Below are 53934 nucleotides of genomic sequence, written 5' to 3'. Positions count from 1 at the left end.
CATCAGATAAAGGCTGAAGAGTCCAATTTCGATGCCAATCCAGCCCGAAGACACGATGCTCGACCCGAATCTCGCCGACGATCACGGCGATGCCCGCCGCGTCGCCTATGGCTATGTCGAGGACGCCTTCGCCGAAGGGCAGCAGGACGGGCTCGATTCGGACGCCATGGCCCACGCCGCGCTTTTCGCCGCGCTGCGCACGCTGGTCGAGACCTATGGCGAGGAGGCGACCGCCGTCTTCACCGAGGCCCTGCCGGAAAAGGTGCGCTGCGGCGCCTTCACCAGCGGCACGCGCCACTAGAACTTGCCGGGTTTTGACGGAACCACGCCGTCATTCCGGGGCTTCGCGTCAGCGAAGAGCCCGGAACCCATGAACACGGAGTTAGACGAGAACACCCGTCGGATCGGCCCATTTTTGGGCCGTGGTGTTCATGGGTTCCGGGCTCGGGCCTGTGGCCCGCCCCGGAATGACGGCGTGGTTCCGTGTAAAATCAACGCACTCTAATCGGCGGCACTCCGCGCCGTCGCGGCGCGCTCTTCCAGCAGCACCCGCTCCTTGACGTTCCCGGTCAGCGCGACGGCCTGATCGAACGCCTCGGCCGCTTCCCGATGTCGTCCGAGCTTGGACAACAGGTCGCCGCGCACGCTCGGCAGGAGATGGTAGCGCTTCAGCGCCGGCTCGGCGTCGAGCGTCTCGACAATCTCCAGCCCCGCAGCAGGCCCCTCCGCCATGCTGACCGCCACGGCCCGGTTCAATTCGACGATCGGTGACGGCGCGACGCGCCCGAGCACCCCGTAGAGCGCCGCGATCCGGCCCCAGTCGGTCTCCTCGGGCGTCCGGGCCCGTGCGTGGCAGGCAGCCAGTGCAGCCTGCAGCAAGTAGGGCCCCGGTGCATTTCCGGCGAGCCGCTGCGCCCGTTCCAGCGCGGCGAGTCCGCGCCCGATCAGGAGCCGGTCCCAGCGCGCGCGGTTCTGGTCGAGCAGCAGGATCGGCTCGCCGCGCGGGCCGACGCGAGCGCGCAATCGCGACGCCTGCAGTTCCATCAGCGCGACGAGGCCATGCACCTCCGGCTCCTGCGGCGCCCGCGCCGCCAGGATGCGCCCGAGCCGGAGCGCCTCCTCGCACAGCGCCGGCCGGACCCAATCCTGACCGGCGGTCGCGGCATAGCCCTCGTTGAAGATCAGGTAGACCACCTCCAGCACCGAGGCGAGCCGCTCTCCGAGTTCGGCTCCGCCCGGCACTTCATAGGGAATCTTGGCATCGCTCAGTGTCTTCTTGGCGCGCACGATGCGCTGCGCCATCGTCGGCGCCGGGACCAGGAAGGCCCGCGCGATCTCCTCGGTCGTCAGCCCGCCGATAAGCCTCAGCGTCAGCGCCAGCCGCGCCTCCTTCGAGAGCACCGGATGGCAGGCGGTGAAGATCAGCCGGAGCAGATCGTCGCCGACCTCGTCGTCGAGTGCCGCATCGAGATCGGGCATCGCCGCGCCATCGCTTTCGATGTCGTGGCCCAACTCCTCCTGCTTGCGGCGGGCCATCATCTCGTGGCGGGCGGCGTCGAGCGCACGGTGCTTGGCGACCTGCATCAGCCAGGCCGCCGGATTGCGCGGCACGCCTTCTTCGGGCCACTGCTTCAGCGCGGCGACCAGCGCATCCTGCGCCAATTCCTCGGCGCGGCCGACATCGCGGGTCAGCCGCGCGAGCCCCGCGATCAGCTTCGGCGCCTCCATGCGCCAGACCGTCTCGACGGTTCGGTGTGCATCGCTTGCCGACATGGGGAGCGATACACACCATCAGCACCTCGGCTGGCAAGCGGCTCGGGCCCGATCGTTCAGCCCTGACCGACCTCGGCTTTGAGGCGATCCCAGGCCGCCGCGGCTTCAGGCGTGACCACCTCGCCGAAATCCGCCAGTTCGAAGAGCGGCCGGATCTCGATCTCGGACGGGCCAGGCATCGGATTGGGGCAGCGCTTGACCCAGGCGATCGCCTCGTCAAGCGAAGCGCATTCCCAGAGCCAGTAGCCCGCCACCAGCTCCTTGGTCTCGGTGAACGGCCCGTCGACGACGGAGCGCTTGCTGCCGTCGAACTGCACGCGCGCGCCCTTGGAACTCGGCTGCAGGCCATCGCCGCCCTTCATGATGCCGGCTTTCACCAGCTCCTCGTTATAGGCCATCATCGCCTCGAGCAGCTCCCGCGTCGGCGGCGCGCCGGCTTCGCTGTCCTTGGTCGCCTTGACCATCACCATGAAACGCATCTGTCTTCTCCTTTGGGCGGAGGCACGGGAGGCATGGTCCCGCAGCTTCCAGAGGTATGGATGTCGAGGGTTGTGCCGATCAGCCGGCGCGCTTCGCCGCCTCGGCACGGAGGCGATCTTCCTGCTCGCGCAGCTCCGGCGTCAGCGCCTCGCCGAAATCCTCCATCTCGAAGACGGGGCGCAGCTCGATCTCCGTGCCGCCGTCGAAGGGCGCGCGCTTCAACCACTCCACCGCCTCGGCGAAGGATTTGACCTGCCAGAGCCAGAAACCGCAGAGCAGTTCCTTGGTCTCGGCAAAAGGCCCGTCCGTGATCGTCCGCTCCGAACCGGAAAAGCGCATCCGCAACCCCTTCGAGGTCGGGTGCAGCCCCTCGCCCGCCAGCATGATGCCCGCCTTCACCAGTTCCTCGTTATAGGCCCCCATCTTGGTGAGGATGTCCTCGCTCGGCATGATGCCGGCTTCGCTGTCCTTGTCGGCCTTGACTAGAACCATCACGCGCATCGGTGTCTCCTTGGTTTTCAGCTTCGGGAGGCAGGCCGGCAACGTTCACCGCCACCGTCGAAACCCGCTCTCTGACATCACGTCGAACGGGCCGCGCCCGGATCGACAGGCCTGAGGAAATATTTTTGCTAGGCTTTGCTCGCCATGCGCTCGCGGCGCGCAAGCTCTGCCCGGCTCGGCTCCGCCTGTGCGAAGGAACCCGTCCTGATCGCGCCGGCGCGCCGGTAGCTCGCGATCACCACGCCTGTCGATGAGACCTTGCTGTCGACCAGCTCGAACGCCGCAGGCAGGGAACCCTCGTCGAACATCCGCTTGCCCCGGCCGAGTACGATCGGGAAGATCAGCAGGGTGATCTCGTCGATCAGGTCATGCTTGAGCAGCGAATGGATGAGCACGCTGCTGCCCTGGATCAACAGCATCGGCCCGTCCTGCTGCTTCAGCCGGGCTAGATCGGCGGGCACGTCGTGCAGGGCCACCGAATTCTGCCAGCTCAGCGGCTCCCTCGACGAGGTCACGACATATTTGGTGGTGCTGTTGAAAGCCTTGGCGATGGGATGGTCCTCCCCCGCATAAGGCCAGTAGGCGGCGAAGATGTCGTAGGTCGTGCGGCCGAGCAGGAGGTCGAAGGGCTGATCGAAGAGCTTGCCGATATGCTGACCCGTGACGTCGTCCGAATAAGGAAAGACCCAACCGCCGAACTCGAAACCGCCGGTCGGGTCCTCCTCGGGCCCACCCGGCGCCTGCATCACGCCGTCGAGCGACAGGAAGGTCGATGCAACGATCTTTCTCATCTCGGTTCTCCTATCCGGGGAGATCGGCAATCGCGGACCGCTCCGCCCTCACTGCCGCTTCCCTGCCGACGCGTCGAACGAGCATCGACCAGATCGACAAATGCGCGACGATTTCCATCATCCTGCGCCGCGCTTTCGCCTCATGGGTTCGAGCATGCGCGCCAGGCCGCCCGGATCGCAGCGACGGAGGCGCCGATGTCCTGCGCCGTGGTCGCCCAGCCGATGATCGAGATGCGCATGACCCACTGACCGCGCCAGCGCGCTCCCCCGGCAAAGCAGGTCCCATCGGCCTGCACGCGCGCAATCACCGCCCGGGTCAGCGCATCGGCCTCCTCGACAGGCCTGTCGGCGCCGAACCGGACTAGGACCTGATTCAGGAAGACCTCGTTCAGGATCGCGATGCCGGCCTCGTTCCGCAGGCCGTCCGCCATCTGGCGCGCCAGCCGGCAATGCCGCTCGACCATCTCCACGATGCCCTCGCGGCCGAGATGGCGGATCATCGCCCAGGTCGCGAAGCCGCGCGCGCGTCGCGACAGCTCCGGCACGAAATGACTCGGGTCGCGCTCGCCCTCTGCGGTCTCCGGCAGGTAGCTCGCGCTCGCCGTCATCGCCTTGCGATGGGCGCGGGCATCGCGAACGATCGCATAGCCGCTGTCATAGGGCGTCTGCAGCCATTTATGCCCATCGGTCGCCCAGGAATCGGCCTGCTCTGCGCCCTCTGCCAAGCCGGCCAGCGACGGGCAGGCGCGCGCCCACAATCCGAAGGCGCCATCGACATGCACCCAGGCCCCGCGCGCATGCGCAAGCGCGATCAGCTCCGCGAAAGGGTCGAAGGCGCCGGTGTTGAGCTGCCCGGCCTGTAGCACCACGATGGTCGGCCCTTCGCAGCCGGCGATGGCAGCAGTGAAGCCCTCGACCGTCACGCGTCCCATCTCGTCGGTCGGCACGCGGATGACGCGATCATGGCCGAGCCCCAGCACCTGCAGCGCGGCGAACACGGTCGTATGGGCATCGTCGCCGATCACGACATGGATCGGCGGCGCGCCGAACAGGCCGTCGGTCTCGACGTCCCAGCCGGCCCGCTGCAGCACCGCACTTCGCGCCGCGGCCAGGCAGACGAGATTGGCGACCGTCGCGCCAGTGACGAAACCGACCGAACAATCTGCGGGAAGCCCCAGGAGATCGAGCAGCCATGATGCAGCAACGCTTTCGGCCGCTGCGGCTGCCGGCGCTGCCTGGTGGTTGCCGGCATTCTGGCCCCAGGCGCTGGTCAGCCAGTCGGCGGCGACGCCGACGGGGTGCGATGCGCCGATGACCCAGCCGAAGAAGCGCGGCCCGGTCGTCGCGTGCAATCCGGCCGCGGCCTTGTCCACGAGATCGGCGATCACCGCATCGGCAGCAAGCCCGGTCTCGGGAGTCTCCTCCGCGAAGACCTCGACCATCTCGCGATAATCGCGCAGTGGCCGTTGCGGGCCGTCACCGATCGCGCCACGGAAAGCCGCCGCGCGCCCGGCGACTTCGTGGAACAGAGCCGCGAGATCCAGATCCCGTTCTGCCATGGTCGCCCCCTGAAAGAGGAGGGCCGACCTTAGGATATCGAGCTGGCGGTTGCGAGCCGCTCAGGCGCCGCGCGGCAGCGCCTCCAGGAAGCGCGCCGGCTCGCCCTGCGACGGGTTCGTCAGCTCGCCCTCCCACATCACCTTGAGGCCGCGCACGAAGGTGCCGACCGGCCAGCCGGTGACGGTGACGCCGTCATAGGGCGTCCAGCCGCATTTCGAGGCGCTCCAGTCGTTGGTGATCGTCTCTCGGCGCTTGAGATCGACGATGGTGAAGTCGGCATCGTAGCCGACCGCGATGCGCCCCTTGCCCTCCAGCCCGAAGATGCGCTGCGGGCCGGCGCTGCTGAGGTCGACGAAGCGCTCCAACGAGAGGCGCCCGGCATTCACATGGTCGAGCATGATCGGCACCAGCGTCTGCACGCCCGGCATGCCGGAATGGCTCGCCGGATAGGCATGGTGCTTCTCCTCATGCGTATGCGGCGCGTGATCGGAACCGAGCACGTCGACGATGCCCTGCTCCACGCCCCACCAGATGCGCTGGCGATGGCTGTCGTCGCGGATCGGCGGGTTCATCTGGGCGTAGGTGCCGAGCCGCTCGTAGCAATCCGGCGCGACCAGCGTCAGATGGTTCGGCAGCACCTCGACGGTCGCGACATCCTTGTGGTCCTTGAGGAAGATCATCTCGTCCCCGGTCGAGATGTGCAGGATATGCACGCGCGCCCCGGTCTCGCGCGCAATGCGCACCAGCCGCTTGGTGCAGGTCAGCGCCACCTCCAGCGAGCGCCAGACCGGATGGCTCGACGGGTCGCCCTCGACGCGCAAGCCCATGCGCTCGCGCAGCATCGTCTCGTCCTCGGAGTGGAAGGCCGCGCGCCGGCGCGTCCGCTTCAGGATCTCGGCGACGCCCTTGTCATCCTCAACCAGCAGGTCGCCGGTGGACGAGCCCATGAACACCTTGATGCCGGCCGCGCCCGGCAGCCGCTCCAGCTCCGGCACGTCGGCGGCATTCTCATGCGTGCCGCCGACCCAGAACGCGAAATCGCAGTGCATGCGGTGGCGGCCGCGCCTGATCTTGTCTGCCAGAGCCTCCGGCGTCGTCGTCTGCGGGATCGTGTTCGGCATCTCGAAGACGCAGGTCACGCCACCGAGCGCCGCGGCGCGCGAACCGGTCTCGAGATCCTCCTTGTGGTCGAGCCCTGGCTCGCGGAAATGCACCTGGCTGTCGATCACGCCGGGCAGGATGTGGAGGCCCGTGCAATCGACCGTCTCGCCGGCCGAAGCCCGCGAGAGATCGCCGAGCACCACGATCTTGCCACCGGTGATGCCGATGTCGCGGCTGGTGCGGCCATCCTGGTTCACCACGGTGCCGCCCTTGAGGATGACGTCGTAGGTCTGCGGCATGGCTTGTCTCCGGGGCAGTTGAGCAAAGGGCGGATGCGGCCTACCTATCCACAGACTCGCCGTCCCGGAAGCGGAAACAGCTTTCGGGTGGCGCAATGATCGCTCTCGGCTGACGAGCCTCGGCACGGAATTCAGAACTGGAACGGCTGCCCATGTCCGCAACCCGATTGATCGACCGTGGCGTCATCCGCGTCAGCGGCGAGGATGCCCGCGATTTCCTGCAGAACCTCGTGACCAACGATCTCGATCCGGTCACGCCGGGCCGGGCCGGCTATGGCGCGCTGCTGACACCGCAGGGCAAGATCATCTGCGATTTCTTCATCCTCGCGTTGTCGCCGGAAGACGGCGGCGGCTTCCTGCTCGACACCCCGCTGCTCCAGACCGCAGACCTGATGAAACGCCTGAAGCTCTATAAGCTGCGCGCCAAGGTTGTGCTGGAAGACCTGACCGAGAAGAGCGCGATCCTCGTCTCGGCTGACGGCGCCCCGCTGCCTGTGGAGGCCGGCTTCGTCTATGACGACCCGCGCCTGCCCGCCCTCGGCCAGCGTGCCATCGCCGATGCCGAAGGGATCGAGGCGCTCGTGATGGCCGAGCCGGATGCCTATCACACCCGCCGCATCACGCTCGGAATCCCCGCCGGCGGCCGTGATTTCCCCTATGGCGACACCTTCCCGCACGAGGCGCTGCTCGACCAACTCGGCGGCGTCTCCTTCAAGAAGGGCTGCTATATCGGCCAGGAAGTGGTCTCCCGCATGCAGCATCGCGGCACCGCCCGCACCCGCGTCGTGCCGGTCGTCTTCGACGAAGGCATCGCCACCGAGACTGGCGCCGAGGCGACCGCCGGCGGCAAGCCGCTCGGCACCATCGGCTCGGGCACCGATGGCCGGGCGCTCGCCATGCTCCGCCTCGACAGGCTGGCCGACGCGCTCGCCGCCGGCACGGCACCGCTCGGCGGCGGCCTCGCCTTCCATCTCGCGGAGAAGCCCACCTTCATCCGTTTCCCCTTCCCCGGCGAGCCGGGCTTCGGAGCCGCCGCAGGGGTCGCCCTATGAGCCAGGCCAATGCCTTGAGCGAGGCCAAGCCTTCGAGCGAGGAACGCATCGCGATCGAGGGGGCGGACGGCAAGTTCCGCTGCCGCTGGCCGGGCACGGACCCGCTCTACCTCGCCTATCACGACACCGAATGGGGCGTGCCGGAATATGATTCCCGCGCGCTCTGGGAGAAGCTGATCCTCGACGGCTTCCAGGCCGGCCTGTCCTGGATCACCATCCTGCGCAAGCGCGATGCCTTCCGCGCCGGCTTCGCCGGTTTCGAGCCCGAGACCGTCGCCCGCTTCACCGAGGCCGATGTACAGCGCCTGCTTGCCGATCCCGGCATCATCCGCCACCGCGGCAAGATCGAGGGCACGATCAAGAGCGCCCAGGCTTATCTAAAGCTCAGCGAACGCGAGCCCTTCGCCGATTTCCTCTGGAAGCACCTCGACGGGCGCGTGCTGCAGAACGGCTTCCGCGCCCAAGGAGAAGTCCCGACCCAGACAAAGCTGTCCGAGGCGATCTCGAAGGAGCTCAAGAAGGCCGGCTTCACCTTCTGCGGCCCGACCATCGTCTACGCCTTCATGGAGGCGTGCGGGCTGGTCAACGACCACCTGACCGGCTGCTTCCGCTATACCGAATGCGCGGCGCTCGCCCGCGAAAGCCGTGCGGCATGATGATGGGGGACGGCTCCCTCTCAGCCCTCATCCTGAGAAGCCGCGAAGCGGCGTCTCATGGAGCCCTCGCCAGGATAAAAGCTCGTGAGGCGGGCTCTGCGGTGGCAGGTTTCTGACATGGCCCGCAAGCCCGAACCGCCGCGCGCCTGGCAGCGCATGCTCTCGGGCCGACGGCTCGATCTGCTCGATCCCTCTCCGCTCGACATCGAGATCGAGGACATCGCCCATGGCCTTGCCCGCGTCGCGCGCTGGAACGGCCAGACGCATGGAGCGCATTCTTTTTCGGTCGCGCAGCATTGCCTCCTGGTCGAGGCGATCGCCGGCCACCTCAACCCGGATTGGAGCAATGCCTGGCGCCTGATGGCGCTGCTGCACGATGCGCCGGAATATGTGATCGGCGACATGATCTCGCCGTTCAAGGTGGTGATGGGCGATGCCTACAAAAGCGTGGAGCTGCGCCTGCTCGCGGCCATCCACCTGCGCTTCGGCCTGCCCGCGACGACGCCAGTGGTCCAGAAGCGCAAGACGAAGGAAGCCGACACGATCGCCGCCTTCTTCGAAGCCACGCGGCTCGCAGGCTTCGCCCGCGAGGAGGCGCTGAAATTCTTCGGCCGGCCGCAGGCGCTGCCTGCCGAAATCCTTGCCTGGCTCGATCCGCTCGACACCGAGACGGCGCAGGCGCGCTTCCTGGCGCGCTTCGCCGAACTCGGCAGCGGGCTCAATGCGTCAGACGCACCGCGCTGATCTCATTGGCGATCGTCCTGAAGACGGGATCGAGCTGCGAGGCGCTCGTCACCTCGTAGTACATCTCCGGCTTGCTGGCGCATTCCTTCAGTAGCGCGGCATCGCCGTCGATCACGCGGATCGTGTAGAGATTGATGCCCGCGGACTTGGCATTCGCGCAGGCCAACCTGGTGCGATCATCGATAGCGTTGCCGGACTTCGTGAAGCGGTTTTCCGTATTGTCGCCATCGGTCAGCAGGATCATGTACTTCTTGAGCCGCGGCTCGGTCGTGGGCTTCGCTTCGGTAAAGGGCGCGCTCTGCGACAAGGTCGCCCAACCCCATACAGCACCGATCGTGACGTTCGTGTTGCCGACGGGGGTCATGGTGTCGATGCGCGCTTCCAGAGCCGTCCAGTCGGAAGACAGGGGCATGATCTCGGCCAGCGAAGACTGGCTGCACCAATAGGCCGGGTACTGCTGGGCGATCGCCGAATACGACCCGCCATCGGTCGTGTCATAGTTCTGGTCGCGATCGGTAATGCAACCCTGGCTTGACTGCGACCAAGTCGATTTCGTCATCGTCTCGGTGTCACAAACCTGAACCCACTTGTTGTTCTTCCACTCATCGCGGCAATTGACCTGCCGCGTCAGGCCATAGCGCATCCACTGCTCGTCCTTGAAGGACCGCGCGATACGAACCTGTGTGTTGAACGGGACAATCGAGACACGAATCTGATCCGTCTCGATCGCGGCGTCCTTCATGATCTTGAGGAGACTCTTCGCGGCCGTCTTCAGGTTGGTCATCTTGCTCGAGTTGGACATGGAGCCGGTATTGTCCAGCGCCAGCGCGAGCTCGATCTTGTTGGTTCCCCAGGTCGACTGGCTGTCGCTGGCGACCGCGATGTATTGAGGGCCGAGCACACGGCCGATCGTCGTCGGCACATTGGAGTTCGCCGAGATCTTGATCGTCCGCGCGGTGCGGTCGATCACCACCGTCGCGCCTGCGAACTCGCTCTTCGCGCTTGCCGGGAGATTGTCGCGGATCCAGAGATCGACGCGCTCCTTGAGTTGCCCATCGGTCAGCTTCTGGGCATCGCGCGCCGCCATCAGCGAAGCGGAATCGATTGCCGAACTGAGGGCCTGGCGGGCGTTGCTGGCGCGCGAATAGTCGACGGTGATGCCGAGGATACCGACCAGCGGGAGCGTCAGGAATCCGGCCATGACCAGCACGTTGCCACGCTGGTCGCGGCGGAACCGCCGCATCATCTCGGAAAGGAAAGCGACCTTGAACATATCATCTCATCCTGGGCCGGATTGCCGCATTCAGCCGGATAAGCGTTGAGGCTCGGAACTTACGAATTGCTAAAACCGATTCATGGAACTCGCCCCTATCTGCACATTTTGAGAGGAAACAATGTGCCGTTGCGTCATCTGCCGATCTGAGTAAACCGCTCGGCAACCATTGGTTGCATTTATCGGTGTCTTTCACGCAACGATCATTTATTCCTGCATGGAACAAGTCATCGTCATTTTTTCTGCATTTCGAAAAGAAACGTTTCGCGGAACAATGCCCTGACGTGATCGGAGGAGCAGCCATGTCGGACACCCCCACCCTCTCCCTGCCGCAAGGTGTCGTCATCAAGGGCACCGTGCGGTCGCGCTTCGACGAGATTCTCACGCCCGAGGCGCTCGCCTTCGTCGCGGACCTGCATCGCCGTTTCAACGAAACGCGCAAACGCCTGCTCAGCCTGCGGGCCGAACGGCAGAAGCGCTTCGATGCCGGCGAGACGCCGGACTTCCTGGCTGAAACAAAGCATATCCGCGAGGGCGACTGGACCGTCGCGCCGATCCCGGCAGACCTGCTCGACCGCCGCGTCGAGATCACCGGCCCGGTCGATCGCAAGATGATCGTCAACGCGCTGAATTCCGGCGCCAAGGTTTTCATGGCCGATTTCGAGGATGCCTCCTCGCCGGTCTGGGCCAACATGGTCGAAGGCCAGCTCAACCTTCGGGATCGCTGGGCGGGCAAGATCGACTTCACCGATCCCACGAACGGCAAGGACTACAAGCTCGGCGCCAAGCCCGCCGTCCTCATCATCCGCCCGCGCGGCTGGCATCTGCCGGAGCGCCATATCGAGATCGACGACGAGGAGGCTTCCGGTTCCCTGGTCGATTTCGGGCTCTATGTCTTCCACAACGCCAAGGCCGCGTTGGCCGCCGGCTCCGGCCCGTATTTCTACCTGCCGAAGCTGGAAAGCCATCTCGAGGCCCGGCTCTGGAACGACGTCTTCGTCGCGGCACAGAGCGCGCTCGGACTGAAGAACGGCACGATCAAGGCGACCGTCCTGATCGAGACGCTGCCGGCGGCCTTCGAGATGGACGAGATCCTCTACGAACTGCGCGAGCATATGGCCGGCCTGAACTGCGGCCGCTGGGACTACATCTTCTCCTTCATCAAGAAGCTCGCCCGCAACAAGGCCTATGTCCTGCCCGACCGTTCCCAGGTCGTGATGTCCCAGGCCTTTCTGCGCGCCTATTCGCTGCTGCTGATCAAGACCTGCCACAGGCGCGGCGCCTTCGCGATGGGCGGCATGGCGGCGCAGATCCCGGTCAAGAACAACCCCGAGGCCAATGCCGCCGCCTTCGCCAAGGTCAAGGCCGACAAGGAGCGCGAGGCTGGCAACGGCCATGACGGCACCTGGGTCGCCCATCCCGACCTCGTCCCGGTCGCGATGGAGGTGTTCGACCGGCTGATGCCGCAGGCCAACCAGCTCGGCAACAAGCGCGACGACGTCGATATCGGCACGAAGGACCTGCTGGAGGTTCATCAGGGCACCCGCACCGACGAAGGCTTCCGCGAGAATATCCGCGTCGGCGTGCAGTATATCGAGGCTTGGCTGCGCGGCCGCGGCGCCGTGCCGATCTACAACATGATGGAGGACGCCGCGACCGCCGAGATCAGCCGCGCCCAGATCTGGCAGTTCGTCCAGTACGGGGTCGCGCTCGAAGGCGGAGTGACGGCCGACGCCGCCCTGTTCAAGCGCTGCCTGTCCGAGGAGATGGAGCGCGTGAAGGGCGAGCTCGGTGCCGAGAACTACGCCAAGGGCCGCTTCCCGGAGGCGATCGCGCTGTTCGAGACGCTATCGCTCGCACCGAACTTCGAGGACTTCCTCACCGTCCCGGCCTACGCCAAGCTGGGCTGAAGCCGGGTCCGGTCAGTCGATCGAGGGCGCCGCTGCCAAGCGGCGCCCTTTTTCTTTCGCACTGGTCAGCGCAGATGCCACCAGACCCGGCCGCCGATGATAACGGCGAGCAGGACGACCGACCCGAAGAGATGCAACAGATCGGTTTTCCACCCGCCGGCGGAAGAATGCCGGACACTGTTGTAGATCGCCTCGCGACGCCGGCGATAGGTTCCGATCATCACCATTGAAGCCTCCATCTGATCGCTTCGGCGCCTCGGCGCCTCGTCTTTGGTGGTTCAGGCCCGGCGGGGCCTTGCCGGCGCGCCGGCCTGCGCGGCCGCCATCGCGGTGCCGGCGAGCGGACGCGGCAGGTCCTCGATCGCCTCTCGAACGAGGGCAGCGAGTTCCGGGCGCGCGGGAGCGAGCGGAGCGCGGCAAGCCGCGCCCACCTCGGGATGCAGCATCGACAAGGCGAGCTTGACGAGGACCGGATCGGGCTCCCGGGCGAGCAGATCGAGCAGCGGGACTAGGCGTCGCTGCAGGATCTGCGCCTGCCCGTAGAACTCGGAGCGCGCGGCACTCTCCAGCCGCGCCAGCCAGTGCGGTGCGAGATTGCCGACGCTGGTGATGGCCCCGCACCCTCCCGCGAGCAGATAGGACGGGATGGTTTCGGCCGCGCCGGTCAGCCGCATGAAGCGGCGGTCGCGCAGGCGGGCGATCCGGTCGCAGCGGACGAGATCCCCACGCCGCTCGAGGATGCCGACGATGTTCGCGGCCCCTTCCAGCCCCTCCAGCGTCTCCGGCGCAATCTCGACGCCGCAGCGATCCGGGTCGTTGTCGAGGATGATTTCGAGCCCGGTCGCCTTCGCGGCGGCCAGAGCGTGGGCGGCGAGGCCTGCCTGCGTCGGCCGGTTGTAGTAGGGCATGCGCAGCAGCAGGGCCGAGGCGCCCGCCCGCTCGGCAGCAGCGATCTCCGCGACTGTCTCGGCCGTGGCATAGCTCCCGACAGCGGCGATCACCGGGAAATGCTTGCCGGCGATGTGGCGGGCGGCGGCGCAGAGCTCAAGGCGCTCGGTCGCGCTCAGCGTCGGGCTTTCGCCCGTCGCGGTTCCGATCACGACGCCATCGGCGCCCTGCGCGATCTGCCAGTGAATGAGGCGTTCCAGCGCGCCATGGTCGATCGCGTCCTCGTCGAACGGCGTGACCAGCGCGGTGAACATGCCATGAAGCCAGTGGTTCATGACACGGCTCAGAGCAGCCGCAGCGTCTTTGCCGTCATGCGGACGGCGCGCGGCCTGTGGCCAGTTTCGAACGCCGCATAGCGCAGCGCTGCACTGCGATCCGCGAAGATGCCGCCGCCTCGACCATGGGTCTCGACGGCAAGCCAATGACCCTCGACATCGCGCCCGATCAGAAATGCGAGCGGATGACGGAAGGATTTGGAGGGGATACTGAGCATTGTCCTGTTTCCCGAACGGTCTCCTAGACCGCACGGACAAGGTATTTTCGCCGCCATAGCCATTCGAGAAGGGGCGAGGGGCGACAACATCAAGGATGCATAAAGGTCGCGGCCTGGCTTTTGACTTCCGCGGACCACTCGCGCTCAATCCGCCCTTCTCTCCTGGATTCGCCGCATGCGCTCACGTTTTCTTCCCGCCTTTGCCGTTGCGCTGCTCGGCATCTCCCTTGCCCAGGCGGCGACACTCGTTCCCGAACAGCGCTTCAAGGCCTTGGCCGATTTCTCCGCCCGCAAGCCCGGCAAGCCGGCGCGGGATGTCAGCGGCCTCGCCTGCATGCCCGTCGCCAACGGTGCCCAGCGCTGTCTGCTGATCAATGACGAGGGCGCCTTCGCCCAGTTCGCCGGGATCGCCGAGAATCGCATCACGCCCGGCGCCACCCTGCCGATCATCGGCACGGAAGCCTCGCCCGATACGCTCGGACAGCCACCGCAAGGCATCTGCCGGACGGCCGGCCGCTTTGCGGAACTCGATGGCGAGGCCGTCGCCTATGCGGACCATGCATTCTATGTGGCGGGCTCGCATGGCTGCTCGCGCACCAAGGGCGAGTTCCGCCTCTCTGCTTTCCACCTGGCGCGGATCAAGGTCGATGCCGAAGGCGCACCCACCGGCCGGGTCGAATTGACCTATCGCCTTAGCGACATGCTGCGCCGCGCCGGCGAGACCGGCGCCTTCTTCGGCAAGAGCCTGATGGACGCCAACGGCCTCAACGTCGAAGGCATCGCGGTGGCCGGCGATACGCTCTGGGCAGGCCTGCGTGCGCCCTCTCTCGGCAATCGCAGCTTTCTCGTCGGCGCCTCGCTCGAAGCCCTGTTCGCGCCGGGTCGCGCCCCCGCGACCGAAGCCCCGAAGGTCGTCGCCTTGCCCGCCGGGCCTGACCGCGGCATTCGCGATCTCGCGCTGCTGCCCGACGGCCGGCTGCTCGTGCTGCTCGGCCCCGCGCAGGAGCAGTCGCTTCCCTATTCCTTGATGCTGGTCGATATCATCAGGCTCGAGAATACCCGGCTGCTTGGCGATCTACCTGCCCGCAGCGGCGGCAAGGCCGAATCGCTGACGCTGCTGGCGCAGGACCGCACCTCGCTCACGGTTCTGATCGGCTATGACGGCCCCAAGAACGGTCATTTCGAATCCTATCGCCTGCCACTGCCGGCCGGGACGCGCTGAACGCGATGGACTTCAACGCCCGCCTTGCCCATGCCGTCGAACGTTACCGTGCTGACATCGCCGGCCCTCGCGAACATCTCTCCCTGTTGCGCTGGCAGATGGCGCAGAGTCACGCCCTGGACAGGCGCGACACCTTTCCCGGCCACCTCACTACCAGCGCCTTCGTGCTATCCCCGGACCATGCACAGGTCCTGCTGATCGACCATGTCGTGATCGGCCGCTGGCTCCAGCCCGGCGGCCATTGGGAGGAGGCCGAGCACTTCCATCTTTCCGCGGCGCGCGAAGCCGAGGAGGAAACCGGCGTCCACGGCCTGACGCTCCACCCCTGGCACGGCGGCGGAGACTTGCCCTTCACGATCGACAGCCACGATGTGCCCGGCAAGCCCTCTCGCGGCGAGCCCGATCATGTCCATCACGATCTGCAGTATCTTTTCCTCGCCGACCCCGCCCGGCCGCTCGTCGCACAGATCGAGGAGGTCCATGCCGCCGCCTGGAAGCCGATCGAGGCGCTGGCCGGCATCGCGCCGCGGGCACTGGAACGGCTTTCAACCGTTCCGAAACGCTGACTGTTGCAGCGCAACAACATCTGGCGGGATTGCGAAAACGCCTATGGCTCTTTTATCGCGCCGATCTCGGGCTCGCGACATGGTTCATTCGAGGATGAATTAGATATTGCAACTGATTTGCAATAGCGTATTGATCCGTGACTTCTGCGGAGTTTCCCATGTCTTCGAAAACCCTAGCTTTCGCCCTGATTGCCGCCGCAACCGCGGCTCCCGCCTTCGCCGCCGACCTGACTTACCGCAAGGCCACCCTTGCGCCGGCACCGGTGGTCTCCGCCTGCGTGGATGAGGAAGGCATCCCGACCGATGCCTTCGGCTTCACCACCGGCTCCGATGTCGCCAGCGTCGGCTCCTTCGGCCCGAGCCTCACCTATAACGGTGCCTTCGGCACGCGGACCGGCAGCTCGAACGGACATGGGCTCACCCTGCAGGGCTCCTATGGCCTCTTCCCCTGCTTCGAGGTCGGCCCCTATGTGCTGGGTTCCTTCACCAACGCCTCGGCCGGCGGCATCAGCGCCGACGAGCGCGCATTCGGCGCCGGTGTCGAGATGAAGTACCGCCTCCTCGGGCGCGACATGCACGGGCTCGGCCTCACCCTTGTCCTGGATCCGAGCTTCAACCGTGCGGATCCCGACGGCGCCGGCCGCTTCACCACCTACAACACCGGCCTGCGCATCTTCGCCGACAAGGCGCTGATCCCGGGCAAGCTCTACGCCGCGCTCAACCTCTCGCAGGATCTGACCTGGACCGGCCCCTCGCCCTACCAGCGCTCCTCGACCTTCACGGTCGGCGGCTCGCTCGCCTGGCAGGTCCTGGACGGGCTCTATCTGAGCGGCGAAGTCCGCCACATGCGCGCCCATAACGATCTCGGCTTCGGCAACGAGTCGGGCTATGCCACTTTCGCCGGCCCCGGCGTGTTCTGGCAGGCGACCAAGCAGCTCGCCCTCTCCGCCGCCTACAACATCCAGGTCGCGGGCAAGGCCAAGGACCAGCCCGGCGATCTCGACCTGACCAATTTCAGCCAGCATCTCGTCAAGGTGAAGCTCGGCTACAGCTTCTGACCCCTGTCGGAATTAGACGCCTGCGCAGGGGCGGCAGCGGCAACGCTGCCGCCCTTTTCCGTTGCCGTCGCGCCGTCTGCGTTGACATACTCCCCCTGAGTACCTAGCGTCGCGGCGGATAGAAACCACGGCGCGCCCTCGCATGCCTCATACGCCTGAAGAGAAGAAGCGCGCCGTCACGCGGCTGCGCCGGATCAGGGGGCAGACCGACGCCCTGATCGCGGCCGTGGAGCGCGGCGAGGAATGCGGCGCCCTGCTGCAGCAGCTCGCGGCGCTGCGCGGTGCCGCGACGGGGCTGATGGCCGAGGTCCTCGAAAGCCATCTGCGCGAGACCATGGCCCGCCCGGCCGAGGCCGCGAAGGCGGAAGCCGGAGACGACGAGATCGCCGCGATCATGCGGGTCATCCGCCCCTATCTGAAATGAACGCTCGAAAAGAAGGAACCGCCCGATGAAGACCCGTGCAGCCGTTGCCTGGGAAGCCGGCAAGCCGCTCACCATCGAAACCATCGAGATCGGCGGGCCCAAGGCCGGCGAGGTCCTCGTCGAGGTGATGGCCACCGGCATCTGCCACACCGACGCCTACACGCTGTCGGGCCTCGATTCGGAGGGCAAATTCCCGGCGATCCTCGGCCATGAGGGCGCCGGCATCGTGCGCGAGGTCGGCGCCGGCGTCACCACGCTGAAACCCGGCGATCACGTCATCCCGCTCTACACGCCGGAATGCCGCAACTGTAAGTCCTGCCTGTCGCGCCGGACCAACCTCTGCACCTCGATCCGCGCCACCCAGGGCCAGGGCGTCATGCCCGATGGCACGAGCCGCTTCTCCTGCGACGGCGGCGAGGTGTTCCACTACATGGGTTGCTCGACCTTCGCGAACTTCACCGTGCTGCCCGAGATCGCGTTGGCGAAGGTCCGGGAGGACGCACCCTTCGACAAGATCTGCTACATCGGCTGCGGCGTCACCACCGGCATCGGTGCCGTCATCTACACGGCGAAGGTCTGGCCGGGTGCCAATGTCGTGGTCTTCGGCCTCGGCGGCATCGGCCTCAATGTGATCCAGGGCGCCCGCATGGTCGGCGCCGACAAGATCATCGGCGTCGACATCAATCCGGCCAAGCAGGAGATGGCGCGCAAGTTCGGCATGACCGACTTCATCAACCCGGCCGAGATCGGCAACGACAAGGTCGTGCAGGCGATCGTCGACCTCACCGGCGGCGGTGCCGACTTCTCCTTCGACGCCACCGGCAATACCAATGTGATGCGCCAGGCGCTCGAATGCTGCCATCGCGGCTGGGGTGAATCGATCGTCATCGGCGTCGCCGAAGCCGGCAAGGAGATCGCCACCCGGCCGTTCCAGCTCGTCACCGGCCGCGTCTGGAAGGGCACGGCTTTCGGCGGCGCGCGCGGGCGCACCGACGTGCCGAAGATCGTCGACTGGTACATGGAGGGGAAGATCAACATCGACGACCTGATCACGCACAAGCTGAGCCTGGACGAGATCAACCACGGCTTCGACCTCATGCATGAGGGCAAGTCGATCCGGAGCGTGGTGGTCTACTGAGGCGCCGCTTTCTGGCCTTATCCATAGGGCACGGAAACACGGCGTCATCCCGGACAAGCGGCACAGCCGCGCCGATCCGGGATCCATCATAGGGCTCGACCGCACTCTACGATGGATTCCGGATCTCCGCTTCGCTGCGTCAGGAATGACGGCGCGGGTGTAATTGCCCTGCCGCGGAAGCTCGATCGAAAGGACACCGCATGGAACTCCTCTCCTCCTCGAAGGCCTTCGGCGGCTCACAGCGCATCTACCGTCACGAAAGCACGGCCTGCGCCTGTCCGATGAACTTCGCGATCTACCTGCCGCACCAGATCGAGGACGGGCCGGTGCCGGTGCTCTGGTATCTGTCGGGGTTGACCTGCACGCATCAGAACGTCGTGGACAAGGGCGAGTACCGCGCCGCGGCAGCCGCCAATGGCATCGCGATCGTCTGCCCGGACACCAGCCCGCGCGGCGAGAACATTCCCGACGAGCCGGACAACTGGCAGTTCGGGTCCGGCGCCGGCTTCTATCTCGACGCCACGCAGGAGCCCTATGCCCGCAACTACCGGATGGAGAGCTATATCCGCGACGAGCTCCCGGCCCTCGTCGCCAAGAACTTTCCTCTCGACATGAGCCGGCAGGGCATCTTCGGCCATTCCATGGGTGGGCATGGCGCGATCACACTGGCGCTGAAGAATCCGGATCGCTACCGCTCGGTCTCCGCTTTCGCCCCTATCGCCCAGCCTTCGACCGCCGGCTGGTCGCGCCCGGCCTTTCAGAAATATCTCGGCCCGGACGAGACGACCTGGCGCGCCTACGACTCGACCTTGCTGATCGCGGACGGACATCGCATCCCCGATCTCCTGGTCGATCAGGGCACAGCCGACGGCTTCCTCGAAGAGGGCCTGCGCCCACAGTTGCTCGAGATCGCCTGCGCCACGGCCGGCATCCCGCTGCAGCTGACGATGCGGGACGGCTACGATCATTCCTACAGCTTCATCTCGACCTTCATGGCGCAGCATGTCGCCTGGCACGCCGAGCGTCTGGTCGCCTAGTCGGTTCGCATAGCGGGAACGGTCGCTTCTCGGCTGCGTTGGGGCTGTCAGGACAGCCTTGATCGGCACGGGGGAATCTCACCATGGCCAAGCGCCGTCTGCCGCAAAGCGACCGCTCGCTCTTCACCCGCCTTTCGCAATGGGTCGCTCATTGGGCCGGCAAGCCGCAGACCTTCTTCGGCGCCGGCGCCCTCATCGTGGTGTGGGCACTTTCCGGGCCGATCTTCAGCTTCAACGACACCTGGCAGCTCGTCATCAACACCTCGACCACCATCGTCACGTTCCTGATGGTCTTCATCATCCAGAACAGCCAGAACCGCGACACGGCGGCGATGCAGATCAAGCTCGATGAGCTGATCTGGAAGCTGGAGGGCGCGCGCGAAGAGCTGCTCGATCTCGAAGAGCTGGATGAAGAGAAGATCGAAAAGATCCGCCAGGAATTCGAGGACATGGCGGCCAAGGCCCGCAAGGCGGCCGGTAAGGCCGCGAGCTAAGCACCCGCGCGAACAGCCGGCTCTCGCCTGCTTAGCGACGGGGCCCGTGGCCAGCATCGCTACCGGCGCGGGAAGAACATGCCAGGGTGGAATTTCTCTTCCCCTTTGTCCCCCTGCGAAATAGTTCATCCAAATGAAGGATGTGACTTAAGGTAATTTAGGGCCACATCTCGCCGGGGGGCCAAATGGGGCGTGGCCTATCGATGGCGGATTTGCAGATCGCTCACGTCAATGAGTGCGGAAACTATTTCGTGATCGTTCCGGTCGAGAGTTCTTTCGGGACGCAGACGCGCGTCGCCCAGGAAGCGGCTATCGACAAAATGCGGCTTGCCGCGATGTCCGCGCGCCTTAGCGGCACCGTCGTTCCGGTCTGGGAGGACGGCGACAGGCTGGTTTTCCGCGCGCCGCAACGCTTTCACAGCTTCTTCAGGAGCATGTCGCTGTCGCTCATCCGCAGCAAGCTGAATGCGACCTTGACCTGCCAGGGGTAGGAGCGGCGCCTTTCCCGCGCCGCCGCATCGCCCTGACAGACCGGCGGTCACCGCTGGAGCCTGGCGCAAATTCGGCCGCCAGCGTTCGCACCTCCGCTTCTATCCCGACAGCAGACCAGAAATAGTGAAGTTCCGTTAACATTCGCGGCCATCTTCAGGCAAAAGTAAGGTTAGCCGTTAGGGTTAAGGGTCATTTAAGAAATCTCTGCCAAGGTCCTTCCTGTTGGTAACTCGCGCGGGCTGCGTTTTTGCGCCGCGCAAACGCGAAGGACACTGCCATGGGCAGCCTGAAAACTCTCGCGCTGGCGGGCGGCTTGGCCCTCGGCGCATCCGCCGCGGCCCATGCTGCCGATCTTGCTTACGCCCCGCCGCCCCCGCCGGAGCCGCTTGGCCTCAAGGGCACGATCTCCAGCGGCTTCTATCTGCGCGGCGATATCGGCGTCGGCGTCCAGACCATCGGCAGGTACCACCAGGACGACGTCGTCCAGTTCGGCGGCAGCTTCTTCGGCCAGACCGACAATTCGGCTTTCTTTGCCGGCCTCGGCGTCGGCTATCGCTTCAACAACTGGCTGCGCTTCGACATCACCGGCGAATATCGCGGCTCGTCGTCGATCGGGGTGAACGACATCGTTTTCAACCCCTTCATCAACGACAACCAGACCAACACCTACAAGGGCAACCTGTCTTCGCTGGTCACCCTGTTCAACGGCTATTTCGACCTCGGCACCTGGAACTGCCTGACGCCCTATATCGGCGCCGGCATCGGCTTTTCCCAGAACCGCATCAGCGGTCTGACCGATCAGGGCTCCGTCGCCGGCTTCCCGACGCTTGGCTATGCCAGCAACGGCACCAAGACCGATCTCGCCTGGGCACTCATGGCCGGCCTCGGATACGAGGTGAACAAGAACCTCACGCTCGAGCTGGGCTACCGCTATCTCAACCTCGGCGACGCCCAGTCGGGCCGGATCGTCAACGCCTTCAACGGCGATATCTACGCCCCGCTCAAGTCCAGGAACATCGACAGCCACGATTTCCGCATCGGCATGCGCTGGAACTTCGGCGACCCGAACTGCTGCGGCACGCCGGAGCCGGTCGCCTACGCGCCGCCGGTCGTGCGCAAGTACTGACACGGCCTCCACAACCTGAAACCAAAACGGCGCGGATCACTTCCGCGCCGTTTTGCGTTGCCGGTCCGCTCGCTTCAGCGCAGCAGCGACCGCCCTGTCATCTCGGCGGGTTGCTCCAGGCCCATCAGTGCCAGCAGCGTCGGCGAGATGTCGGCGAGGCGCCCGTCCGCCAGGGCTCCGGCCTGCCCGCCGATCAGCATCAGCGGCACCGGGTTGGTGGTGTGCGCCGTATGCGGCTTGCCGGTCAGCGGATCGACCATCAGCTCGGCATTTCCGTGGTCGGCGGTGACGAGCAGCGCGCCGCCCGCCCGCTGCACGGCATCCGCGATGGCGCCCAGCCCGGCATCGACCGTCTCGACCGCCTTGATCGCGGCCGCCAGCACGCCGGTATGACCGACCATGTCGGCATTGGCGAAATTCAGCACGACGAGGTCGTAGCGCCCGGAATCGATCGCCTCGACCGCCTTCGCGGTCAGCTCCGGCGCCGACATCTCCGGCTGCAAATCGTAGGTCGCGACCTTGGGCGAAGGCGCCATCACCCGATCCTCGCCGGGATAGGGCGTCTCCTCGCCGCCGTTGAAGAAATAGGTGACGTGCGGATATTTCTCGGTCTCCGCCATGCGGACCTGCTTGAGGCCTGCCTTGGCCACCGTCTCGCCCAGCCCCTCGGCGAGCGTCTGGGCTGCGAACAGCATCGGCATGACCTTGTCGAGCTCGGCGCTGTAGGAGGTCATGCTGACGGCCTTGACCAATTGCGGCCGGCGCGGGCGCATGAACCCGGCGAAGTCTGGCTCCAGCACCGCGCCGAGGATCTCGCGAATGCGGTCGGAGCGGAAATTGAAGCTGAGCAGGCCATCGCCACCCCGCATGCCGGCATAGCCGCCGATCGCGGCCGGGACGATGAACTCGTCGGTGACATCCTGCGCATAGGCGGCCGCGATCGCCGCGTCGGCCGTGGCGAATGCAGCGCCCTCCCCCAGCACCATGGCGCGCCAGGCCTTCTCGACGCGCTCCCAGCGGTTGTCGCGGTCCATGGCGTAATAGCGGCCGGAGACGCTGGCGATCACGGCCTCCGGCGGCAAGGCCGCCGCGAAGGCCCTGACGTAATCCGCTGCCGACTGCGGCGGCGTATCGCGCCCGTCGGTGAAGACGTGGACACGGACCCGAATGCCCTGGCTGACCAGGATGCCGGCCAATGCCACCGCATGGTCCTGATGGGCATGGACGCCGCCCGGTGACACCAGGCCGAGTAGATGGCAGGCGCCGCCGCTCGCCTTCAGTCCGTCGACGAGGCCGGTTGCCGCAAGCGCCGCCGCGATCGAACCATCGGTGATCGCTTGGTTGATCCGCGGCAGGTCCTGCATCACCACGCGGCCGGCGCCGAGATTGAGATGCCCGACCTCGGAATTGCCCATCTGCCCTTCCGGAAGGCCGACATCGAGCCCGGAGGTCCGCAGGAAGGCATGCGGACAGCTCGCCCAGAAGCGGTCGAAATTGGGGGTCGCAGCCAGCCGGACCGCGTTGTTCTCGCTCTCCTCGCGCCAGCCCCAGCCATCGAGGATCATCAGCATCACGGGGCGAGGCGGCATCGGCTGAACCTGTCGGCGTCTGTGAAGGATGGTTGTGCGGATATCACGCACCGCGCCGTCAATGCGAGTGCTAAGAAAGCGGCAGGACCGCGGCGAAGCCCCGACGGAGGACAGCGATGACGATCAAGGCGCTGGTTTTCGATGCCTACGGCACGCTCTTCGACGTGCAATCCGTGGCTGGCATCACCGACGCGGCCTTTCCCGGACATGGCGCGACGATCACCCAGATCTGGCGGCTGAAACAGCTCGAATACACCTGGCTGCGCGCCCTGATGGGCCGCTATGAGGATTTCTGGACGGTCACGCGCGACTCGCTCGATTTCAGCCTGAGGACGCTCGGCCTCTCCGCACCGCCGGACCTCGTCACCCGGATCGCCGAAGCCTATGACGCGCTCGCGCTTTACCCGGAGGCGCGCACGGCGCTGGAGGGGCTCGCCTCGCACCGCCTTGCCATCTTCTCGAACGGCAGCCCAGCCATGCTGAAGCGGCTCGTCGCGCATGCCGGCATCGGCGAACTGCTGGAAACCGTGATCAGCGTCGACGAGATCGGCGTCTACAAGCCCGATCCGCGCGGCTACGCCCATGTCGAGAAGCGGCTCGGCCTCGCCCGCGAGGAGATCCTCTTCGTCTCCTCCAACGGCTTCGACATCGCCGGCGCCAAGGCGCACGGCTTCCATGTCGCCCGCATCGAGCGTGTGTCGGCAGGCAGGCTGCGCAGCGAGCTCGAAGCCGCCGCCACGATCGACCCCGCGCTGATGTTCAAGGCGCTCAGGATGCAGCCGGAGCAGCTCGGCTTCCAGGCCGATGCGACCATTGCCGCGCTGACCGATCTCGTCTCCTATGTCGCCGGATTGAGACAGGCCTGAACGCCGCCGAGGAGCCAACATGATCAAGCTCTACTACCACCCCTCGCCCAACCCCGCGAAGGTGGCGCTGTTTCTGGAGGAGGCCGGCCTGCCCTACGAGATGGTGCCGGTCGACACCCGCAAGGGCGAGCAGTTCAAGCCGGAATTCCTCGCGATCAACCCCAACGCCAAGACGCCGGCCCTGACCGACGGCGACGTCACCGTCTTCGACTCGAACGCGATCCTGCTCTACCTCGCCGAGAAGACCGGGCAGTTCCTGCCCGAGGATACGCCGAAGGCGCGCGGCGATATGCTGTCCTGGCTGATGTTCGTCGCCACAGGCATCGGCCCCTATTGCGGCCAGGCCGTGCATTTCAGCCGTTTCGCGCCGGAGAAGATCCCCTACGCCATCAACCGCTACGCCCGCGAGGCGGAGCGCCACTGGGGCATCATCGACGAACTGCTCGGCAAGCGCCGCTATATGCTCGGGGACCGCTACACGCTCGTCGACATGTCCGTCTGGGGCTGGGCGACGCGGCTGTCCTTCGCGATCGGCGACGTGTGGCCCGAGATGTTCCCGCATGTGAAGCGCCATCTCGACGAAATCTCGGCCCGGCCCGCGGCCCAGCGCGCCGTGGCACTGAAGGATCAGTTCGCTTTCAAGACGGAGTTCGACGACGAGGCGCGGAAGTTCCTGTTCCCGCAGAATGCCCGCCTCGCCGGCTGATCGGGCTTTGCCGGCGCCTGCACCTCAGGCGCCGGCCTCGTTCTCGCCGCCGCTGAAGGCCTCGAAGGGCGCGTCGAGCGTGAAGACCAACCCTTCCCGGAGATAGGCCGTGGTGGTGCCGGCGCGTACGGCCGGGAAGGAGCGCTCGATCAGGCGAGTGCCGAAGCCCTTGCGCGAAGGCGGCGACACAGGCGGTCCGCCACTCTCCTGCCAGCGCAGGCGGAACTGCTTGACGCCCTCGATCTCGTCCACGCCCCAGCTCAGCGTCACGATGCCGGCCTCGTTGGAGAGAGCGCCGTATTTGACAGCATTGGTCGTCAGTTCGTGGAGGATGAGGGTGAGCGCGAGCGCCGGCTTCGGGCCCAGCACCACCGTGGTGCCGTGGATGCGGAAGCGCTGCGCATCGCCCTGGAGGGCGATGATGCTCTGAGCGATGTCGGCCACGCTCGCGTCCGCACGCCGGCCGCCGACCAGCAGGTCATGGGCTCGCGAAAGCGCCGCCAGGCGTGCGCCGAAGGTTTCGCGCGCCCCCTCGAGCGTGCTCGCACTGCGCAGGGTCTGCGAGGCCAGCGCCTGGATCATCGCCATGGTGTTCTTCACACGGTGCGCCAGCTCCTGCATCAGCAGCCGCTGCTCGGCCTCGGCCTCCTTGCGCTCGGTCACATCCAGATGCGCCCCGACGAGACGCACCGCCTGCCCGTTCTCGTCCCGCTCGATCTGCGCGATCGCCGAGATCCAGCGCAGCTGTCCGTCCGAAGGCCTGACGATACGATATTCCGCCTGATACTCGGTCGCCGTTCCCTGCACCGCTTCGCGAAAATGGGCCTCGACCGCCAGGCGCTCGTCGGGGTGGATGCGCCGGACCCAATCCTCATGCGTTTCCTCGGCCGCTTCCGGCGGCAGCCCGTGGATCAGCAGGTATTCCGGCGATCGGCGATTGTGGAAGCCGGAGCGCAGATTGACTTCGAGCCCGCCGACGCGGCCGATCTTCTGGACCCGGGCCAATTCCTGCTCGCGTCGCCGCAGTGTCTGCTCGGCACGCACGCGCTCCGTCGTCTCGGTGACGATCGCCAGCACGCCGTCGACAGCGCCGGCCTCGCCGAGGATCGGGCTGTAGTCGACGTTCAGCCAGACCTCCTCCGCCAAACCGGTGCGGTAGAAGACGAACGGCACGTCGCGGTACGATGGCGACTCTCCGGCGAAGACGCTTGCCATCACCTGGCGATTGAACGCTTCGACCTCGGGCCACGCCTCGAAGACGCCGACACCGAGAATGGCCGGATGCCGCGCGCCGGCAATGACCGCATAGGCATCGTTGTAGAACATCAGGCCCTGCTCGCCCCAGAGCAGCGTCATGGCCGAGGGCGAAAGCAGGATGAGCTGCAGAGCGTTGCGGAGATGCGGCGGCCAGTCGGCGGGCGCGCCGAGCGTGGTTTCGCTGCCGGTCCAGCCGCGCAGCAATGCTGCGATCTCGCCCTTCCCAGCAGGCCAGGCTGGCTGCTTCATGGTCGTATCCCCCAGCCGACCAGAATGCGAAGTCGCAAACCATCTGCGCCAGCATTGGTAACTGCCTGTTCCGGGCCTCTGCAAGCCGCCATATGCGCTGCCGACGCCGACTCGAAGCCAGTAGCAGTCGCGGCCGGCACCTCTTGTGTCAAAAGACATTTCGGCCTGTGCATCATGGCTGCCATCGCGGCAAAAGCGCTGGCGGCGCCGGGCGTTTCGCGCCAGTGTCGCCGCCGCCGCGCCGGGAGGCGCGGAGCCAGCACAATCTCCGCGAGGACGGATGCCGACCGATATCGAGATCGCGCGCGCCGCGACGCTTCAGCCCATCGCCGCCATCGCCGGAAAGGCGGGCATCCCCACCGAAGCGCTCAACCCGTACGGCAAGCATATCGCCAAGATCGACACCCACGCCATTCCGGGCTTTCAGGCGCGGCCGGACGGCAAGCTCATCCTGGTCACGGCGATCAGCCCGACGCCGGCCGGCGAGGGCAAGACCACGACGACCGTGGGCCTCGGCGACGGCCTCTCGCGCATCGGCAAGCGCACCCTGATCGCCCTGCGCGAGCCCTCGCTCGGCCCCTGCTTCGGGGTCAAGGGCGGCGCCGCCGGCGGCGGCTACGCCCAGGTCGTGCCGATGGAGCAGATCAACCTGCACTTCACCGGCGATTTCCACGCCATCACCAGCGCTCACAACCTGCTCGCCGCCATGGTCGACAACCATGTCTATTGGGGCAACGCCCTCGGGCTCGACACGCGCTATATCGCCTGGCGCCGCGTGCTCGACATGAACGACCGGGCGCTACGCGCGACCGTCTCCTCGCTCGGCGGGCCCGGCAACGGCTTCCCGCGCGAGGACGGCTTCGACATCACCGTCGCCTCGGAGGTGATGGCGATCTTCTGCCTGGCACAGGATTCCGCCGATCTCGAAGCCCGACTCGGCCGCATCGTCGTCGGCCGCACCCGTGACAAGCGCCTGGTCACCGCCGCCGACATCAAGGCGACCGGCGCGATGAGCGTGCTGCTCAAGGACGCGCTGATGCCGAACCTCGTGCAGACGCTGGAAGGCACGCCCGCCTTCGTCCATGGCGGCCCCTTCGCCAACATCGCCCATGGCTGCAATTCGGTGATCGCCACCCGCGCGGCGCTGAAGCTCGCCGATTACGTCGTCACCGAGGCCGGCTTCGGTGCCGATCTCGGCGCCGAGAAGTTCTTCGACATCAAATGCCGCAAGGCCGGGCTGAAGCCCGCCGCCGCCGTCGTCGTCGCGACGGTCCGCGCCCTCAAGATGCATGGCGGCGTTGCCAAGGACGCTCTCGGGCAGGAAAATCTCAAGGCACTGGAAGCGGGTCTCTCAAACCTCACCCGCCATGTCGGCAACGTCCGCAAGTTCGGCGTGCCGCCGATCGTCGCGATCAACCACTTCACCACCGACACCGCTGCCGAACACGAGCTGATCCGCAACTACTGCCGCAACCATCTCGGCGTCGAGGCGGTGATCTGCCGGCACTGGGCCGAGGGCGGCGCCGGCGCCGAAGAGCTGGCGCGCAAGGTCGCCGCGCTCGCCGATGAGGGCGAAGCCGATTTCGCGCCGCTTTACCCCGACGCCATGCCGCTCCGGCAGAAGCTGGAGACGGTCGCGCGCGAGATCTACGGCGCCGAAAGCGTGAGCGTCGATGCGAAACTGCAGGCGCGCTTCGCGGAACTTGAGGCGGCCGGCTTCGGCGACCTGCCGATCTGCGTCGCCAAGACCCAGTATTCCTTCTCGGCCGACCCGACGCTGCGCGGCGCGCCCTCCGGCCATATCGTGCCGTTGCGCGAACTCAGGCTCTCGGCCGGCGCCGGCTTCGTCGTCGCGATCTGCGGGGACATCATGACGATGCCCGGCCTGCCCCGCGAGCCGGCGGCCGAGCGCATCCATATCGACGCTCAGGGACGGATCGAAGGACTGTTCTAGGTCGTCGCTATGCCGCCGTCATGCTCGGGCTTGACCCGAGCATCTCTTCCAGAACGAGGCTCCGGTACCTCATTCTGCGTGAGAGTCTCGGGCCTCGCTGCGCTTCGCCCGCGAATGACCCTCGGCGTCCCTCAGGCGAAGTCGAGCTGCACCTTGATCGCCTTCGACTTGTCGGCGGCAAGGTCGAAGGCCTCGACCGCGCGGTCGACGGGAATCGTCGCGGTCAGCAGCGGCGAGAGGTCGATATTGCCCGAGCCGATCATCGCCACCGCCCAGTCGAATTCCTCGTGGAAGCGGAAGGAGCCGCGCAGGTCGAACTCCTTGGCGACGACGACATTCATCGGCAGGGTGAACTGGCCGCCGACGCCGATCTGGACGATGACGCCGCCCGGCCTGATCACGTCGAAGGCGCCGCTCAATGCATGCTGATTGCCGGATGCCTCGAACATGACGTCGAAGGCACCCTTCTCCGCTCCATACTCCGCTTTCAGCCGTTCAGGTTCGGCCGCGACATTGATCGTCGCGGTCGCGCCCATCTTGCGCGCGATCGGCAGGGGACCGTCGACCACGTCCGTCGCCACGATCTCGGCGGCGCCCGCCGCCTTCGCCGCGACGATGGTGAGCGCCCCGATCGGCCCGGAGCCCGTTACCAGCACGCGCTTGCCGAGCAGCGGGCCGGCGCGCTTGGCGGCATGCAGGCAGACCGAAAGCGGCTCGGCGAAGGCCGCCTCGGCTGCCGTGACATGCGGCGCCACCTTCACAGCCTGCCGCTCCTCGACGACCAGCACATCGCGGAAACCGCCCTGCACATGCGGGAAGCGCATCGCCGAGCCGTAGAACTGCATGTCGGTGCAGTGCTGCTGCAGGCCCATCTGGCAATAGCGGCAATGGCCGCAGGCCCGGCTCGGATTGACCGCCACACGGTCGCCCGGCTGCACACGCGAGACCTCGCCGCCGACCGCCTCGACCCGGCCTGCGATCTCATGGCCCAGGATCATCGGCTCGCGCACGCGGATCGTGCCGAAACCGCCATGAAGATAATAATGCAGATCCGAGCCGCAGATGCCGCCGGCCTCGATCCGCACCCTGACGTCGTGGGGCCCGAGCTCGGGCGCTGTCGTAGCCTCGACGCGCAGGTCCTTCTCGCCATGAATGAAGACGGCACGCATGTCTCGCTCCCGCTCTGTTGCCGAACCGCGTCCGCAACCATTGTCTAATCGTTTGAAACCTGCTTACCGAAGGATGCAGGTTGTGCGCAAACCGAAACTGCTCCCCGCCGGAGCACTCTGCGAGGATACGCCATGTCGCTGTCGCTGTTCAGTCTCGAAGGCAAGATCGCGCTCGTCACCGGCTCGGGCCAGGGCATCGGCCTTGCGCTTGCGGAAGGCCTGTCGGAGGCCGGCGCCCATGTGGTGCTGAACGGCCGCGACAAGGGCAAGCTCGAACGGGCACAGCAGGCGCTTAGCCAGGCCGGCCGCAAGGCCTCCATCGCCGCCTTCGACGTCACCGATCACCGGGCGGTCGAGGCCGGCATCGCCGCGATCGAGGCCGATATCGGCCCCATCGACATCCTCATCAACAATGCCGGCATGCAGAAGCGCGCGCCGATCACCGAATTCCCGGTCGAGGGCTGGCATGAGGTGATGAACACCAACCTGCATTCGGTCTTCTACGTCACCCAGGCCGTGACGAAGCGGATGGTGCCACGCAAGCGCGGCAAGATCATCAATATCGGCTCGGTGATGAGCGAACTCGGCCGCGCCACCATCATCCCCTACACCGCCTCGAAGGGCGCGGTGAAGATGATGACGCGGGGTCTCGCAGCCGAGCTCGGCAAGCACAACATCCAGGCCAATGCCATCGGCCCCGGCTACTTCGCCACCGAGATCAACACGGCGCTGATCGCGGACGAGGCCTTCACGAACTGGGTCTGCAGTCGCACGCCGGCCGGGCGCTGGGGCGAGACCAGGGAATTGGTCGGCGCCGCCATCTTCCTCTCCGCTCCCGCCTCCGACTACGTCAACGGCCATCTGCTCATGGTCGATGGCGGGTTGACTGCGGTGGTGTGAGCGAGCTGCAAGAACGCCAGCGTCATTCCGGGGCAGGCCAAAGGCCTGAGCCCGGAACCCAGAACCGTTGCCATTCGCCGAAAATGGGCTTTGGCCGATCGTGCCGTGCGATCAGGCGCATCGGTTCTGGGTTCCGGGCTCTTCGCTGCGCGAAGCCCGGAATGACGCCCGAACCGTTACCCCTCAATCTGCTTCAGGCCGCCGCCTTCGTCACGGCATCGACGACATCGTCCACCGCGCGCTCGACGAGGTCGCGATCGTCGCCCTCGGCCATCACGCGGATCACCGGCTCGGTGCCCGACGGGCGGATGACGAGCCGGCCGCTCTCGCCGAGCAACTGCCTCGCCGCCTCGATCGCGCTGACCACCGGCTGCTGCTCCAGCGGCTTGCCCGCCTTGTAGCGGACATTCTTGAGGATCTGCGGCAGCGGCTCGAAGCAATGGCAGACTTCCGAGACCGGCTTGTCCATCCGCTTGACCACTGCGAGCAATTGCAGCGCCGCCACCAGCCCATCGCCGGTCGTGCCGAAATCCGAGAGGATGATGTGGCCGGATTGCTCGCCGCCAAGATTGAAGCCGTGAGTGCGCATGTGCTCCAGCACATAGCGGTCGCCGACCGCGGTGCGCGCCAGCGACAGGCCTAGCCCCGCAAGGTAGCGTTCCAGCCCGAGATTGGACATCACGGTCGCGACGATGCCGGGCGCCGACAGGCGTCCGTCCTCCAGCCATGAGCGCGCGATCACTGCCATCAGCTGGTCGCCATCGACGATGTGCCCCTGCTCGTCGATGATCAGCACGCGATCCGCGTCGCCATCCAGCGCGATGCCGATATCGGCGCGCAGCTCGCGGACCTTGGCAACGAGCGCTTCCGGATGGGTCGAGCCAACCTCGCGATTGATGTTGAAGCCATCAGGCTCGTCGCCGATGACGATGACTTCGGCGCCCAGCTCCCAGAGCGCTTCCGGCGCGACCTTGTAGCCGGCGCCGTTGGCGCAATCGAGCACGATGCGCAGGCCCTCGAGGCTCATATTGCGCGGCATGGTGCGCTTGGCGAACTCGACATAGCGCGCCGCGGCGCTGTCGATGCGCTTGGCCCGGCCCAGCCCCGCCGACGCAGCCAATCGCGGCCCGAGATCGGCATCGATCAATGCCTCGATCTCCCGCTCGACCTCGTCGTTGAGCTTGTAGCCGTCGGGGCCGAACAGCTTGATGCCGTTGTCCTCATAGGCGTTGTGCGAGGCCGAGATCATCACGCCGAGATCGGCGCGCATCGAGCGCGTCAACATGGCGACGGCCGGTGTTGGCATCGGGCCGAGCAGCATCACGTCCATGCCGACCGCGGTAAAGCCGGCGACCATGGCATATTCGATCATGTAGCCGGAAAGCCGCGTATCCTTGCCGATCACGACCCGGTGGCGATGCTCGCCGCGGCGGAAGGCGAGGCCCGTGGCCTGTCCGACCTTCAGGGCGAGGTCCGGCGTGATGACGCCGTTCGCCCGTCCGCGAATGCCGTCCGTCCCGAAATATTTGCGCGTCATTGCGATTCGTTTCCGAGGGGCTGTCGCGCCCGATTTTGCGCGTTCTATAGCCAAAAAACCTTTCCGCCTTGTCACATATTATGACGGAACATGACAGCGGCCGAAGAAGGCCTGCACGACGGAGGGCTCGTCGTTCCCGGGCGGAGCGCAGCGCAGACCCGAAAATCTCGGGAAAGATGAGGAGCAGGAGCCTTCTCGTCACGAGATGCTCGGGTCGAGCCCGAGCATGACGGAGCTGGATAAACGAAAAAGGGCGGCCTCTCGGCCGCCCTTTTTCGTTTATCCGAGTCTGCCTCAGGCCTGGGGCTGCGGCTCCATCCCGGCATCCGGCTCGCCGCGCTTGCGGCCCTTGCCGGCGCTCGGCACGGCCGAGCCGCGCGGAGCGTGCGGCGTGTCGTCGGCATCGCGCACCGGGCGCTTGCCGGCGATCAGATCGCGGATCTCCTCGCCCGTCAGCGTCTCGAACTCGAGCAGCGCCTCGGCCACCGAGACGAACTCCTCATGGTGCTCGGTCAGGATGGTCTTGGCGTCCTGATAGCCCTGATCGACCAGACGCTTGACCTCGGCATCGATCTTCTGGGCCGTCGACTCGGAGATCGACTGGCTGCGGCCCATCGACATACCCAGGAAGACCTCTTCCTGGTTGTCGCCATAGGCGACCATGCCGAGCTCGTCCGAATAGCCCATCTGCGTGACCATGGCCTTGGCCATCTTGGTCGCCTGCTGGATGTCGCCGGTGGCGCCCGAGGTCACGTTCTCGCGTCCGAAGGTCATCTCCTCCGCCACGCGCCCGCCCATGGCGACCGCAAGCTGCGAGGTGAACTCCTTGAACTTCATCGAGTAGCGGTCGCCCTCCGGCAGGAACTTGACCATGCCGAGCGCACGTCCGCGCGGAATGATCGTCGCCTTGTGGACGGGGATGCCGGCGGGAACGTAGAGGCCGACGATAGCGTGGCCCGCCTCGTGATAGGCGGTCAGCTTCTTCTCTTCCTCGGACATCGCCATGGATTTGCGCTCGGCGCCCATCATGACCTTGTCCTTGGCGTCCTCGAACTCGGCATGGGTGACCATGCGCTTGCCGCGACGCGCCGCCAGCAGGGCCGCCTCGTTGACAAGGTTCATCAGGTCCGCGCCGGAGAAGCCGGGCGTGCCGCGGGCGAGGATCTTCAGGTCGACGTCCGGCGCCATCGGCACCTTGCGGACATGGACCTTCAGGATCTTCTCGCGGCCGGCGACATCAGGGTTCGGCACGACGATCTGGCGGTCGAAACGGCCGGGGCGCAGCAGCGCCGGGTCGAGCACGTCCGGACGGTTGGTCGCGGCGATGATGATCACGCCCTCGTTCGGCTCGAAGCCGTCCATCTCGACGAGGAGCTGGTTCAGCGTCTGCTCGCGCTCGTCATTGCCGCCGCCGAGGCCGGCGCCGCGATGACGGCCGACCGCGTCGATCTCGTCGATGAAGATGATGCAGGGCGCGTTCTTCTTGGCCTGCTCGAACATGTCGCGGACGCGGCTGGCGCCGACGCCAACGAACATCTCGACGAAGTCGGAGCCCGAGATCGTGAAGAACGGCACATTGGCTTCGCCGGCGACGGCGCGGGCCGTCAGCGTCTTGCCGGTACCGGGAGGGCCGACGAGCAGCACGCCGCGCGGAATGCGCCCGCCGAGCCGCTGGAACTTCTGCGGATCGCGCAGGAACTCGACGATCTCCTGCAGGTCTTCCTTGGCCTCGTCGATGCCCGCGACATCATCGAAGGTGACGCGGCCATGCGCCTCGGTCAGCAGCTTGGCCTTCGACTTGCCGAAGCCCATCGCCCGGCCGGCGCCGTTCTGCATCTGGCGGGACATGAATATCCACAGGCCGATGAAGATCACGAAGGGCAGCGAGTTGACGAGCAGCGCCATGAACCAGGGCGTGCCCTCTGACGGAGCCCGCGCCGAAACCTGAACGCCCTTCTGGGCCATGGTCTTCAGCAGGTTCGGGTCGCCATAAGGCGCATAGGTCACGAAGCTGCGGCCATCGGAGAAGCTGCCGGAAATCTCCTGCCCGGCCACGACGACGTTCGAAACGCGCCCGGCCTCCGCCTCGTTGATCAGCTGGCTATAGGGGATTTCGTTCGTGCTCGCCCGCTGGCTTGGGCTCTGGAACAGCGTCACCAGAGCCAGCACGAGCAGGAAGATCACCACCCAGAGTGCGAAATTACGAAAATTCGGATTCATCACCAGTCCGATCGGGCCTGCCGGTCCAACCGGATAAGGCCAAGGGTTTGCTCAGGTAATCTAGGTGCGGCACACGCCCTTGCCAAGGGAAACAGATGGGGAGGCGGCACTAAGATGTCGCAGGGTGAACACCGCGTCGCCGTGGCCCTTCTCGCCGAAGGGCCAACACGCCGTCTCGGCCAAGCGCGATAATGCAGCCGGACAATGTCCGTCTGATGGCGAAACCCGCCTTCGCAGCGTCGCGCAGGGCTTGCACGCATTCTTCGAGCCGCTCGAGCCGGCCGTAGCCGTCACCACCGGCCGTGACGCCCTCTAGCGCCAGCGCCAGCACACGCAGAACGATCTCCTCCGGCTCCGTCAACAGAGCCCGGAAGTCGAGTCGCAGGCGCTGCTCGTCGGGTTCCGAATGGGGTTCCGATGGCATGCGGACCACCGCGAAGACATCCCGCGCACGTTGCGCCGCCCCCGCGTCCAGCCGCGCCATTCGCTCGGCGAGGCGCCCGAAGCGCTCGGCCGTCAGCCCGTGTTCCGCCAGCACCGGCATCGCGCCCCGCCAGCGGACGCGCTCGAAACGCGGATCGGCATTGCTCGGGTCCCGAAAGAAGGGCAGCCCCCTCGCCTCTGCAGTGGCCACCAGCCGCGCCTTTGGGACACCGAGCAGCGGGCGGGCGAGCACGATACCTTCCTTCTCGACACGGTCCCGCATCCCGACCAGACCGGATGGGCCGGAGCCATGAGCGAGCCGCATCAGCATCGTCTCGGCCTGGTCGTCGAGCGTATGGGCCGTGACCAGCACCGCCCCGCCAAGCCGCCGCGCCTCGCCCGCCAGCAATGCGTAGCGGGCGCGTCTGGCTTCGGCTTGGAGGCCACTGGCAGGCTTCGGCCCGTCCCAATGCAAAATCCTGTGCTCGATGCCGAGCCGGTCACAGAGCGATCCGACGGCAACCGCCTCCTCTGCCGATTCCGGCCGCAAGCCGTGGTCGACGGTTGCGGCATGGAGCTTTGGCCGGCCGGAGGCCCGCCTCCATTCGGCGAGCAGAGCCAGCAGCGCGACCGAATCCGGGCCGCCCGACACGGCGACGAGCAGCGCTGCCTCGCACGCCAGCCCCATAAAGAGTTCGCCGGCCTCGACAGGCGAGACCGGCGACATCGTCGTTTCGTTCTGAGATGCCGCGCTCAAGCGCAGCCGGAGCGGCGCCGTTCGCGCGCAATGCCCTGACGCACGGAATTGGACGCCGCAGGATAGTCGACACCGACCTTGGCATAGGTCGCGCAGGCCTGGTCCTTGGCTCCGAGCCCGTTCAGCGCCATGCCGAGTTTCAGCAGGCTGTCCGGCGCTTTGGTCGCCTTCGGCGATTCCCGCGAAATCTTCAGGAACTGCTCGGCAGCTTCGCGATAGCGCTGCCGCTGGAGATAGCTCTCGCCCAGCCAGTAGGTGGCATCGACCGCCAGCCGGTCGCGCGGATAGCTCTGCAGGAACTGCCGGAAACCCATCTCCGCCTGCTCGAATTCCTTGCGCTGCAAGGAGGCAAAGGCGAGATCATAGGCTTCCTTCGCGCTCTGCGGCCCGCTGGCGGCGGCGACGCTCGGTCCGCGCGGCATGGCCTGCGACAGGCCGCCTTGCGGAACGGGCCTCCCGACGCCCTGCAGGTCGAGCGGCTGACCGGTGGCCGGGCCTCCGCCGTACTCATCCTCGATGATGCCGGCGATGCCGCCGCCGAGCTGCTGCGGCGCGCCAGCCGCGCCCTGCTGCATCGTCGGATCGAAAGCATCGCCACGCCGCTGGCGCTGGGGCGCAGGCGCGCCGCCGGCGGGCGGCGGCGCCATGGGGGCCGGCGCAGCCCCGCCGGAGCGCCCGCCGCCCTTCTCGCTCAGGCGGAAATCGACGTCCTCCTGGAACTTGCGCACCTGCTCGCTGAGGCGGCGATTCTCGAACTGGAGCTGCTCGATCTGGCCAGACATCTGGCGCAGCTGGTTTTCCAGCCGCGTGGTGCGGACCAGCAGATCGGCGGCATCCTGCGCCGAACCCGGCACGGCGCCGCCGAAAAGCGCCGCAGCGAGGGCGAGCGCCGTCAGCCCGGGACGGGAAAGATGACGGGCAAGGATCGAACGAAGCATCGATGAAACCGGTTTTCCGAATATGTCGCGCCTGTCTATATCACCTGCGCACCACGGCCAAAATATGAACACTTTCATGGCTCGCCCTGCCGGGAGGCGCAAGGCATCCCGGTGCATGGATGCAAATCGCCTCTGGCGCTTTGCCGGCAGCTTACTTACATTGGCTGAGCGGGGCTGCCTGGTGCGTGCGAGACAGCATTCCCCGGGCCCATACGACTCCCTAGGGAGCTGTCCCTGACCGGGTCCCTGGATCCGGACACACGGCGCCCACCTACTTCTGTAGGTGTCCCGGGATTCAAAACTCCACGGCCGAGGTGGCTCCGCAACCTTCATGACGACGATGCCCGCCGATGCGCCTGTAACGCCCTCCCCCCGGAAAGCCGCCCTTCGCGCGGCCTCGCTCGACCGGCGGGACGCGCTCGAGATCGACGACCGACTCGAATGGGATTCCGAAATCGCCGCGCGCGTCCTCGCGCTGCCCGTATGGGAGGGCCCCGGCCCGGTTTCCGCCTATTGGCCAATGCGGTCCGAGGCCGATCCGCGCCCGATCCTCGAAGCGTTGCATGAGCGCGGCCTGCCACTCTGCCTGCCGTCCATCGTCGACAAGCACATGATCTTTCGCCGTTGGGCGCCCTATGAGCCGATCGTGCCCGGCGGTTTCGGCACGCTCGTTCCGGCTCCGGCCGAGCCCGAGGCGAAGCCCGCCATCCTGATCGTGCCGCTCGCCGCCTTCGACCGGCGCGGCTACCGCATAGGCTACGGCAAGGGCTATTACGATCGCGCCCTTGCGGAGCTCGGCCCCACCGTCAGCATCGGCATCGGCTATGGCGCACAGGAGATCGAGGCCGTCCCCGACGAGCCTCACGACCGGCGCCTCGACTGGATCGTGACCGAACGCGAAACCATTCGCTGCGGTTGATTCCGCCGGGCTTTCGGGCCACGGAGTGGGACGGAACTGCCAATCCACAGCCCTCATCCTGAGGAGCCGTTCGCAGGAACGGCGTCTCGAAGGATGTTCCAGGAGTCTCCGGTGCCTTCTGGAGCATCCTTCGAGACGCGGCCTGCGGCCGCTCCTCAGGATGAGGGCTTGTGCGGTGGGCGATCTCACGCGTTCGGAGCCCTCTATGCGTCTGCTTTTCCTCGGTGACATCGTCGGCCGCCCCGGCCGGATCGCAGTGCAGGAGCGCCTGCCCGCCCTGCGCGAGGCCTGGAAGCTCGACTGCGTCATCATCAACGGCGAGAATTCCGCCGGCGGCTTCGGCATCACCGAGGCGATCTGCGACGAGATCCTGGCGGCGGGCGCCGATGTCGTCACCCTCGGCAACCATTCCTGGGATCAGCGCGAGGCCCTGGTCTTCATCACCAGACAGGACAGGCTGATCCGCCCGGCGAACTATCCGCCCGGCACGCCCGGCCGCGGCGCGACCGTCATCGAGGCTCGCAACGGCGCCCGCGTCCTCGTCGTCAACGTCATGGGCCGCCTCTTCATGGACCCGCTCGACGATCCCTTCGCCGCGGTCGAGCGCGAGCTCGCCGCCTGCCCGCTCGGCGAAGTCGCGGATGCCGTCATCGTCGACGTGCATGCAGAGGCGACCAGCGAGAAGCAGGCCATGGCCTATTTCCTCGACGGCCGCGCCAGCCTCGTGGTCGGCACGCATACCCATGCCCCGACATCCGACACCCGCATCCTGCCGGCCGGCACCGCCTACCAGTCGGATGCCGGCATGTGCGGGGATTATGATTCCGTGCTCGGCATGCAGAAGGACGAGCCGGTGCGCCGCTTCCTGCAGAAGGTACCTGGCGCAAGGCTGGAGCCGGCAACCGGCGAAGGCACGCTGTCGGGCGTCGCCGTCGAGATCGACGATGCGACGGGGCTGGCCAAGGCGGTCTGGGCGGTGCGGGTCGGCCCGCATCTCAGCGAGGCCCTGCCGGGCTGGGCGCAAGCCTGACGAGGTCGGCCGACGGCTCTGAAGCACGCCGGTTTGACACGGAACCACGCCGTCATTCCGGGGCGGGCTGAAGGCCCGAGCCCGGAACTCATGAACACCAGCCCATCGAAAGACGCGATCCAACGAGGCTTCTCGTCCAATCCAGTGTTCATGGGTTCCGGGCTCTTCGCTGACGCGAAGCCCCGGAATGACGTTGTGGTCCCATTCAAGCCCGGCAGGCTCTAAACCGCGCGGTTCTGCCGGATCAGATCGTCGAAGGCGTGATTCAGGCTCTCCGCCTGACGGGACAGCGTTCCGGCCACGTCGAGCACGTCATGCACCGCCTTTCCGGCCTGCTGCGCGCTGTCGCTCAACTGCACGATGGTTTCGGCATTCTCCTGCGTGCCCATCGCCGCCTGATCGGCGCTGCGGGCGATCTCCTGGGTCGCGGCGCGCTGCTCGTCGATGCTGGCCGCGACCGCACCCGCGATCCCGTTCACCTGGCTGGCGAAGGCGACGATACTCTCGATCGCGGCGACCGCCTCGCGCGTCGCCGCCTGCATGGCCGGGACCTGGGCCGCGATCTCGTCGGTGGCCTTGGCCGTGCGCGCCGAAAGTTGCTTCACCTCGGTTGCGACGACGGCGAAGCCGCGGCCCGTCTCGCCGGCACGCGCAGCCTCGATCGTGGCGTTGAGCGCCAGCAGGTTGGTCTGGCTGGCGATCGTCTGGATCATCTCCACGACAGAACCGATCGTCTCCGCCGAATGTGCCAGGCTCTTGACGATGGCGTCGGTCTTCTGGGCCGCGGCATGGGCCTCATGCGCAATCGTCGATGCCCGCACGACCTCAGCCGCGACATGGTCGAGCGAAATCGACAATTCGTTCGTTGCCGTCGCGACATTGCTGACGTTGTCGGAGGCGCTCTCCGCCGCCCCAACGGCACGCTCGGCCTGGGCGCTGGTTTCCCCCACAACGTTCTCGACCGATGCCGCGAGCCGCCCGACCTTGCCGGCGCTGGCGTTCACCGCGCTCACCACTTCCCGGACGGTGATCTCGAACGTCTCGATCTGTTGGCGCGTGCGGTCGCGGCTTTCCTGCTGAACGACGGCGTAGGTTTCCAGCAGCAATTCGAGATCGAGCTGCGTCGCCTTGGACAACGCTGTACGCATCGCGATGCGCCGATCGAGCTTGCGCCTCTGCCAAAAGCTCGACAGCCCCATCATGCTCCGGCGGTCAAGCCCGAGTTCCACGATGATGGCGTTCGAGACGATCGCGTGGCAGATCACCACGGCATAGATCGGCACGCCGCGATCGTGAAACACGGTCGCCAGGCCGCGTGCCGACTCGGTGTAGCCCTCGCCCAGATTCCCCGACGCAAGCTTTATCCAATGCGCGAGCCGCCGCTCATGCACGTCGGGCCTGCGCAGGGCCTGCGCGATCTCGGGCCAGGGCGCGAATTGCGCGTGCAGTTCCTCCAGCAGCTTCGGCAGCCGATCGCGCGCAAAGCCGGCCAGCGAACCGAGAAGTTCGATATCTTCGTTGAAGATCCGGAACGCCTGGAAGCGGTGCTCCTGCGCGGCGATGGAGTTGGATGTCACGACGTCACGGGGGCTGGAGAAGGTAGCGGCAGGAAGTCACCGCGGGGCGCCGGCATAATGCTCATCTATGGCAAAGAATGGCTTAACGGCGGCTTCGCCGCCGTTTCTCGGCCGGAAGCCCAGCGGACGCTTGCCTGCCACGGAAGCCCGCGCCTATAAGGCCGTTCCATTCGCCTCCGGCCCGCGCCGGCGGGCGATGTTCCCATGGTTCCATCTTCTCAGAGGGCAAAGAGTCCCCATGGCCGGCCATTCACAGTTCAAGAACATCATGCACCGCAAGGGCAAGCAGGACGCGGTGCGCTCCAAGCTGTTCTCGAAACTGGCCCGCGAAATCACCGTGGCCGCCAAGATGGGCATGCCCGACATCAACATGAATCCGCGCCTGCGCATGGCCGTTCTCGCCGCCCGCGCCGAGAACATGCCGAAGGACAACATCCAGCGCGCCATCAACAAGGCGGCCGGCGGCGAAGGCGACAATTACGATGAGGTCCGCTACGAGGGCTATGGTCCCGGCGGCGCCGCCGTCATCGTCGAGGCGCTCACCGACAACCGCAACCGCACCGCCTCGGCCGTCCGCTCCTACTTCACCAAGGCGGGCGGTGCGCTCGGTGAGAGCAACTCCGTCTCCTTCATGTTCAACCGCGTCGGCGAGATCACCTATCCGCCGGAGGCCGGCGATGCCGACAAGATCATGGACGCCGCGATCGAGGCCGGCGCCGACGATGTGATCTCGGACGAGAACGGCCACACCATCCTCTGCGCCTTCGACAGCCTGAACGAGGTCTCCAAGGCCCTCGAAGCCGCGCTCGGCGCCCCGGCCTCGGCCAAGCCCGTCTGGCGGCCGACCACGACGGCCCCGCTCGACGAGGACAAGGCCGCCTCGATGATGCGGCTGATGGAAGCGCTCGACAATGACGACGACGTCCAGAACGTCTTCGCCAATTTCGAGATCGCCGACGACATCATGGCCAAGCTCAGCGCCTGAACTTCTTTCCTTCAACCCGTCGACGTCATTCCGGACAAGCCGCAAAGCGGCGCTGATCCGGAATCCATCGACAGGCACTTGCGCTCTACGATGGATTCCGGGTCTGCGCTTCGCTTGCCCGGAATGACGCGAACAGGCACCGCGGCTCCTGTCACCGCCCGATCACCACATCCCAGAGCGGCAGGCTGATCAGCGCGCTCAAGAAGATCACCAGATAGGCGCCGCGCCGGAAGTTCTGCTCAGAAGCGAGCCGGAAGCCATGCGTGCCGGCCCAGAGCCCGACGCCGTAGACCGCGAAGAGCGGCACCGCCATCAGCAACGCGCCGCCGGTCAGGATGCCCTTCCACCACAGAACGGTGCCGCTGATCAGCGTCGAGACGCCGAAGAAGGTCTGCATGTTGGCCCGCGTCTTGTGCCGGTCGTTGCGCTGCGCACCGAGCCAGAACACCGCGAGCGGCATGCCGCCAATCGAGGCCATGCCGTTGAACAGTCCCGACAGCGCGCCGACACCGAGCGATAGCGGGATCGTCGGGCGCCCGTGATAGCGCCAGCCCGAGGCCATCAGGCCGACGGCGAGAAGCACCAGCAGGGCGAGGAGCCAGCGCATCGTCTCGCGGTCGAGCCAGATCAGCAGCCAGATCCCGGCCGGCAGCGCCAATGTCGCCGTCAGCAGCAGCGGCAGGATCTCGCTCCACTCGGCATTCTTGGAACTGCGCGCCGCGATCGGCAAGGCGAAGGGCAGGTCGATGAACCAGATCAGCCCGAGCGCCGCCACCGGCCCGAGCACCATCGAGGCCAGCGGCATGAACACCATCGCGAAGCCGAAACCGGTGAAGCCGCGCACCAGCCCGCCGAGCAGGGTAGCGGCCAGCAGGACGGCGATGCCGTCGGCCGTCAGGCCGGGCATGAAGGAGGCAAGGCTGAAAGGCATGGCATCGGCGCGAGAGGATAATTCTCTGGCGAACATGCCTGCCGGCCTCCTGCAAGAACAGCTTTCCTTTTTGATGGGATCGATGAGGAGAATTCATCTCCACTCAAGTTCCGCATGGGACAAGTCCGAAACACCCGCTAGTTTGGGCGTGTCATGGCACCCGCGATTCGCATCCTCGGTCTCGATCCCGGCCTCCGGAAGACCGGCTGGGGCATCGTCGTCTCCGAAGGCAGCAAGCTCTCCTTCGTCGCCTGCGGCTGCATCGAGAGCGACGGCAATCTGTCCCTCGGCGAGCGCCTGCGGCAGCTGCATGAGGGCCTGCACCATGTCATCGCCGCGCACAGCCCGCACGAGGCCGCGGTCGAGGAGACCTTCATCAATCGCGATCCGCAATCGGCGCTGAAACTCGGCCAGGCCCGCGGCATCGCGCTGGTCGTGCCCGCGCTCGCGGGCCTCAGCGTCGCCGAATACGCCGCCAACCTCGTCAAGAAGACCGTGGTCGGCGTCGGCCACGCCGACAAGAAGCAGGTGCAGGCGATGATCCGCGTGCTGCTGCCCAAGGCCGAGACCAGATCCGCCGACGCGGCGGACGCGCTCGCGGTCGCGATCTGCCATGCCCAGCATCGCGGCATCAAGGCGCTCGTTGCGCAGATGCGCGCGGCGGGTTGAACGTGACCGTTGGGGGACGGCAACCATGATCGGCAAGCTCAAGGGCCTGATCGATTCCTACGGCGAGGACCACGTCATCATCGACGTGCAGGGCGTCGGCTATGTCGTGCAGTGCTCGGCGCGCACGCTGCAGCGCCTGCCCAAGCCCGGCGAGGCGGCAGCGCTCTCGATCGAGACCCATGTCCGCGAGGATGCGATCCGCCTCTACGGCTTCATGTCCGATGTCGAGCGGGACTGGTTCCGGCTGATGCAGGTGGTACAGGGCGTCGGCGCCAAGGTCGCGCTCGCGATCCTCTCGACGCTCGATCCCGGTGCGCTCGCCACCGCCATCGCGACCAACGACAAGGCCGCGATCGCGCGCGCCCCCGGCGTCGGCCCCAAGCTGGCCCAGCGCCTCTGCGCCGAGCTCAAGGACAAGGCACCGGCCTTCGGCCATATCGACCCCGGCATCGTCCAGCTCTCCGGCGCGCTTGAAGACAGGAAGCTGCCGCAGCCGATCGCCGACGCGGTCTCGGCGCTCGCCAATCTCGGCTATCCTCAGGCACAGGCCATCGCGGCGGTCGCGGCTGCCGCCAAGGCGGCCGGAGACGGCGCGGGCACCGCCCAGCTCATCAAGCTGGGCCTGAAGGAACTGGCGAAGTGAGCGCGCCCGAAGAGCTGGACCTGCGCATCGTCACCGACAAGAGCGAGCTCCTGCGGATCATGCTGGCGAGCTGGGGCTCGCACAGCATGATGATCGGCCTGCACGTCTACGACGTCGCCGAGATCGACGCGCTCGGCCTGTTCGAGCCTGACGGCACGACGGCCGCGCTGGCGAGCTGGACGGTCAGGGGCGACACCGCCTATCTCTGCGCGCTCCACTCGCTGAAGCCCGGAGAAGGCGTGGCGATCCGCATGCTCGACGCCGTCATCTTCTCGGCGCGCAAGGCCGGCGCCAAGAGGCTCAAGGCGATGCTGACCAACGACAACATGCCCGGCATGACCTTCTACCAGCGCCGCGGCTTTCGCCTCTCGGGGCTTTATCTCGAAGCCATCGACGCCTATCGCTCGGTCGTGCCGACCATCATCAAGACGGGATACAAGGACATTCCGATCCACGACGCCCTCGAACTGGAGATCGCGCTGTGAGCGAGCCGAAACGCTCCGGGCTGATGACGGCCGAACGCCGCGAGGACGACAGCGAAACATCGCTGCGCCCGCTTTCGCTCGCCGATTTCACCGGCCAGGCCGCGGCGCGCGCGAATCTCCAGGTCTTCATCAACGCCGCCAAAAGCCGTGGCGACGCGCTCGACCATGTCCTATTCGTCGGCCCGCCTGGTCTCGGCAAGACGACGCTGGCGCAGATCGTGGCGCGCGAGCTCGGCGTCAATTTCCGCTCGACCTCGGGGCCGGTCATCGCCAAGGCCGGCGATCTCGCCGCCCAGCTCACCAATCTCGAGGAGCGCGACGTGCTCTTCATCGACGAGATCCACCGGCTCAACCCGGCGGTGGAGGAAATCCTCTATCCGGCGATGGAGGACTACCAGCTTGACCTCATCATCGGCGAAGGGCCAGCGGCGCGTTCGGTCAAGATCGACTTGCCGAAGTTCACTCTCGTCGGCGCCACCACCCGCGCGGGCCTGCTGACGACGCCGCTGCGCGACCGTTTCGGCATCCCTATCCGCCTGCAGTTCTACACGGTCGAGGAATTGCAGGGCATCGTCGCGCGCGGCGCCCGCGTATTGGGCGTGCCAATGTCGGATGACGGCGCCAACGAGATCGCCAAGCGCTCCCGGGGCACGCCGCGCATCGCCGGCCGGCTGCTCCGGCGCGTGCGCGACTTCGCCATCGTCGACGGCGACCCGATCGTCACCCGAAAGGTCGCCGACAAGGCGCTCTCCCTGCTCGACGTCGACGCTATCGGCCTCGACCAGATGGACCGGCGCTACCTCACCACCGTCGCGATCAATTTCGGCGGCGGCCCGGTCGGGATCGAGACCATCGCCGCCTCGCTCTCCGAGCCGCGCGACGCGATCGAGGAGATCATCGAGCCCTTCCTGCTCCAGCAGGGCTTCATCCAGCGCACCCCTCGCGGGCGCCTGCTGACGCCCCACGCCTTCCGCCATCTCGGCATGCCCGAGCCATCGCGCGAGACCGCGCAGTTCGGCCTGTTCGGGGACGAAGAGAGCGAGCCATGATCGCGGCCATCCGCCAGCTTGCTCTCGCGCTCGCTTTGACCGGGCTCACCGCCCTGCTGGCGATCGCGGCCCGCGCGGCCGAGGCAACTCCGGACCGGCCGGTGAAGGACGCCTATGCCATCACCATCAAGACGCTCGCGGCTTCCGGCCAGCCGCCCTGGCGCCCGCCGCATCGCGACAGACTCCTCAGCAAGAGCCTCGCCGCTCTCTTCGCCCGAGACGATCTCTATCAGGACGAAAGCGGCGAGATGGGCCAGATCGGTGCCGATCCCTTCATCAATGGCCAGGATGGCGAGGTGAAGAAGCTGCATGTCGCCGTCACCGAGAAGCCGGCGAACGGCAAGGCACAGGTCACCGCCACCTTCCGCAGCTTCAAGCCGGTCACCGTGCGGTTCCGCATGGTCGAGGAAGGCGGCGGATGGCGCATCGACGACATCGTCAACCGCTTCGAGGGCAAGGATTATTCGATCCGCGACGAGCTCTCGAAGCCCTATGACTGCGGCTCCTTCATGAACAAGCCCTGCAAGCGCTGAGCGCTCGCAGGGCCTGAGACAACCGCGTCCCCGGAACGCTCCGACGGATCAGCCGCTACGGCGAGCCATCTTCGCGCGCATCATCGCGGGGCGGGCGCCGGCATCCTTGAGGGCGCCCGACTTGACTGCCTTCGGATTCTCGACCGGCTGCATGCCCTTGCCGGCGGTCCGGCTGCTTGGCCGTTCCACGGCATTCTGACGCTGCTTCAGCGCCAGTGCCTTGCGCGCAATGCTGCGCTGGCTGGGTGCCCTTTCCTTCTCGGCGCGGCGCGTGCGCTCGGCGCCGACGCGCTTCAAGGCCGCCGTCAGCGCGTCGGCCTTGGCCTTGGTGCCACTGTTGTCGCTGGCCGGCTTCGCGCCTTTGGGCTCGGCCTTGCCGCGCATCTCGCGCTTCTGGCGGCGCGCGCCGTCGCGCGCCTTGTCGCGGCGCTCGCGCAACTGAGTGGCGAGCTCGCGCAAGTCATCTGCCGACAGCGAGCCGATCGCGCCCCGCTGGGTGCGGGCGACGAGATCGAGCTCGGTCTTGTCGAGCAGCCGCGCCGTCGCCTTTGTCGATTGGGCCATCATGTCCTCCCTTGCAGTTGGCTACGCAACGGCCAACGCCCGTCTTCACGGCTGGGTTCCGGGCGCGATCGTCGCAGGCCTCCCGTCCGGCCAGGCCGTTCCGCTTGCGCGCACGATGGTCTATGCCGTGGCCGACCGATGGATAACGGCCGGAGCGAGATGACCAGGACCCACCGCATCGACATTCGTGTCTACTACGAGGACACGGATTTTTCCGGCGTCGTCTACCACGCCTCCTATCTGCGCTTCATGGAGCGCGGGCGCACCGAGCTGATCCGCGCGCTCGGCATCGAGCAGCGCGAGCTTTTCGACGGCGAGACCGCGCTCGGCTTCGCGGTGCGCAAGATGACGATCGATTTCCTCCGCCCTGCCGTGATGGACGACCTGCTGACCGTCGAGACCCGCTCGGTCGAAGCGCGCGGGGCGACCATGGACCTGGAGCAGCGCGTGCTGCGCGGCGAGGAGGTTCTGATCGCGGCCGCGGTCAAGGTCGCCTGCGTCGGCGCCGGCCGGGCGCGGCGTATCCCCGATGAGCTACGCAAGCGGTTGATGCTCGACGAATGACGATATCGCGCATGCCCATCGACGCGCCGGCCGCCCGTATGTTAGCGCTCCTTACATGAGTTGGAAGCGCGACCGACCCGAAACGCCCCGCGGCTATCACCACGGCAACCTCAAGGAGGAACTCGTGCGGGCCGCGCTCGGGCTGATCGGCGAGAAGGGGCCGAACGGCTTCACCTTCGCCGAGGCTGCGCGCTTGGCCGGCGTCAGCCCCGCCGCGCCCTATCGCCATTTCCGGGACCGCGACGAATTGCTGGCTGATGTCGCGACACGCGGGTTCCAGGCCTTCGAGGCCGCCCTCGCCCGCGCCTGGGACCAGGGCAAGCCCGATCCCGAGACCGCGTTCCACCGGCTGGGCCGCGCCTATCTCGCCTTCGCCCATGACGAGCCGGCCTATTATTCGGCCATGTTCGAGGCCGGCGTGCCGCTCGATGCCAGCGCGGAGCTGCGCGCGGCGGCCGATCGCGCCTTCGCCGGGCTGCGGCAGGCGGCGGAGGCCCTGATCGCGCAATTGCCGCAGGGCAAGCGCCCGCCGGCCCTGATGATGGCGCTGCATGTCTGGGCGATGTCGCACGGCGTCGCAGCCCTGTTCGGCCGGGCCGATGGCGGCCGTCGCCCCCTGCCGATGTCGGCAGCCGAGCTGCTCGAGGCCGGCATGCTGATCTATCTCCAGGGCCTCGGCATCGGCCCCAAGGGCGCGGCGAAGCCCGACTGAAGCAATTCCGGGCGGCAGGCTTCTTGACAATCGGCGCAGCTGGATCCATTTATGTAAATGTGATTTACATTCACGATCATTAGAGTGAGGGAGCAATGCCGATCGTCGCCAAGCTTGACGAATATGGGAAGGGTGCCTGGATCGCCTTCGCGGTTCTCGGCTTCATCGTGTTCTGGCCCTTGGGTCTGGCGACCCTGGCCTTTCTGTTCTGGAGTGGACGCATGGGTTGTGGTTACGCAGGAGACCGGTACGAGCACCGGATGAGCCGTCTTCAGGGCAAGATGGACCGGCTGCGCGAGCGCATGGCCGGCCGCGAAGGCGGCTTCGGAAGCGGCTTCGGCGGCTGGGGCCGCGGCGGCCCCTCCAGCGGCAACCGCGCCTTCGACGAGTACCGTGCCGAGACGCTGCGCCGCCTCGAAGAGGAACAGCGCGAGTTCCACGACTTCCTGGACCGGCTGCGCATGGCTCGCGACAAGTCCGAGTTCGACCAGTTCATGGCCGACCGCCGCAATCAGCCGCCGGCGAATCCTCCGGCGCAGCCCGACGCCGCCTGACGCCTGCTACGGCAGATGCAGATGAGAGCCCGCTCCGGTCTGCCGGGGCGGGCTTTTTCGTCGCATGCAGGAGCTTACATCGCATCGCCAACGCGGAACGGGTCTGCCTGCCCGGAGCCCGGGCAGGCATTGCGCCTCGGCGAATGCTATCTGAGCACGATGTAGAATGCCTCGGCGAAGCTGAGATCCACCATGTCGCCCCGGCGGAGCTTCTGCAGATTCGCCTTCACGTCAGGGTCGGTGACGGTGAGCGAACGCGGGCCGAAGGGGCCGACATAGCTCACGACGCTGTTGGCCGCGTCGAATCGTTCGAACCGCGCCGTCAGCGTCACCGACCGTGCGACGAATTTTTCTGGCAGGTTCTGGAACGACGGCGCGCTCGCCGCCTCGGTGTAGGTGATCCCGGGCTTCGCACCACGCTTGTTGCGCCGGACGTCGACGACAACCCCCTCGACCCGGTTGATCTCGACCATGTCTCCCTCGCGGACATTCTCAAGATTGCCGAAGACCGGCGGAACGTCGACGAGCCATCGATAGCCGCGCTGCTCGACGACCACCGCGCGGTTGGGCGGATCGACCGACACGACGCGGACGGTAAGGCGCTCGATATCGACCGGGCCCACCCCCGCGACGATCACTGTTCGGCTGGTAACCTCAGGGGTGGTGGCGCAACCGGCCGCCCCCAATGCGATCGAAATCGCAACAATCAGACCAATATGCTTCGACATGGAAACCTCTCCGTTAAGAAAGCAACTCCGGGTCAATTCTAGCATCTTGTCGCGGATGATAGCCGCAGGAGCAGTAGTAGAGTCTTCCGCCGAGAGTTTCAGCCAAATTCTTGCGGGTGCTTATCCAGATAAATCCCGAGCCCTGAACCGGTAAATTTCGGACCTTCCAGCCCGGCCATTCGAGGCACGAGGCTGGTCGTGCGCCCCTCCGGCGGATCGAATCCGATCACCGGCTTTTCTCGAAAACCAGCCTTGACGACATCTCTGTCGTTCGTGAACTCGTCCCTCGAATCCACGCGGAATACCGGCCAGAACGGCGCCAGATCTGTAAAGCGCTCGTGCGTCACGCGATCCGAGAGGGGTCGTCGGAGGTTGCCTCTCAGCGCCCTTGAGGCATCGCGCCAGCCGTATACCCCACATTAACCTTGCTGGATGCTTAACTCATTGCGGAGCATGTGTTCCGTGGGAAACCCCGTTTCGGCCCATCTTTCGCCGGATTCGCGCGCGATTGACGGGGTACGGCATTTCCCCGGATCGCGAAACGGGCGGCGGCGTGGGTCTCCCGCGACGCGAGCGGCGGGGTTTGGATCGGGGCCATGGGCCTTGCAGGCTCGGCCGTCGGTCGTACCGCCTGGGTGAGAAGGATGACAGGATGAACCCCGCCGACGTTGCGCAGGCCGCGCCGCAGATCGACATGTCGTTCTGGACGCTGTTCTGGCATGCTCACATCGTGGTCAAGCTGGTGATGCTGGGCCTGATCGGCGCCTCGATCTGGTGCTGGTCGATCATCATCGACAAGACGCTGCTCTATCGGCGCACGCGCAAGGACATGGACGCCTTCGAGGAGGTGTTCTGGTCCGGCCGCTCGCTCGAGGAGCTCTATCGCGATCTCGCCGGCAAGCCGGTCAACGACATGGCCGCCGTCTTCGTCGCGGCGATGCGGGAGTGGAAGCGCTCCTTCGAGAATGGCGGGCGCTCGGTCGCCAGCCTCTCGCAGCGCATCGACAAGGTGCTGGACGTCACCATCCAGCGTGAGACCGAACGGCTGGAATCGAAGCTCCTCGTGCTCTCAACCATCGCCTCGGCCGCGCCCTTCATCGGCCTCTTCGGCACGGTCTGGGGCATCATGCATTCCTTCACCGCCATCGCGGTCTCCAAGAATTCCTCGCTCGCGGTCGTCGCCCCCGGCATTGCCGAGGCGCTCTTTGCCACCGCGATCGGCCTGTTCGCCGCGATTCCCGCGCTGATGGCCTACAACAAGCTCCAGGCCGAGGTCGCCAAGGCTCAAGGCCGGCTCGAGGCCTTCGCCGACGAGTTCTCCGCGATCCTGTCGCGGCAGATCGACGAGCGCATGGCGGCTTGAGGGGCTGAAAGCATGGGTATGTCCGCCGCCACAGGCGCAAAGGGCTCAGGCCGCCGGGGTCGACGCGGGCGCCGCCACGGCGCCATCGCTGAGATCAACATGACGCCGTTCATCGACGTCATGCTGGTGTTGCTCATCATCTTCATGGTCGCCGCGCCGCTGATCGCGACCGGCGTGCCGCTCGACCTGCCGCAGACCGGCGCCAAGCCGATCAACGTCGACCAGAAGCCGGTCACCATCGCCATCGACAGCAAGGGCCAGATCTTCCTGCAGGACCAGCCGACGCTGGAGCCGGATCTGGTCGCCAAGCTGCAGGGCCTGGCGAAGCAGGGCTTCGACGAACGCATCTATGTGCGCGGCGACAAGCTGGTCGACTACGGCCGGGTCGCCTCGGTGATGTCGACCATCACCTCGGCAGGCTTCAAGCGGGTTGCGCTGGTCACCGAACCGGCGAGCCGCTGAGAGCGAAGAAAGCAAGGGTGTTCAGGGCGTGAAGCTTACGACCTCCGAACCTGGCATGCTGGTGTCGGCGCTCGGCCACGCGACGGTCCTCGTCGCGGGGCTGCTGGCGTTCGCCTCGCCGGCGCCGCTGCCGGAGAACGAAGAGGCGATCGCCGTCGAGATCATCGATCCCAACGCGCTGAACCAGGTCACGCGCGGCGAGCGCAGCGCCGAGAAGGTGCAGGCCCAGCCGACGCCCCGCGCCGAGCGCCAATCCGAGACGGTCGAGCGCAAGGAGGCCGGCGAGGCCAAGACCGACACGCCCGCCCCGCCTTCACGTCCGCCCGAGTTGAAGACCGCCGACGACAACGCCTCCGCGCCGCTGCCGCCGACCCGCTCGGCCGAACTGCCCAAGCCCGAGACCAAGCCGCCCGAGCCCGCCAAGCAGCCGCCGCAGAAGAGCGAGGCGGCCGCGGCGCGCGAGGCCGAGCAGAAGCGCGAGGAACTGGCCAAGCTCGCCGAGGAGGCCGAGATCGCCTCCAAGGCGAAGCAGGCCGAGGAAGAGGCGAAGGCCGCCGCCAAGGCCAAGTCGGAAGCGGAAGCCCAGGCCGCCAAGCGCGCGGCTGACGCAAAGGCCAAGGCCGAGGCGCTCGCCAAGGCCGAAGCCGACAAGGCCGCGAAGGAGAAGGTCGAAGCCGCCGCCAAGGCGAAGGCAGAGGCCGAGCAGAAGGCGAAGCTCGCCGCCGAGGCCAAGGCCAAGCAGGAGGCGGAAGCCAAGGCGAAGCGCGAAGCCGAGATCGCCAAGAACTTCAACGCCAGCGATATCGCGAAGCTGCTCCAGTCGAAGGAGAAGGCGCAGTCTTCCGGCTCCTCGGCGCCACAGGTCAACCGCACGGCCTCGTTGGGCACCGAGCGCGGCGCCTCGCAGAAACTCAGCCCCTCGCTTCGGGCGCAGCTCATCGGCATCATCCAGGATCAGCTCCTGAAGTGCTGGAACGTGCCGATCGCGCTCGCCAATGCGCATGGCAACGGCAATATCGTGCCCTCGGTCCGGATGAAGCTGAACACCGACGGCTCGCTCGCCGGCCAGCCGGGCGTGATCAATTCCTCCGCGGACCCGCTTTTCCGCGTCGCCGCCGACTCGGCGCTGACCGCCACCCGCCGCTGCGCGCCATTGCGCATTCCGGCTCAATTCGCCTCTTATTATGACGATTGGCGCGATGTCGTCGTCAATTTCGACGCAAGGGACGTCATGTGACCCCGATGATCGACCGTACCCCCCTCCCCTTCCTCACCGCCGCTCCGACCCGCCGCCGCCTTCTGGCGACGGCCGGTGCCGCGCTGCTGGTGCCCACGGCTGCCCGCGCCGAACTCGTCATCGACCTGCGCGGCGGCGCCTTCCAGCCGATGCCGATCGCCATCGCCGACTTCGCCGGCGAAGGCGGCGTCCTCGTCTCCGGTGTCATCACCAACAACCTGAAGCGCTGCGGCTACTTCACGCCGATCGACAAGAGCCGCTTCCCGGAGGCGAACCCGCCCTTCGACGCGGCGCCGCGCTTCGACGCCTGGAAGGCCAGCGGCGTGCAGGCGCTGGTGACCGGCCGCGTCGCGCGCGAGGCCGGCCGCATCCGCGCCGAGTTCCGGCTCTGGGACGTCGCGACCGGCACGCAGACCGACGGCCAGCAATATTTCACCGACCCGAGCAATGCCCGCCGCGTCGGCCACATCATCTCGGACGCCATCTTCAGCAAGGTCACCGGGCTCGGCGGCTTCTTCGACACCCGCGTCGTCTTCGTCGACGAATCCGGTCCGAAGGAAAACCGCCGCAAGCGCCTCGCCATCATGGACCAGGACGGCGCCAATGTGCGCTTTCTCACCAATGGCGACACCTCTGTGGTGACGCCGCGCTACTCGCCGGTCTCGCAGGACGTCACCTTCATGACCCAGCGCCAGGGCGAGCAGCCGCGCGTGCAGGTGCTCAACATCGAGACCGGCCAGCGCCAGGTCGTCGGCAACTTCCCCGACATGAGCTCGAGCCCGCGCTTCGCGCCCAATGGCCAGCGCGTCGTTCTCTCGCTGCAGCAGGGCGGCAACGCCAATCTCTATGCCATCGACATCGGCTCGCGTTCGACGACGCGGCTGACCTCGACGGCGGCGATCGACACCTCGCCCTCCTATGCGCCCGACGGCTCGAAGATCGTCTTCGAGAGTGACCGCGGCGGCCAGCAGCAGCTCTATGTGATGTCGTCCGCCGGCGGCGACGGCCAGCGCATCTCCTTCGGCCAGGGCCGCTACTCGCAGCCCTCCTGGTCGCCGCGCGGCGACCTGATCGCCTTCACCCGCCAGGGCGGCGGCGGCTTCGCCATCGGCGTGATGCGCCCCGACGGCTCGGGCGAGCGCATCCTGACCGAGGGCTTCCACAACGAGGCGCCGAACTGGGCCCCGAACGGCCAGTACCTGATGTTCTTCCGCGATCCCGGCGGCCAGTCCGGCGGCAAATTGTACATGGTCGATATCACCGGCCGCGTCGAAGTGCCCGTGCCGACCCCGGCCTTCGCCTCCGACCCGACCTGGTCGCCCCTGCTGACCGCGGCGCGCTGAGGCGAACTGGTTTTCCTCGGAAACACGCCGTCATCCGGGCTTGACCCGGGATGACGCAAAAAGCCGCTCGATGATCTCGGGCGGCTTTTGCTTTTGCGATGCTGCCGGCTCAATCGCGATAGGCCGGCTCCTCGGCGTCGAGCTGCCGGCGGATCGAGGCCAGATGCAGGCGCGCCGATTCCGGGTCACCCTCGCGCATCTGCCGATAGGCCGCCTCGGCGATCTCCGGCTTGACCGGCAGCACCTGGCGCCCCGTCGAGAGCGCGAGAGCCTGAACTTCGCAGGCGCGCTCCAGATAATAGAGATCGTCCCAGGCCTCGGCGATGTTCGGCCCGAGCACCATGACGCCGTGATGCTTCATGAAGACGATGTCGGCCCCGCCGACCGCAGCCGCGATGCGGTCGCCCTCGCGCTCGTCGAGAGCCAGCCCGTTATAGTCCCGGTCGACGGCCGTGCGGCCGTAGAACTTCAGCGCCGTCTGCCCGGCGAAGATCAGCGGATCGCCCTCGGTCATCGAGAGTGCCGTCGCGTAGGGCATGTGGGTATGGAAGGCGACCTTGGCGCGCGGGATGTTCTTGTGGATCCGGGCATGGATGTAGAAGGCGGTGGCCTCGGGCTCGCCCTCGCCGGACACGACATTGCCGTGGAAGTCGCAGATCAGCAGCTTCGACGCCGTCAGCTCCCGGAAGGCCCAGCCATAGGGATTGACCATGAACAGGTCGTCATAGCCCGGCACGAGCGCGGAGAAGTGATTGCAGATCCCCTCCTCGAAGCCATAGCGCGCCGCCATCCGGAACGTCGCGGCAAGGTCCCGGCGCGCCTCCCATACCACCTCGGAGTCGAGGTCGGGCTGGTTCGGACCGCGGATGGGCGCCGTGCTCGCAGCGCCGGACTTCAGGGAATGGGCCATCGCGATCTCCGGTCGACGGGAAAGGCGGAAAAGAAGCAAGCATCGAGCCGACGCTTGCGGAACGATAGGGCCGGCCCGGCGAAACAGGCGCTGCAATTGCTCGGCCGATTTGCAAGCTTCTTTCGTGGCTACGATGAAGGCGTCGGCATGCTCCGCGATCGACGTGCAGCCGGCGGCTCGGCATCCGATGTGTCCGCCGCATCACAGCCGCTGGCGGAAACGCCTTTCGCCATAATTGGTTAACCATACGCCCTAATGCCGCCACTTCGCCTTGTTCTGGCAAGGTCTCGTTTAGGTTGACGCTTCATTGATGGAGCCATGCGAAGCCCTCTTCGAAGCGCGCCGCCAAAAGATTTGATCGCCCGGAGTTCAGCCATGATGACCACTCTCTTCACCGGCGGCCGTGCCGTCCGTTTCGCCGCCGCCATTGCCGCAACGCTCGCACTCGGCGCCTGCGCCAAGGACCAGAACGCGGATGCCTCGGGCTTCGGCGCCGGCGGCGCCGCGACGCCCGGCAGCGCGCAGGACTTCGTCGTGAATGTCGGCGACCGCGTCTTCTTCGAGACCGACTCCACCGACCTGACCTCCACCGCCACCACCACGCTCGACAAGCAGGCCGGCTGGCTGCAGCGCTATCCGCGCTACACCTTCACGGTCGAGGGCCACGCCGACGAGCGCGGCACGCGCGAGTACAACTATTCGCTCGGCGCCCGCCGCGCCCAGACGGTGCGCGACTACCTCGCTTCGCGCGGCATCCAGGCCAACCGCATGCGCACCATCTCCTACGGCAAGGAGCGCCCGGTCGCGGTCTGCAACGACATCTCCTGCTGGTCGCAGAACCGCCGCTCCGTCACGGTGCTGGACGGCGCCGGCGGCGCGCCGGGCGTCTGATCGCAGCGAAAACGCACAATAAAAAAGACCCCGGACGGCGACGTCCGGGGTCTTTTCGCTTATGGGCGAATTGCCGTCATTC

At 66.6% G+C, this 53934-nt stretch carries 57 protein-coding genes and 1 other RNA gene; 35 read left to right on the top strand and 23 right to left on the bottom strand.

Translation table 11 applies throughout. From position 1 onward, the window contains the following. Positions 1-31: 31 nt before the first annotated feature. Positions 32-301: a hypothetical protein gene (locus tag AC2FAN_RS25685; RefSeq protein WP_265054732.1), complete on the top strand. Its 270-nt coding sequence runs from the start codon at positions 32-34 to the stop codon at positions 299-301. A 200-nt stretch (positions 302-501) separates the two neighbouring features. Here AC2FAN_RS25685 and AC2FAN_RS25680 read toward each other — a convergent pair whose 3' ends face one another. From AC2FAN_RS25680 to AC2FAN_RS25655, 6 genes are all read right to left on the bottom strand, one after another. Next, positions 502-1773: an RNA polymerase sigma factor gene (locus tag AC2FAN_RS25680; RefSeq protein ID WP_485176859.1), complete on the bottom strand. Its 1272-nt coding sequence runs from the start codon at positions 1771-1773 to the stop codon at positions 502-504. A gap of 56 nt (positions 1774-1829) precedes the next feature. Then, on the bottom strand, positions 1830-2252 hold the full coding sequence (locus tag AC2FAN_RS25675; RefSeq protein ID WP_485176858.1) for a YciI family protein: 423 nt from the start codon (positions 2250-2252) through the stop codon (positions 1830-1832). A gap of 79 nt (positions 2253-2331) precedes the next feature. Further along, the gene (locus AC2FAN_RS25670) at positions 2332-2754 is read right to left on the bottom strand and encodes a YciI family protein (protein ID WP_485176857.1); all 423 of its coding nucleotides are present in this window, start codon (positions 2752-2754) and stop codon (positions 2332-2334) included. Positions 2755-2882: 128 nt separating this feature from the next. Continuing rightward, positions 2883-3545 (bottom strand): dihydrofolate reductase family protein, encoded by a 663-nt coding sequence (locus AC2FAN_RS25665; RefSeq protein ID WP_485176856.1) that lies wholly within the window; start codon positions 3543-3545, stop codon positions 2883-2885. 140 nt (positions 3546-3685) lie between these two features. Then, positions 3686-5104 carry a pyridoxal phosphate-dependent decarboxylase family protein gene (locus tag AC2FAN_RS25660; protein ID WP_485176855.1) on the bottom strand — a complete coding sequence of 473 codons (1419 nt, stop codon included), beginning with the start codon at positions 5102-5104 and terminating at the stop codon, positions 3686-3688. A 60-nt stretch (positions 5105-5164) separates the two neighbouring features. Further along, positions 5165-6505: a dihydroorotase gene (locus AC2FAN_RS25655; RefSeq protein WP_485176854.1), complete on the bottom strand. Its 1341-nt coding sequence runs from the start codon at positions 6503-6505 to the stop codon at positions 5165-5167. Positions 6506-6657: 152 nt separating this feature from the next. Here AC2FAN_RS25655 and ygfZ point away from each other — a divergent pair, with 152 nt between their 5' ends. The 3 genes from ygfZ (at position 6658) to AC2FAN_RS25640 (ending at position 8957) form a co-directional block, all read left to right on the top strand. Beyond that, the gene (gene ygfZ, locus AC2FAN_RS25650; RefSeq protein ID WP_485176853.1) at positions 6658-7557 is read left to right on the top strand and encodes a CAF17-like 4Fe-4S cluster assembly/insertion protein YgfZ; all 900 of its coding nucleotides are present in this window, start codon (positions 6658-6660) and stop codon (positions 7555-7557) included. Beyond that, entirely contained in the window at positions 7554-8213 is a 660-nt protein-coding gene (locus tag AC2FAN_RS25645; RefSeq protein ID WP_265054740.1) for a DNA-3-methyladenine glycosylase I, read from the top strand. The genes ygfZ and AC2FAN_RS25645 overlap by 4 nt, the downstream gene beginning before the upstream one ends. 117 nt (positions 8214-8330) lie before the next feature. Beyond that, positions 8331-8957 carry a YfbR-like 5'-deoxynucleotidase gene (locus tag AC2FAN_RS25640; RefSeq protein ID WP_485176852.1) on the top strand — a complete coding sequence of 209 codons (627 nt, stop codon included), beginning with the start codon at positions 8331-8333 and terminating at the stop codon, positions 8955-8957. Here the strand turns inward: AC2FAN_RS25640 and AC2FAN_RS25635 are convergent. Continuing rightward, the gene (locus AC2FAN_RS25635; protein WP_265054742.1) at positions 8932-10230 is read right to left on the bottom strand and encodes a pilus assembly protein; all 1299 of its coding nucleotides are present in this window, start codon (positions 10228-10230) and stop codon (positions 8932-8934) included. The genes AC2FAN_RS25640 and AC2FAN_RS25635 overlap by 26 nt on opposite strands. A gap of 302 nt (positions 10231-10532) precedes the next feature. On the opposite strand from AC2FAN_RS25635, the gene aceB reads away from it, so the two are divergent. Then, the gene (gene aceB, locus AC2FAN_RS25630; RefSeq protein WP_485176851.1) at positions 10533-12140 is read left to right on the top strand and encodes a malate synthase A; all 1608 of its coding nucleotides are present in this window, start codon (positions 10533-10535) and stop codon (positions 12138-12140) included. Between the two features lie 65 nt (positions 12141-12205). Here aceB and AC2FAN_RS25625 read toward each other — a convergent pair whose 3' ends face one another. The 3 genes from AC2FAN_RS25625 to AC2FAN_RS25615 are packed head-to-tail and all read right to left on the bottom strand — an operon-like array spanning position 12206 to position 13581. Further along, positions 12206-12367 carry a hypothetical protein gene (locus AC2FAN_RS25625; RefSeq protein WP_265054744.1) on the bottom strand — a complete coding sequence of 54 codons (162 nt, stop codon included), beginning with the start codon at positions 12365-12367 and terminating at the stop codon, positions 12206-12208. 51 nt (positions 12368-12418) lie between these two features. Next, the gene (locus AC2FAN_RS25620) at positions 12419-13363 is read right to left on the bottom strand and encodes a dihydrodipicolinate synthase family protein (RefSeq protein WP_485176850.1); all 945 of its coding nucleotides are present in this window, start codon (positions 13361-13363) and stop codon (positions 12419-12421) included. A gap of 8 nt (positions 13364-13371) precedes the next feature. Further along, positions 13372-13581: a hypothetical protein gene (locus AC2FAN_RS25615; RefSeq protein ID WP_265054746.1), complete on the bottom strand. Its 210-nt coding sequence runs from the start codon at positions 13579-13581 to the stop codon at positions 13372-13374. A gap of 175 nt (positions 13582-13756) precedes the next feature. Here AC2FAN_RS25615 and AC2FAN_RS25610 point away from each other — a divergent pair, with 175 nt between their 5' ends. The 9 genes from AC2FAN_RS25610 (at position 13757) to AC2FAN_RS25570 (ending at position 21138) form a co-directional block, all read left to right on the top strand. Further along, on the top strand, positions 13757-14803 hold the full coding sequence (locus tag AC2FAN_RS25610) for a DUF3616 domain-containing protein (protein WP_485176849.1): 1047 nt from the start codon (positions 13757-13759) through the stop codon (positions 14801-14803). Positions 14804-14808: 5 nt separating this feature from the next. Continuing rightward, entirely contained in the window at positions 14809-15369 is a 561-nt protein-coding gene (locus AC2FAN_RS25605; protein WP_265054748.1) for an NUDIX hydrolase, read from the top strand. 158 nt (positions 15370-15527) lie between these two features. Beyond that, positions 15528-16427: a hypothetical protein gene (locus AC2FAN_RS25600; RefSeq protein ID WP_485176848.1), complete on the top strand. Its 900-nt coding sequence runs from the start codon at positions 15528-15530 to the stop codon at positions 16425-16427. Positions 16428-16569: 142 nt separating this feature from the next. Then, positions 16570-16851: a metal-sensing transcriptional repressor gene (locus AC2FAN_RS25595; protein WP_265054750.1), complete on the top strand. Its 282-nt coding sequence runs from the start codon at positions 16570-16572 to the stop codon at positions 16849-16851. 25 nt (positions 16852-16876) lie between these two features. Next, complete coding sequence (locus tag AC2FAN_RS25590) at positions 16877-17989, top strand: S-(hydroxymethyl)glutathione dehydrogenase/class III alcohol dehydrogenase (protein ID WP_485176847.1); 1113 nt, start codon at positions 16877-16879, stop codon at positions 17987-17989. Positions 17990-18189: 200 nt separating this feature from the next. Next, a complete protein-coding gene (gene fghA, locus AC2FAN_RS25585) occupies positions 18190-19026 on the top strand; it encodes an S-formylglutathione hydrolase (protein WP_485176845.1) in 837 nt (278 codons plus the stop codon). A gap of 83 nt (positions 19027-19109) precedes the next feature. Then, a complete protein-coding gene (locus AC2FAN_RS25580; protein WP_485176843.1) occupies positions 19110-19520 on the top strand; it encodes a low affinity iron permease family protein in 411 nt (136 codons plus the stop codon). A 251-nt stretch (positions 19521-19771) separates the two neighbouring features. Beyond that, positions 19772-20011, top strand: a complete 240-nt coding sequence (locus AC2FAN_RS25575; RefSeq protein ID WP_485176842.1) for a hypothetical protein — start codon at positions 19772-19774, stop codon at positions 20009-20011. Positions 20012-20289: 278 nt separating this feature from the next. Beyond that, positions 20290-21138: an outer membrane protein gene (locus AC2FAN_RS25570; protein WP_265054755.1), complete on the top strand. Its 849-nt coding sequence runs from the start codon at positions 20290-20292 to the stop codon at positions 21136-21138. Positions 21139-21212: 74 nt separating this feature from the next. Here the strand turns inward: AC2FAN_RS25570 and gpmI are convergent, their stop codons facing one another. Then, entirely contained in the window at positions 21213-22727 is a 1515-nt protein-coding gene (gene gpmI, locus AC2FAN_RS25565) for a 2,3-bisphosphoglycerate-independent phosphoglycerate mutase (RefSeq protein WP_485176841.1), read from the bottom strand. A gap of 116 nt (positions 22728-22843) precedes the next feature. On the opposite strand from gpmI, the gene AC2FAN_RS25560 reads away from it, so the two are divergent. Together AC2FAN_RS25560 and AC2FAN_RS25555 are read left to right on the top strand one after the other, a co-directional pair. Beyond that, complete coding sequence (locus AC2FAN_RS25560) at positions 22844-23593, top strand: haloacid dehalogenase type II (RefSeq protein WP_485176839.1); 750 nt, start codon at positions 22844-22846, stop codon at positions 23591-23593. A gap of 19 nt (positions 23594-23612) precedes the next feature. Then, the gene (locus AC2FAN_RS25555; protein WP_485176837.1) at positions 23613-24299 is read left to right on the top strand and encodes a glutathione S-transferase family protein; all 687 of its coding nucleotides are present in this window, start codon (positions 23613-23615) and stop codon (positions 24297-24299) included. 24 nt (positions 24300-24323) lie between these two features. Here AC2FAN_RS25555 and AC2FAN_RS25550 read toward each other — a convergent pair whose 3' ends face one another. Beyond that, entirely contained in the window at positions 24324-25805 is a 1482-nt protein-coding gene (locus AC2FAN_RS25550; RefSeq protein WP_485176836.1) for a sensor histidine kinase, read from the bottom strand. 280 nt (positions 25806-26085) lie between these two features. On the opposite strand from AC2FAN_RS25550, the gene AC2FAN_RS25545 reads away from it, so the two are divergent. Further along, complete coding sequence (locus AC2FAN_RS25545) at positions 26086-27759, top strand: formate--tetrahydrofolate ligase (protein ID WP_485176835.1); 1674 nt, start codon at positions 26086-26088, stop codon at positions 27757-27759. A gap of 131 nt (positions 27760-27890) precedes the next feature. Here the strand turns inward: AC2FAN_RS25545 and AC2FAN_RS25540 are convergent, their stop codons facing one another. Further along, a complete protein-coding gene (locus tag AC2FAN_RS25540) occupies positions 27891-28928 on the bottom strand; it encodes an L-idonate 5-dehydrogenase (RefSeq protein ID WP_265054761.1) in 1038 nt (345 codons plus the stop codon). Between the two features lie 132 nt (positions 28929-29060). Here AC2FAN_RS25540 and AC2FAN_RS25535 point away from each other — a divergent pair, with 132 nt between their 5' ends. Continuing rightward, positions 29061-29828, top strand: a complete 768-nt coding sequence (locus AC2FAN_RS25535) for an SDR family NAD(P)-dependent oxidoreductase (RefSeq protein WP_265054762.1) — start codon at positions 29061-29063, stop codon at positions 29826-29828. A 193-nt stretch (positions 29829-30021) separates the two neighbouring features. On the opposite strand, the gene glmM is transcribed toward AC2FAN_RS25535, so the two are convergent. The 4 genes from glmM to ybgF all read right to left on the bottom strand — a co-directional run bounded on the left by glmM (position 30022) and on the right by ybgF (position 35703). Further along, positions 30022-31365, bottom strand: coding sequence for a phosphoglucosamine mutase (gene glmM / locus AC2FAN_RS25530; protein ID WP_476806004.1), 1344 nt, complete (start codon positions 31363-31365; stop codon positions 30022-30024). 294 nt (positions 31366-31659) lie between these two features. Further along, positions 31660-33585, bottom strand: a complete 1926-nt coding sequence (ftsH, locus tag AC2FAN_RS25525) for an ATP-dependent zinc metalloprotease FtsH (protein WP_265054764.1) — start codon at positions 33583-33585, stop codon at positions 31660-31662. A gap of 109 nt (positions 33586-33694) precedes the next feature. After that, the gene (gene tilS, locus AC2FAN_RS25520; RefSeq protein WP_485176834.1) at positions 33695-34735 is read right to left on the bottom strand and encodes a tRNA lysidine(34) synthetase TilS; all 1041 of its coding nucleotides are present in this window, start codon (positions 34733-34735) and stop codon (positions 33695-33697) included. A gap of 26 nt (positions 34736-34761) precedes the next feature. Beyond that, positions 34762-35703 (bottom strand): tol-pal system protein YbgF, encoded by a 942-nt coding sequence (ybgF, locus tag AC2FAN_RS25515; protein WP_485176833.1) that lies wholly within the window; start codon positions 35701-35703, stop codon positions 34762-34764. A 168-nt stretch (positions 35704-35871) separates the two neighbouring features. On the opposite strand from ybgF, the gene ssrS reads away from it, so the two are divergent. The 3 genes from ssrS to AC2FAN_RS25500 all read left to right on the top strand — a co-directional run bounded on the left by ssrS (position 35872) and on the right by AC2FAN_RS25500 (position 37652). Further along, a non-coding RNA gene (gene ssrS, locus AC2FAN_RS25510) (6S RNA) lies at positions 35872-36028 on the top strand. Between the two features lie 6 nt (positions 36029-36034). Further along, on the top strand, positions 36035-36622 hold the full coding sequence (locus AC2FAN_RS25505) for a 5-formyltetrahydrofolate cyclo-ligase (RefSeq protein ID WP_485176832.1): 588 nt from the start codon (positions 36035-36037) through the stop codon (positions 36620-36622). Between the two features lie 205 nt (positions 36623-36827). Further along, positions 36828-37652 carry a TIGR00282 family metallophosphoesterase gene (locus tag AC2FAN_RS25500; RefSeq protein ID WP_485176831.1) on the top strand — a complete coding sequence of 275 codons (825 nt, stop codon included), beginning with the start codon at positions 36828-36830 and terminating at the stop codon, positions 37650-37652. 221 nt (positions 37653-37873) lie between these two features. Here AC2FAN_RS25500 and AC2FAN_RS25495 read toward each other — a convergent pair whose 3' ends face one another. Next, positions 37874-39229, bottom strand: coding sequence for a globin-coupled sensor protein (locus AC2FAN_RS25495; RefSeq protein ID WP_265054769.1), 1356 nt, complete (start codon positions 39227-39229; stop codon positions 37874-37876). 238 nt (positions 39230-39467) lie between these two features. Here AC2FAN_RS25495 and AC2FAN_RS25490 point away from each other — a divergent pair, with 238 nt between their 5' ends. Next, the gene (locus tag AC2FAN_RS25490; protein ID WP_265054770.1) at positions 39468-40214 is read left to right on the top strand and encodes a YebC/PmpR family DNA-binding transcriptional regulator; all 747 of its coding nucleotides are present in this window, start codon (positions 39468-39470) and stop codon (positions 40212-40214) included. Between the two features lie 151 nt (positions 40215-40365). Here AC2FAN_RS25490 and AC2FAN_RS25485 read toward each other — a convergent pair whose 3' ends face one another. After that, complete coding sequence (locus AC2FAN_RS25485; RefSeq protein ID WP_485176830.1) at positions 40366-41145, bottom strand: sulfite exporter TauE/SafE family protein; 780 nt, start codon at positions 41143-41145, stop codon at positions 40366-40368. A gap of 153 nt (positions 41146-41298) precedes the next feature. Between AC2FAN_RS25485 and ruvC the strand changes: the two genes are divergently transcribed. From ruvC to AC2FAN_RS25460, 5 genes are read left to right on the top strand one after another with little or no spacing between them, the layout of a single operon-like run. Continuing rightward, positions 41299-41814 (top strand): crossover junction endodeoxyribonuclease RuvC, encoded by a 516-nt coding sequence (gene ruvC, locus AC2FAN_RS25480; protein WP_485176829.1) that lies wholly within the window; start codon positions 41299-41301, stop codon positions 41812-41814. A gap of 25 nt (positions 41815-41839) precedes the next feature. Next, positions 41840-42457 carry a Holliday junction branch migration protein RuvA gene (ruvA, locus tag AC2FAN_RS25475; RefSeq protein ID WP_485176828.1) on the top strand — a complete coding sequence of 206 codons (618 nt, stop codon included), beginning with the start codon at positions 41840-41842 and terminating at the stop codon, positions 42455-42457. Then, positions 42454-42942: a GNAT family N-acetyltransferase gene (locus AC2FAN_RS25470; RefSeq protein WP_485176827.1), complete on the top strand. Its 489-nt coding sequence runs from the start codon at positions 42454-42456 to the stop codon at positions 42940-42942. Before ruvA ends, AC2FAN_RS25470 begins: the two co-directional genes overlap by 4 nt. A 23-nt stretch (positions 42943-42965) precedes the next feature. After that, positions 42966-43991: a Holliday junction branch migration DNA helicase RuvB gene (gene ruvB / locus AC2FAN_RS25465; protein WP_485176892.1), complete on the top strand. Its 1026-nt coding sequence runs from the start codon at positions 42966-42968 to the stop codon at positions 43989-43991. Beyond that, positions 43988-44524, top strand: a complete 537-nt coding sequence (locus AC2FAN_RS25460) for a DUF3828 domain-containing protein (protein ID WP_485176826.1) — start codon at positions 43988-43990, stop codon at positions 44522-44524. Before ruvB ends, AC2FAN_RS25460 begins: the two co-directional genes overlap by 4 nt. 48 nt (positions 44525-44572) lie before the next feature. On the opposite strand, the gene AC2FAN_RS25455 is transcribed toward AC2FAN_RS25460, so the two are convergent. Further along, positions 44573-45088: a hypothetical protein gene (locus AC2FAN_RS25455; protein WP_485176825.1), complete on the bottom strand. Its 516-nt coding sequence runs from the start codon at positions 45086-45088 to the stop codon at positions 44573-44575. 159 nt (positions 45089-45247) lie between these two features. On the opposite strand from AC2FAN_RS25455, the gene ybgC reads away from it, so the two are divergent. The 3 genes from ybgC to AC2FAN_RS25440 all read left to right on the top strand — a co-directional run bounded on the left by ybgC (position 45248) and on the right by AC2FAN_RS25440 (position 46918). Beyond that, a complete protein-coding gene (gene ybgC, locus AC2FAN_RS25450) occupies positions 45248-45652 on the top strand; it encodes a tol-pal system-associated acyl-CoA thioesterase (protein WP_485176823.1) in 405 nt (134 codons plus the stop codon). Positions 45653-45707: 55 nt separating this feature from the next. Beyond that, entirely contained in the window at positions 45708-46364 is a 657-nt protein-coding gene (locus AC2FAN_RS25445) for a TetR/AcrR family transcriptional regulator (protein WP_265054777.1), read from the top strand. A 95-nt stretch (positions 46365-46459) separates the two neighbouring features. After that, the gene (locus tag AC2FAN_RS25440; RefSeq protein WP_265054778.1) at positions 46460-46918 is read left to right on the top strand and encodes a DUF2852 domain-containing protein; all 459 of its coding nucleotides are present in this window, start codon (positions 46460-46462) and stop codon (positions 46916-46918) included. Positions 46919-47064: 146 nt separating this feature from the next. On the opposite strand, the gene AC2FAN_RS25435 is transcribed toward AC2FAN_RS25440, so the two are convergent. Then, positions 47065-47646 carry a hypothetical protein gene (locus AC2FAN_RS25435; RefSeq protein WP_476806008.1) on the bottom strand — a complete coding sequence of 194 codons (582 nt, stop codon included), beginning with the start codon at positions 47644-47646 and terminating at the stop codon, positions 47065-47067. Between the two features lie 98 nt (positions 47647-47744). Beyond that, positions 47745-47993, bottom strand: coding sequence for a hypothetical protein (locus tag AC2FAN_RS25430; RefSeq protein WP_265054780.1), 249 nt, complete (start codon positions 47991-47993; stop codon positions 47745-47747). Positions 47994-48298: 305 nt separating this feature from the next. Between AC2FAN_RS25430 and tolQ the strand changes: the two genes are divergently transcribed. From tolQ to tolB, 4 genes are read left to right on the top strand one after another with little or no spacing between them, the layout of a single operon-like run. After that, complete coding sequence (gene tolQ / locus AC2FAN_RS25425) at positions 48299-49009, top strand: protein TolQ (RefSeq protein ID WP_265054781.1); 711 nt, start codon at positions 48299-48301, stop codon at positions 49007-49009. Between the two features lie 12 nt (positions 49010-49021). Next, positions 49022-49471, top strand: coding sequence for an ExbD/TolR family protein (locus AC2FAN_RS25420; protein WP_265054782.1), 450 nt, complete (start codon positions 49022-49024; stop codon positions 49469-49471). Positions 49472-49499: 28 nt separating this feature from the next. Continuing rightward, entirely contained in the window at positions 49500-50708 is a 1209-nt protein-coding gene (gene tolA / locus AC2FAN_RS25415) for a cell envelope integrity protein TolA (RefSeq protein WP_485176821.1), read from the top strand. 5 nt (positions 50709-50713) lie between these two features. Beyond that, positions 50714-52051 (top strand): Tol-Pal system beta propeller repeat protein TolB, encoded by a 1338-nt coding sequence (gene tolB / locus AC2FAN_RS25410; RefSeq protein WP_265054784.1) that lies wholly within the window; start codon positions 50714-50716, stop codon positions 52049-52051. A 109-nt stretch (positions 52052-52160) separates the two neighbouring features. Here tolB and AC2FAN_RS25405 read toward each other — a convergent pair whose 3' ends face one another. Continuing rightward, positions 52161-52961 (bottom strand): aldolase, encoded by an 801-nt coding sequence (locus AC2FAN_RS25405; protein WP_485176820.1) that lies wholly within the window; start codon positions 52959-52961, stop codon positions 52161-52163. A gap of 378 nt (positions 52962-53339) precedes the next feature. Between AC2FAN_RS25405 and pal the strand changes: the two genes are divergently transcribed. Beyond that, complete coding sequence (gene pal, locus AC2FAN_RS25400) at positions 53340-53852, top strand: peptidoglycan-associated lipoprotein Pal (protein WP_265054908.1); 513 nt, start codon at positions 53340-53342, stop codon at positions 53850-53852. Positions 53853-53934 lie beyond the last annotated feature (82 nt).

The sequence above is a fragment of the Allobosea sp. RIT-PG3_2 genome, from assembly GCF_057321085.1.
This window is presented reverse-complemented; position numbering and strand designations above follow the sequence as displayed.

Excerpts from the sequence above, each read along its gene's own strand:
- AC2FAN_RS25455 (WP_485176825.1), bottom strand. The coding sequence starts at position 45,088 with ATGGCCCAATCGACAAAGGCGACGGCGCGGCTGCTCGACAAGACCGAG.
- ftsH (WP_265054764.1), bottom strand. The coding sequence starts at position 33,585 with ATGAATCCGAATTTTCGTAATTTCGCACTCTGGGTGGTGATCTTCCTG.
- AC2FAN_RS25590 (WP_485176847.1), top strand. The coding sequence starts at position 16,877 with ATGAAGACCCGTGCAGCCGTTGCCTGGGAAGCCGGCAAGCCGCTCACC.
- AC2FAN_RS25680 (WP_485176859.1), bottom strand. The coding sequence starts at position 1,773 with ATGTCGGCAAGCGATGCACACCGAACCGTCGAGACGGTCTGGCGCATG.
- AC2FAN_RS25460 (WP_485176826.1), top strand. The coding sequence starts at position 43,988 with ATGATCGCGGCCATCCGCCAGCTTGCTCTCGCGCTCGCTTTGACCGGG.
- AC2FAN_RS25490 (WP_265054770.1), top strand. The coding sequence starts at position 39,468 with ATGGCCGGCCATTCACAGTTCAAGAACATCATGCACCGCAAGGGCAAG.
- AC2FAN_RS25645 (WP_265054740.1), top strand. The coding sequence starts at position 7,554 with ATGAGCCAGGCCAATGCCTTGAGCGAGGCCAAGCCTTCGAGCGAGGAA.
- AC2FAN_RS25625 (WP_265054744.1), bottom strand. The coding sequence starts at position 12,367 with ATGGTGATGATCGGAACCTATCGCCGGCGTCGCGAGGCGATCTACAAC.
- AC2FAN_RS25535 (WP_265054762.1), top strand. The coding sequence starts at position 29,061 with ATGTCGCTGTCGCTGTTCAGTCTCGAAGGCAAGATCGCGCTCGTCACC.
- fghA (WP_485176845.1), top strand. The coding sequence starts at position 18,190 with ATGGAACTCCTCTCCTCCTCGAAGGCCTTCGGCGGCTCACAGCGCATC.
- AC2FAN_RS25595 (WP_265054750.1), top strand. The coding sequence starts at position 16,570 with ATGCCTCATACGCCTGAAGAGAAGAAGCGCGCCGTCACGCGGCTGCGC.
- AC2FAN_RS25440 (WP_265054778.1), top strand. The coding sequence starts at position 46,460 with ATGCCGATCGTCGCCAAGCTTGACGAATATGGGAAGGGTGCCTGGATC.
- AC2FAN_RS25600 (WP_485176848.1), top strand. The coding sequence starts at position 15,528 with ATGTCTTCGAAAACCCTAGCTTTCGCCCTGATTGCCGCCGCAACCGCG.
- tilS (WP_485176834.1), bottom strand. The coding sequence starts at position 34,735 with ATGTCGCCGGTCTCGCCTGTCGAGGCCGGCGAACTCTTTATGGGGCTG.
- AC2FAN_RS25620 (WP_485176850.1), bottom strand. The coding sequence starts at position 13,363 with ATGAACCACTGGCTTCATGGCATGTTCACCGCGCTGGTCACGCCGTTC.
- AC2FAN_RS25405 (WP_485176820.1), bottom strand. The coding sequence starts at position 52,961 with ATGGCCCATTCCCTGAAGTCCGGCGCTGCGAGCACGGCGCCCATCCGC.
- AC2FAN_RS25445 (WP_265054777.1), top strand. The coding sequence starts at position 45,708 with ATGAGTTGGAAGCGCGACCGACCCGAAACGCCCCGCGGCTATCACCAC.
- AC2FAN_RS25570 (WP_265054755.1), top strand. The coding sequence starts at position 20,290 with ATGGGCAGCCTGAAAACTCTCGCGCTGGCGGGCGGCTTGGCCCTCGGC.
- AC2FAN_RS25610 (WP_485176849.1), top strand. The coding sequence starts at position 13,757 with ATGCGCTCACGTTTTCTTCCCGCCTTTGCCGTTGCGCTGCTCGGCATC.
- AC2FAN_RS25660 (WP_485176855.1), bottom strand. The coding sequence starts at position 5,104 with ATGGCAGAACGGGATCTGGATCTCGCGGCTCTGTTCCACGAAGTCGCC.
- pal (WP_265054908.1), top strand. The coding sequence starts at position 53,340 with ATGACCACTCTCTTCACCGGCGGCCGTGCCGTCCGTTTCGCCGCCGCC.
- ruvA (WP_485176828.1), top strand. The coding sequence starts at position 41,840 with ATGATCGGCAAGCTCAAGGGCCTGATCGATTCCTACGGCGAGGACCAC.
- tolB (WP_265054784.1), top strand. The coding sequence starts at position 50,714 with ATGATCGACCGTACCCCCCTCCCCTTCCTCACCGCCGCTCCGACCCGC.
- AC2FAN_RS25655 (WP_485176854.1), bottom strand. The coding sequence starts at position 6,505 with ATGCCGCAGACCTACGACGTCATCCTCAAGGGCGGCACCGTGGTGAAC.
- AC2FAN_RS25580 (WP_485176843.1), top strand. The coding sequence starts at position 19,110 with ATGGCCAAGCGCCGTCTGCCGCAAAGCGACCGCTCGCTCTTCACCCGC.
- gpmI (WP_485176841.1), bottom strand. The coding sequence starts at position 22,727 with ATGCCGCCTCGCCCCGTGATGCTGATGATCCTCGATGGCTGGGGCTGG.
- AC2FAN_RS25605 (WP_265054748.1), top strand. The coding sequence starts at position 14,809 with ATGGACTTCAACGCCCGCCTTGCCCATGCCGTCGAACGTTACCGTGCT.
- AC2FAN_RS25550 (WP_485176836.1), bottom strand. The coding sequence starts at position 25,805 with ATGAAGCAGCCAGCCTGGCCTGCTGGGAAGGGCGAGATCGCAGCATTG.
- AC2FAN_RS25665 (WP_485176856.1), bottom strand. The coding sequence starts at position 3,545 with ATGAGAAAGATCGTTGCATCGACCTTCCTGTCGCTCGACGGCGTGATG.
- aceB (WP_485176851.1), top strand. The coding sequence starts at position 10,533 with ATGTCGGACACCCCCACCCTCTCCCTGCCGCAAGGTGTCGTCATCAAG.
- AC2FAN_RS25560 (WP_485176839.1), top strand. The coding sequence starts at position 22,844 with ATGACGATCAAGGCGCTGGTTTTCGATGCCTACGGCACGCTCTTCGAC.
- ybgC (WP_485176823.1), top strand. The coding sequence starts at position 45,248 with ATGACCAGGACCCACCGCATCGACATTCGTGTCTACTACGAGGACACG.
- ruvB (WP_485176892.1), top strand. The coding sequence starts at position 42,966 with ATGACGGCCGAACGCCGCGAGGACGACAGCGAAACATCGCTGCGCCCG.
- AC2FAN_RS25555 (WP_485176837.1), top strand. The coding sequence starts at position 23,613 with ATGATCAAGCTCTACTACCACCCCTCGCCCAACCCCGCGAAGGTGGCG.
- AC2FAN_RS25545 (WP_485176835.1), top strand. The coding sequence starts at position 26,086 with ATGCCGACCGATATCGAGATCGCGCGCGCCGCGACGCTTCAGCCCATC.
- AC2FAN_RS25420 (WP_265054782.1), top strand. The coding sequence starts at position 49,022 with ATGGGTATGTCCGCCGCCACAGGCGCAAAGGGCTCAGGCCGCCGGGGT.
- ygfZ (WP_485176853.1), top strand. The coding sequence starts at position 6,658 with ATGTCCGCAACCCGATTGATCGACCGTGGCGTCATCCGCGTCAGCGGC.
- AC2FAN_RS25670 (WP_485176857.1), bottom strand. The coding sequence starts at position 2,754 with ATGCGCGTGATGGTTCTAGTCAAGGCCGACAAGGACAGCGAAGCCGGC.
- AC2FAN_RS25500 (WP_485176831.1), top strand. The coding sequence starts at position 36,828 with ATGCGTCTGCTTTTCCTCGGTGACATCGTCGGCCGCCCCGGCCGGATC.
- AC2FAN_RS25640 (WP_485176852.1), top strand. The coding sequence starts at position 8,331 with ATGGCCCGCAAGCCCGAACCGCCGCGCGCCTGGCAGCGCATGCTCTCG.
- AC2FAN_RS25485 (WP_485176830.1), bottom strand. The coding sequence starts at position 41,145 with ATGCCTTTCAGCCTTGCCTCCTTCATGCCCGGCCTGACGGCCGACGGC.
- ybgF (WP_485176833.1), bottom strand. The coding sequence starts at position 35,703 with ATGCTTCGTTCGATCCTTGCCCGTCATCTTTCCCGTCCCGGGCTGACG.
- AC2FAN_RS25675 (WP_485176858.1), bottom strand. The coding sequence starts at position 2,252 with ATGCGTTTCATGGTGATGGTCAAGGCGACCAAGGACAGCGAAGCCGGC.
- AC2FAN_RS25685 (WP_265054732.1), top strand. The coding sequence starts at position 32 with ATGCCAATCCAGCCCGAAGACACGATGCTCGACCCGAATCTCGCCGAC.
- AC2FAN_RS25505 (WP_485176832.1), top strand. The coding sequence starts at position 36,035 with ATGACGACGATGCCCGCCGATGCGCCTGTAACGCCCTCCCCCCGGAAA.
- AC2FAN_RS25435 (WP_476806008.1), bottom strand. The coding sequence starts at position 47,646 with ATGTCGAAGCATATTGGTCTGATTGTTGCGATTTCGATCGCATTGGGG.
- tolQ (WP_265054781.1), top strand. The coding sequence starts at position 48,299 with ATGAACCCCGCCGACGTTGCGCAGGCCGCGCCGCAGATCGACATGTCG.
- AC2FAN_RS25540 (WP_265054761.1), bottom strand. The coding sequence starts at position 28,928 with ATGCGTGCCGTCTTCATTCATGGCGAGAAGGACCTGCGCGTCGAGGCT.
- ruvC (WP_485176829.1), top strand. The coding sequence starts at position 41,299 with ATGGCACCCGCGATTCGCATCCTCGGTCTCGATCCCGGCCTCCGGAAG.
- AC2FAN_RS25615 (WP_265054746.1), bottom strand. The coding sequence starts at position 13,581 with ATGCTCAGTATCCCCTCCAAATCCTTCCGTCATCCGCTCGCATTTCTG.
- glmM (WP_476806004.1), bottom strand. The coding sequence starts at position 31,365 with ATGACGCGCAAATATTTCGGGACGGACGGCATTCGCGGACGGGCGAAC.
- AC2FAN_RS25635 (WP_265054742.1), bottom strand. The coding sequence starts at position 10,230 with ATGTTCAAGGTCGCTTTCCTTTCCGAGATGATGCGGCGGTTCCGCCGC.